Origin of the sequence: Actinophytocola sp. (genome assembly GCF_036555685.1) — a bacterium.
GTDB lineage: Bacteria > Actinomycetota > Actinomycetes > Mycobacteriales > Pseudonocardiaceae > Actinophytocola.
In genome coordinates this window covers 1-54,560 of the sequence record NZ_DATBKY010000237.1, presented here as the reverse complement: position 1 = coordinate 54,560, position 54,560 = coordinate 1, and the positions used below count along the sequence as shown (strand labels likewise).

Annotated in this window: 60 protein-coding genes; 30 read left to right on the top strand and 30 right to left on the bottom strand. The window is 70.6% G+C overall.

Translation table 11 applies throughout. From position 1 onward, the window contains the following. Positions 1–115 precede the first annotated feature (115 nt). The 3 genes from VH969_RS23450 to VH969_RS23440 form a co-directional block, all read right to left on the bottom strand. Positions 116–724, bottom strand: a complete 609-nt coding sequence (locus VH969_RS23450) for an Rv1733c family protein (RefSeq protein WP_331977749.1) — start codon at positions 722–724, stop codon at positions 116–118. Further along, on the bottom strand, positions 721–984 hold the full coding sequence (locus VH969_RS23445; RefSeq protein WP_331977747.1) for a DUF1918 domain-containing protein: 264 nt from the start codon (positions 982–984) through the stop codon (positions 721–723). Before VH969_RS23445 ends, VH969_RS23450 begins: the two co-directional genes overlap by 4 nt. Before the next feature lie 103 nt (positions 985–1,087). Then, positions 1,088–2,476 carry a DUF4389 domain-containing protein gene (locus VH969_RS23440; protein WP_331977745.1) on the bottom strand — a complete coding sequence of 463 codons (1,389 nt, stop codon included), beginning with the start codon at positions 2,474–2,476 and terminating at the stop codon, positions 1,088–1,090. Positions 2,477–2,648: 172 nt separating this feature from the next. Between VH969_RS23440 and VH969_RS23435 the strand changes: the two genes are divergently transcribed. Genes VH969_RS23435 through VH969_RS23420 form a run of 4 tightly spaced genes read left to right on the top strand, consistent with a single transcriptional unit; the run spans position 2,649 to position 6,392 of the window. Beyond that, positions 2,649–3,179 carry a flavodoxin domain-containing protein gene (locus VH969_RS23435; protein WP_331977743.1) on the top strand — a complete coding sequence of 177 codons (531 nt, stop codon included), beginning with the start codon at positions 2,649–2,651 and terminating at the stop codon, positions 3,177–3,179. Continuing rightward, positions 3,176–4,189 carry an Acg family FMN-binding oxidoreductase gene (locus tag VH969_RS23430; RefSeq protein WP_331977741.1) on the top strand — a complete coding sequence of 338 codons (1,014 nt, stop codon included), beginning with the start codon at positions 3,176–3,178 and terminating at the stop codon, positions 4,187–4,189. The genes VH969_RS23435 and VH969_RS23430 overlap by 4 nt, the downstream gene beginning before the upstream one ends. A 26-nt stretch (positions 4,190–4,215) precedes the next feature. After that, positions 4,216–5,235: a type I glyceraldehyde-3-phosphate dehydrogenase gene (gap, locus tag VH969_RS23425; protein WP_331977739.1), complete on the top strand. Its 1,020-nt coding sequence runs from the start codon at positions 4,216–4,218 to the stop codon at positions 5,233–5,235. Between the two features lie 59 nt (positions 5,236–5,294). After that, a complete protein-coding gene (locus tag VH969_RS23420; RefSeq protein WP_331977737.1) occupies positions 5,295–6,392 on the top strand; it encodes a M50 family metallopeptidase in 1,098 nt (365 codons plus the stop codon). A gap of 159 nt (positions 6,393–6,551) precedes the next feature. On the opposite strand, the gene VH969_RS23415 is transcribed toward VH969_RS23420, so the two are convergent. The 4 genes from VH969_RS23415 to phoU all read right to left on the bottom strand — a co-directional run bounded on the left by VH969_RS23415 (position 6,552) and on the right by phoU (position 8,685). Next, positions 6,552–6,758 (bottom strand): hypothetical protein, encoded by a 207-nt coding sequence (locus VH969_RS23415; RefSeq protein ID WP_331977735.1) that lies wholly within the window; start codon positions 6,756–6,758, stop codon positions 6,552–6,554. 5 nt (positions 6,759–6,763) lie between these two features. Then, positions 6,764–7,591 (bottom strand): 2-oxo acid dehydrogenase subunit E2, encoded by an 828-nt coding sequence (locus VH969_RS23410; RefSeq protein ID WP_331977733.1) that lies wholly within the window; start codon positions 7,589–7,591, stop codon positions 6,764–6,766. Next, positions 7,588–7,929 (bottom strand): HPF/RaiA family ribosome-associated protein, encoded by a 342-nt coding sequence (locus VH969_RS23405; protein WP_331977731.1) that lies wholly within the window; start codon positions 7,927–7,929, stop codon positions 7,588–7,590. The genes VH969_RS23410 and VH969_RS23405 overlap by 4 nt, the downstream gene beginning before the upstream one ends. 93 nt (positions 7,930–8,022) lie before the next feature. Continuing rightward, positions 8,023–8,685, bottom strand: a complete 663-nt coding sequence (gene phoU / locus VH969_RS23400) for a phosphate signaling complex protein PhoU (protein ID WP_331977729.1) — start codon at positions 8,683–8,685, stop codon at positions 8,023–8,025. Between the two features lie 107 nt (positions 8,686–8,792). Between phoU and VH969_RS23395 the strand changes: the two genes are divergently transcribed. Beyond that, the gene (locus tag VH969_RS23395; RefSeq protein ID WP_331977727.1) at positions 8,793–10,610 is read left to right on the top strand and encodes an AMP-dependent synthetase/ligase; all 1,818 of its coding nucleotides are present in this window, start codon (positions 8,793–8,795) and stop codon (positions 10,608–10,610) included. 76 nt (positions 10,611–10,686) lie between these two features. After that, positions 10,687–10,959, top strand: a complete 273-nt coding sequence (locus VH969_RS23390; RefSeq protein ID WP_331977725.1) for a hypothetical protein — start codon at positions 10,687–10,689, stop codon at positions 10,957–10,959. Between the two features lie 73 nt (positions 10,960–11,032). Here the strand turns inward: VH969_RS23390 and VH969_RS23385 are convergent, their stop codons facing one another. Beyond that, positions 11,033–12,487, bottom strand: coding sequence for a bifunctional aminoglycoside phosphotransferase/ATP-binding protein (locus tag VH969_RS23385; protein ID WP_331977723.1), 1,455 nt, complete (start codon positions 12,485–12,487; stop codon positions 11,033–11,035). 169 nt (positions 12,488–12,656) lie between these two features. Here VH969_RS23385 and VH969_RS23380 point away from each other — a divergent pair, with 169 nt between their 5' ends. Together VH969_RS23380 and sulP are read left to right on the top strand one after the other, a co-directional pair. Beyond that, positions 12,657–13,247, top strand: a complete 591-nt coding sequence (locus tag VH969_RS23380; protein WP_331977721.1) for a hypothetical protein — start codon at positions 12,657–12,659, stop codon at positions 13,245–13,247. Positions 13,248–13,266: 19 nt separating this feature from the next. After that, a complete protein-coding gene (sulP, locus tag VH969_RS23375; protein WP_331977719.1) occupies positions 13,267–14,973 on the top strand; it encodes a sulfate permease in 1,707 nt (568 codons plus the stop codon). Between the two features lie 83 nt (positions 14,974–15,056). Here sulP and VH969_RS23370 read toward each other — a convergent pair whose 3' ends face one another. Further along, positions 15,057–15,569, bottom strand: a complete 513-nt coding sequence (locus VH969_RS23370) for a hypothetical protein (RefSeq protein WP_331977717.1) — start codon at positions 15,567–15,569, stop codon at positions 15,057–15,059. A gap of 101 nt (positions 15,570–15,670) precedes the next feature. After that, positions 15,671–16,081: an OsmC family protein gene (locus tag VH969_RS23365; protein ID WP_331977715.1), complete on the bottom strand. Its 411-nt coding sequence runs from the start codon at positions 16,079–16,081 to the stop codon at positions 15,671–15,673. A gap of 185 nt (positions 16,082–16,266) precedes the next feature. Between VH969_RS23365 and VH969_RS23360 the strand changes: the two genes are divergently transcribed. After that, positions 16,267–16,914: a response regulator gene (locus tag VH969_RS23360; protein ID WP_331977713.1), complete on the top strand. Its 648-nt coding sequence runs from the start codon at positions 16,267–16,269 to the stop codon at positions 16,912–16,914. Here the strand turns inward: VH969_RS23360 and VH969_RS23355 are convergent, their stop codons facing one another. From VH969_RS23355 to adhP, 7 genes are all read right to left on the bottom strand, one after another. After that, a complete protein-coding gene (locus tag VH969_RS23355) occupies positions 16,915–18,771 on the bottom strand; it encodes a GAF domain-containing sensor histidine kinase (protein WP_331977711.1) in 1,857 nt (618 codons plus the stop codon). Further along, positions 18,732–19,625 carry a universal stress protein gene (locus tag VH969_RS23350; protein ID WP_331977709.1) on the bottom strand — a complete coding sequence of 298 codons (894 nt, stop codon included), beginning with the start codon at positions 19,623–19,625 and terminating at the stop codon, positions 18,732–18,734. Before VH969_RS23350 ends, VH969_RS23355 begins: the two co-directional genes overlap by 40 nt. Positions 19,626–19,684: 59 nt before the next feature. Next, positions 19,685–20,095 (bottom strand): Hsp20/alpha crystallin family protein, encoded by a 411-nt coding sequence (locus VH969_RS23345; protein ID WP_331977707.1) that lies wholly within the window; start codon positions 20,093–20,095, stop codon positions 19,685–19,687. 125 nt (positions 20,096–20,220) lie between these two features. Continuing rightward, the gene (locus VH969_RS23340) at positions 20,221–20,841 is read right to left on the bottom strand and encodes a CBS domain-containing protein (protein ID WP_331977705.1); all 621 of its coding nucleotides are present in this window, start codon (positions 20,839–20,841) and stop codon (positions 20,221–20,223) included. 27 nt (positions 20,842–20,868) lie between these two features. Continuing rightward, positions 20,869–23,532: a bifunctional acetate--CoA ligase family protein/GNAT family N-acetyltransferase gene (locus tag VH969_RS23335; protein ID WP_331977703.1), complete on the bottom strand. Its 2,664-nt coding sequence runs from the start codon at positions 23,530–23,532 to the stop codon at positions 20,869–20,871. Continuing rightward, positions 23,529–24,146, bottom strand: a complete 618-nt coding sequence (locus tag VH969_RS23330) for a CBS domain-containing protein (protein WP_331977886.1) — start codon at positions 24,144–24,146, stop codon at positions 23,529–23,531. Before VH969_RS23330 ends, VH969_RS23335 begins: the two co-directional genes overlap by 4 nt. 5 nt (positions 24,147–24,151) lie before the next feature. After that, positions 24,152–25,162, bottom strand: coding sequence for an alcohol dehydrogenase AdhP (gene adhP / locus VH969_RS23325; protein WP_331977701.1), 1,011 nt, complete (start codon positions 25,160–25,162; stop codon positions 24,152–24,154). A gap of 157 nt (positions 25,163–25,319) precedes the next feature. On the opposite strand from adhP, the gene VH969_RS23320 reads away from it, so the two are divergent. From VH969_RS23320 to VH969_RS23295, 6 genes are all read left to right on the top strand, one after another. Further along, complete coding sequence (locus VH969_RS23320; RefSeq protein WP_331977699.1) at positions 25,320–25,724, top strand: hypothetical protein; 405 nt, start codon at positions 25,320–25,322, stop codon at positions 25,722–25,724. Next, positions 25,721–26,437, top strand: coding sequence for a CBS domain-containing protein (locus VH969_RS23315; protein ID WP_331977697.1), 717 nt, complete (start codon positions 25,721–25,723; stop codon positions 26,435–26,437). The genes VH969_RS23320 and VH969_RS23315 overlap by 4 nt, the downstream gene beginning before the upstream one ends. Positions 26,438–26,554: 117 nt before the next feature. Beyond that, positions 26,555–26,851: a hypothetical protein gene (locus VH969_RS23310; RefSeq protein WP_331977695.1), complete on the top strand. Its 297-nt coding sequence runs from the start codon at positions 26,555–26,557 to the stop codon at positions 26,849–26,851. 423 nt (positions 26,852–27,274) lie between these two features. After that, positions 27,275–27,958 (top strand): response regulator transcription factor, encoded by a 684-nt coding sequence (locus VH969_RS23305; protein WP_331977693.1) that lies wholly within the window; start codon positions 27,275–27,277, stop codon positions 27,956–27,958. Then, positions 27,955–29,253 (top strand): sensor histidine kinase, encoded by a 1,299-nt coding sequence (locus VH969_RS23300; protein WP_331977691.1) that lies wholly within the window; start codon positions 27,955–27,957, stop codon positions 29,251–29,253. Before VH969_RS23305 ends, VH969_RS23300 begins: the two co-directional genes overlap by 4 nt. Before the next feature lie 46 nt (positions 29,254–29,299). Continuing rightward, positions 29,300–29,827 (top strand): DUF2231 domain-containing protein, encoded by a 528-nt coding sequence (locus VH969_RS23295; RefSeq protein WP_331977689.1) that lies wholly within the window; start codon positions 29,300–29,302, stop codon positions 29,825–29,827. A 78-nt stretch (positions 29,828–29,905) separates the two neighbouring features. On the opposite strand, the gene VH969_RS23290 is transcribed toward VH969_RS23295, so the two are convergent. The 5 genes from VH969_RS23290 to VH969_RS23270 all read right to left on the bottom strand — a co-directional run bounded on the left by VH969_RS23290 (position 29,906) and on the right by VH969_RS23270 (position 36,888). Beyond that, positions 29,906–30,103, bottom strand: a complete 198-nt coding sequence (locus tag VH969_RS23290; protein ID WP_331977687.1) for a hypothetical protein — start codon at positions 30,101–30,103, stop codon at positions 29,906–29,908. A gap of 386 nt (positions 30,104–30,489) precedes the next feature. Further along, positions 30,490–31,581: a hypothetical protein gene (locus VH969_RS23285; protein WP_331977685.1), complete on the bottom strand. Its 1,092-nt coding sequence runs from the start codon at positions 31,579–31,581 to the stop codon at positions 30,490–30,492. A 220-nt stretch (positions 31,582–31,801) separates the two neighbouring features. Continuing rightward, positions 31,802–32,518 (bottom strand): hypothetical protein, encoded by a 717-nt coding sequence (locus tag VH969_RS23280; protein ID WP_331977683.1) that lies wholly within the window; start codon positions 32,516–32,518, stop codon positions 31,802–31,804. Between the two features lie 99 nt (positions 32,519–32,617). Continuing rightward, entirely contained in the window at positions 32,618–36,505 is a 3,888-nt protein-coding gene (locus VH969_RS23275) for a tetratricopeptide repeat protein (RefSeq protein WP_331977681.1), read from the bottom strand. A gap of 41 nt (positions 36,506–36,546) precedes the next feature. Further along, positions 36,547–36,888 carry a CU044_2847 family protein gene (locus tag VH969_RS23270; RefSeq protein ID WP_331977679.1) on the bottom strand — a complete coding sequence of 114 codons (342 nt, stop codon included), beginning with the start codon at positions 36,886–36,888 and terminating at the stop codon, positions 36,547–36,549. A gap of 299 nt (positions 36,889–37,187) precedes the next feature. On the opposite strand from VH969_RS23270, the gene VH969_RS23265 reads away from it, so the two are divergent. The 4 genes from VH969_RS23265 to VH969_RS23250 all read left to right on the top strand — a co-directional run bounded on the left by VH969_RS23265 (position 37,188) and on the right by VH969_RS23250 (position 41,546). Then, positions 37,188–39,479 carry an immune inhibitor A domain-containing protein gene (locus VH969_RS23265; protein WP_331977676.1) on the top strand — a complete coding sequence of 764 codons (2,292 nt, stop codon included), beginning with the start codon at positions 37,188–37,190 and terminating at the stop codon, positions 39,477–39,479. A gap of 135 nt (positions 39,480–39,614) precedes the next feature. Then, complete coding sequence (locus VH969_RS23260; protein WP_331977674.1) at positions 39,615–40,229, top strand: RNA polymerase sigma factor; 615 nt, start codon at positions 39,615–39,617, stop codon at positions 40,227–40,229. A gap of 34 nt (positions 40,230–40,263) precedes the next feature. Then, positions 40,264–41,052: a hypothetical protein gene (locus VH969_RS23255; RefSeq protein ID WP_331977672.1), complete on the top strand. Its 789-nt coding sequence runs from the start codon at positions 40,264–40,266 to the stop codon at positions 41,050–41,052. Positions 41,053–41,174: 122 nt separating this feature from the next. Next, a complete protein-coding gene (locus VH969_RS23250; protein ID WP_331977670.1) occupies positions 41,175–41,546 on the top strand; it encodes an STAS domain-containing protein in 372 nt (123 codons plus the stop codon). A 55-nt stretch (positions 41,547–41,601) separates the two neighbouring features. Here VH969_RS23250 and VH969_RS23245 read toward each other — a convergent pair whose 3' ends face one another. Together VH969_RS23245 and VH969_RS23240 are read right to left on the bottom strand one after the other, a co-directional pair. After that, the gene (locus VH969_RS23245; RefSeq protein WP_331977668.1) at positions 41,602–42,465 is read right to left on the bottom strand and encodes a peptidoglycan-binding protein; all 864 of its coding nucleotides are present in this window, start codon (positions 42,463–42,465) and stop codon (positions 41,602–41,604) included. Positions 42,466–42,660: 195 nt separating this feature from the next. Next, a complete protein-coding gene (locus VH969_RS23240; protein WP_331977666.1) occupies positions 42,661–42,840 on the bottom strand; it encodes a hypothetical protein in 180 nt (59 codons plus the stop codon). On the opposite strand from VH969_RS23240, the gene VH969_RS23235 reads away from it, so the two are divergent. Continuing rightward, on the top strand, positions 42,839–43,000 hold the full coding sequence (locus tag VH969_RS23235) for a hypothetical protein (RefSeq protein WP_331977664.1): 162 nt from the start codon (positions 42,839–42,841) through the stop codon (positions 42,998–43,000). The genes VH969_RS23240 and VH969_RS23235 overlap by 2 nt on opposite strands. Before the next feature lie 4 nt (positions 43,001–43,004). Here VH969_RS23235 and VH969_RS23230 read toward each other — a convergent pair whose 3' ends face one another. Both VH969_RS23230 and VH969_RS23225 read right to left on the bottom strand, forming a co-directional pair. After that, the gene (locus VH969_RS23230; RefSeq protein WP_331977662.1) at positions 43,005–43,415 is read right to left on the bottom strand and encodes a hypothetical protein; all 411 of its coding nucleotides are present in this window, start codon (positions 43,413–43,415) and stop codon (positions 43,005–43,007) included. 101 nt (positions 43,416–43,516) lie between these two features. Next, positions 43,517–44,353 carry an MBL fold metallo-hydrolase gene (locus VH969_RS23225; RefSeq protein ID WP_331977660.1) on the bottom strand — a complete coding sequence of 279 codons (837 nt, stop codon included), beginning with the start codon at positions 44,351–44,353 and terminating at the stop codon, positions 43,517–43,519. Positions 44,354–44,456: 103 nt separating this feature from the next. Here VH969_RS23225 and VH969_RS23220 point away from each other — a divergent pair, with 103 nt between their 5' ends. From VH969_RS23220 to VH969_RS23205, 4 genes are all read left to right on the top strand, one after another. Further along, positions 44,457–44,699 (top strand): acyl carrier protein, encoded by a 243-nt coding sequence (locus VH969_RS23220; RefSeq protein ID WP_331977658.1) that lies wholly within the window; start codon positions 44,457–44,459, stop codon positions 44,697–44,699. Between the two features lie 220 nt (positions 44,700–44,919). Continuing rightward, positions 44,920–45,627 (top strand): hypothetical protein, encoded by a 708-nt coding sequence (locus VH969_RS23215; RefSeq protein WP_331977656.1) that lies wholly within the window; start codon positions 44,920–44,922, stop codon positions 45,625–45,627. Further along, on the top strand, positions 45,624–46,052 hold the full coding sequence (locus VH969_RS23210) for a phage holin family protein (RefSeq protein ID WP_331977654.1): 429 nt from the start codon (positions 45,624–45,626) through the stop codon (positions 46,050–46,052). Before VH969_RS23215 ends, VH969_RS23210 begins: the two co-directional genes overlap by 4 nt. Beyond that, positions 46,049–46,732, top strand: a complete 684-nt coding sequence (locus VH969_RS23205) for a DUF3618 domain-containing protein (protein WP_331977652.1) — start codon at positions 46,049–46,051, stop codon at positions 46,730–46,732. The genes VH969_RS23210 and VH969_RS23205 overlap by 4 nt, the downstream gene beginning before the upstream one ends. Positions 46,733–46,795: 63 nt before the next feature. Here the strand turns inward: VH969_RS23205 and VH969_RS23200 are convergent, their stop codons facing one another. After that, positions 46,796–48,457, bottom strand: a complete 1,662-nt coding sequence (locus tag VH969_RS23200; RefSeq protein WP_331977650.1) for a RecQ family ATP-dependent DNA helicase — start codon at positions 48,455–48,457, stop codon at positions 46,796–46,798. 108 nt (positions 48,458–48,565) lie between these two features. On the opposite strand from VH969_RS23200, the gene VH969_RS23195 reads away from it, so the two are divergent. Beyond that, complete coding sequence (locus tag VH969_RS23195; RefSeq protein ID WP_331977648.1) at positions 48,566–49,108, top strand: DUF2243 domain-containing protein; 543 nt, start codon at positions 48,566–48,568, stop codon at positions 49,106–49,108. Further along, the gene (locus tag VH969_RS23190; RefSeq protein WP_331977646.1) at positions 49,105–49,929 is read left to right on the top strand and encodes a cytochrome c oxidase assembly protein; all 825 of its coding nucleotides are present in this window, start codon (positions 49,105–49,107) and stop codon (positions 49,927–49,929) included. Before VH969_RS23195 ends, VH969_RS23190 begins: the two co-directional genes overlap by 4 nt. A gap of 33 nt (positions 49,930–49,962) precedes the next feature. Here the strand turns inward: VH969_RS23190 and VH969_RS23185 are convergent, their stop codons facing one another. Together VH969_RS23185 and ligD are read right to left on the bottom strand one after the other, a co-directional pair. After that, positions 49,963–50,448, bottom strand: a complete 486-nt coding sequence (locus tag VH969_RS23185; protein WP_331977644.1) for a hypothetical protein — start codon at positions 50,446–50,448, stop codon at positions 49,963–49,965. Between the two features lie 42 nt (positions 50,449–50,490). Then, entirely contained in the window at positions 50,491–50,733 is a 243-nt protein-coding gene (gene ligD / locus VH969_RS23180; protein WP_331977642.1) for a non-homologous end-joining DNA ligase LigD, read from the bottom strand. A gap of 393 nt (positions 50,734–51,126) precedes the next feature. On the opposite strand from ligD, the gene VH969_RS23175 reads away from it, so the two are divergent. After that, positions 51,127–52,311, top strand: a complete 1,185-nt coding sequence (locus tag VH969_RS23175; protein WP_331977640.1) for a PP2C family protein-serine/threonine phosphatase — start codon at positions 51,127–51,129, stop codon at positions 52,309–52,311. Positions 52,312–52,357: 46 nt separating this feature from the next. On the opposite strand, the gene VH969_RS23170 is transcribed toward VH969_RS23175, so the two are convergent. Continuing rightward, a complete protein-coding gene (locus VH969_RS23170) occupies positions 52,358–52,525 on the bottom strand; it encodes a hypothetical protein (protein ID WP_331977638.1) in 168 nt (55 codons plus the stop codon). Positions 52,526–52,652: 127 nt separating this feature from the next. Here VH969_RS23170 and VH969_RS23165 point away from each other — a divergent pair, with 127 nt between their 5' ends. The 3 genes from VH969_RS23165 to VH969_RS23155 all read left to right on the top strand — a co-directional run bounded on the left by VH969_RS23165 (position 52,653) and on the right by VH969_RS23155 (position 54,260). Beyond that, the gene (locus tag VH969_RS23165; protein WP_331977636.1) at positions 52,653–53,039 is read left to right on the top strand and encodes a hypothetical protein; all 387 of its coding nucleotides are present in this window, start codon (positions 52,653–52,655) and stop codon (positions 53,037–53,039) included. Positions 53,040–53,052: 13 nt separating this feature from the next. Beyond that, a complete protein-coding gene (locus VH969_RS23160; protein WP_331977634.1) occupies positions 53,053–53,673 on the top strand; it encodes a hypothetical protein in 621 nt (206 codons plus the stop codon). 89 nt (positions 53,674–53,762) lie between these two features. Then, positions 53,763–54,260: a hypothetical protein gene (locus VH969_RS23155; protein WP_331977632.1), complete on the top strand. Its 498-nt coding sequence runs from the start codon at positions 53,763–53,765 to the stop codon at positions 54,258–54,260. Positions 54,261–54,560: the final 300 nt, after the last annotated feature.

Sequence of the window (54,560 nt, the reverse complement as noted above, 5' to 3'; positions counted from 1 at the left end):
CTCGGCGTCGCCGGTGCGGCAGCGTCGACCTTCCTTGCCTGGCAGGGCCTTTCGTCCCTTTGTCGTCAGCCGTGGTCGGCTGTGGTCGGCCGTGGTCAGCCGTGGTCAGCCGTGGTCAGCGGCGGTAGTTGTGCCAGCCTGGTTCCACCCGTGCCCACTGCTGGTCCCATGCGCGGTAACGGCGCCGGTTGAGGAGGAAGTGCAACCCCGTCTGAGCGACCACCAGCAGCACCACCGCGGTGAGCCAGCCGGAGAGGGTGACCATGGCGCCACCGACCGCCGAATCGGCCTCGGTCAGCGGGCGATCGACGACGCGACCGTCCCCGTCGAGCCAGATGTCGACCTTCGTGCCGGCGTTCATGCCATCGCGCGCCGGTACCTTGCCGGAGCCGGCGGTGCCGTCCGGCAGCGTCCAGGTGGCCGGCACGTGCGACAGCCCGGCGACCACGTTCCCGTGCCCGCCGGCGCCCACGTCAGGTGCGTCCCGCGTCAGGATCGCGACGACCGGTTGCCGAGTGCGCGCTTGCTCTTCGCCCGTCGCGACCATGTCGGCGTGGACGATCGACCCGAGCGCCAGCATGACCGGCCCGAACAACAAGGCGACCAGCAGGACGAGGACCAGTGACGCGCTCTCCACCCGGTCGCTCCCACGTGCCAGGCCGTTGCGGTGCGGCCAGGCCAGCCGTACCGCCCGCATCGCGAGCGAGCTCGATGAGCTGTTCATGACTGCCCCCGGCGCGATCGGATCAGCCGCTGAACCTCCGCGGCACGCTCCTCGGCGCGGGCATCGGCGTCCTCGCGCTCGTCACGTGATTGCACCCGGGCATCTCCCCACGGGTACACGTACGCTTCTTCGCCGGTGTCGAGCCACCGCACCCGGAACGGGGGATCCCCGTCCCCGGTAACCTCTTCGATGAGCGCGCGGCGCGTTCCGGAACCGAAACTCTTCTCGACGATCAGCCAGTCTCCTGGTCGCGCATGCATGGCAGACCTCCGACCACATGGGACTCTTCAGTTGTCACCATGGTCGGCGCCGCGGCGGGGCCCGGGCAGGGACGGAGGTCCCCGATACCCGGGCCCAACGGACTCAGCGTCGGCGTGGGCGTTGCCGGGCGGCGAACACGATCACCAGCGAACCGGTGACCAGCAACCCGATGCCACCGGCGAGAATTCCGACCGCGATCGGCTGCAGGCTCGGGGCAGTGGCGGCGAACGTGACGTCCGCTGCCACGCCCCGTCGCGCCGAGGCGTTCATGACGACCAGCGACCACTCACCTCGCCGCGGAACCCAGTTCACCGTCAGCTCACCGGTTCCCGTGTCCGAGGCGACCCACATGGTGTCGCCCATCGGCACCGCCGGCGGCCGCATGCGCATCATCGGTGCGGCGTGCGGCATGGTCCTGGGCCCGGTGAACCGGCCGTGCGGCACGTCGCTCAGGTAGGCGGCGACGTCGGACGTCCGTGCGATGCCGGCGAACATCGCGCCGGAGTCCACACCGGACACATGAATCCGGACCCGGCCGAGAACGTCGTCCACGCCGGGCAGGCCGTGATCCACCGATGAGATCTCGCTCGCGTCGAACCTCAGCGCGTAGCCGGTGTCCGAGAAGCGCTCGACCGGGGTCGACAGGTAGCCATCGGCGCCGCGATGCCCGTCCAGCCACAGCAACGCGCCGCCACCGGCGGTCAGGCCGAAGCCGAGCAGCAATGCGAGCACCCCGGCCACGACACCGACCACGCGGCCGGCGGAGCCACCGGAATGCGTGGCGACACGCTCCGCCGGCTCGGGGCGGACCCGCGGACCGGCGGGATCCGCGCCGCCGAGATCCAGGCGGAATGGCGGGTACTCGTCGGTCATCAGCGCGGCGTAGGCACCCACCCGCAGCACCCAGCGGTTCATGCCGGTGACCAGATCGAAGATGCCCCGCGGATACCGGCCGGTGAACAGCAGCGCCACGCCGGCGAACAGGGCCAGCACCGCGACGAGCCCGCCGCCCACGCCCAGCCGGCTCTCGCCCCACTGCCACAGCAGGATTCCTCCCCCGCCGGTGAAGAACGCGATGACCACGTAGTGCGGGATCGCGAGCAGCCACCACTTGACGAGTACGAGCCCTCGGGAGAGCCGCTCGGGGTAGGCGATGTCGAGCGTGGCCGGGTAGTCCGGCTCCTCGTCGAGGCTGAACGGCGGGTAGCGGTCGGTGCCGAGGCCGCCGTAGCCGTAGAACCAGACGCGCCAGGTCCAGCGCAGGACGCCGAGATTGAAGTCGAAGAGCGGACGCGGGTACCGCCCGCTCACGAGGATCGCCACCAACGCGACGAACGTCAGCACCGGGAAGGCCACCCACAGAAAGAACAGCACGACCAGGTGCGGTACCAGCAGCAACCACTTGACGAGCCACAGCCCGCGGCTGGGACCGCCGTCCGGCCGGGTGTCGAGCCGGGCGTTCAGCCGCACCGGCGAGTTCGAGGTGGACACCGTCGTCTCCTTCGCAGTAGGCCGCCGCACGGTCGACGGCTCTGCTGCCCACGCTCGGCAGGTCTCCCGCGGCCGGACAGGGTCCCTCGGACGTGACGGGTGGGCCTTTGGTCGCCCGACCTCGGGCACTACAGCCCTGCCCGGCAACCCGCCGGGAGGCGACGGTTGTGGCATGACACGCGTACTCGTGACCTACGCCAGCAAGATGGGCTCGACAAAGGAGATCGCCGAGGCCATCGGCGGTCGGCTGCTCGAGCGTGGATTCGCGACGGACGTCAGTTCCGCCGAGGCAGTGGGCTCGATCGACGGCTACGACGCGGTCGTGGTCGGCAGCGCCGTCTACGCCACCCGCTGGCGCCGGGAGGCGACGCGGTTCGTCCGCCGGTTCCGCCAGCAGCTCGCCGCGCGCAAGGTCTGGCTGTTCGAGAGCGGCTGGGTGGGCACCCGGCCGAGCACTCTGGTCGCCTCGCCCGGTGCGCGGCGACGGGCCAGCCGGCTCGGCGCGCCCGCGCCCGCAGTGTTCGGTGGCCGTCTCGATCCGGACCTCGCCACCGGGCCGCTCGACCGGGCCCTGGCCAACGGGTTGTCGGGTGACGCCCGCGACTGGGACGAGATCCGCTCGTGGTCGGACAGCGTGGCCGACGCACTGGCCGACGCGCTGGCCGACACCGCGGAGCGAGTCAGGAAGGAAGGCCGTCGATGATTACCACCAGGCCCGATCCGCACACCGTGCTCGGGGCCATCGATCTCGCGAACCGCGCGCCATCGGTGCACAACACCCAGCCCTGGCGCTGGCTGCTCGGGGCCGAGTCGATCCATCTGATGGCCGACCACGACCGCAAGCTGCGGGTCATCGACCCGGACGGGCGGGACCTGCTCCTCAGCTGCGGCGCGGCACTGAACCACCTGCGCGTCGCCTTGGCGGCGCTCGGGTGGCGGACCGTGGTGCACCGCATCCCGAACCCCAGTGACCCCACCCATCTCGCCGCGGTCGAGATGCACGCGCAGGAGCCATCCGAAGACGCCATCGCGCTCGCGGGTGCGATCCCGCACCGGCACACCGACCGCCGGCGCTTCTCCTCGTGGCCCGTTCCGGACGGCCACCTGGATCTCATGGTGCGCCGTGCCGGCAAGGCCGGAGCGCTGCTCGTGCCCGTCACCGAGCCGGCGACCCGCCGGCTGCTCACCCGCGCCATCGACGACGCCGCCCGCAGGCAGCAGGACCAGCCCGGCTACACCACGGAACTCGCGCTGTGGAGCGGCCGCAGCCGGGCCGCAGACGACGGCGTCCTCGCCGCGAGCGCACTCCCCGGCCGGAACCGGCACGGCGACACCACGATGCGCGCCTTCCACGACGGAGCACTCGCAGAGGCCGAGACCGGTCGCGGCGAGGACGACGGTGGTGAGCTGCTCGTGCTCGCGACCCTGCTCGACGATCCCGCCTCGGTGCTGCGCGCGGGCGAGGCGGCGAGCCTCGCCATGCTCACCGCAACCGACCTCGGCCTCGCGAACTGCCCGCTGTCCCAGCCGCTGGAGGTCGCCGGTACCCGGGCCGCGATCCGCGACCAGGTCCTCGACGGTGCCGCCTACCCGCAGCTGGTGCTGCGGGCCGGCTGGCTACCCACCGCGGCGCCCCCGCCGCCGCGCAGCCCGCGGCGAGCGACCGGCCGAACCATCGACTACCTGCCCGGTACGCGGCCCCCGCGCCGGTGAGCAAAACACGAGAGGTGTTGACAGAGATGGCAATCCGTATCGGAATCAACGGGTTCGGCCGCATCGGCCGGGACCTCATGCGATCCACGACCGACCGCGCGGCCGGCGGTGAGAACGGCATCGAGATCGTCGCGATCAACGACGTCACCGACCCCGTGACGCTGGCGAACCTGCTGCGGTACGACTCGACGTACGGGCCGTGGGCGCACCGCGTCTCCGCTGGTGAGAACTCGATCGCGATCGACGGACACAGCCTGCGCGTGTGCAGCGAACGGGAGCCCGCCGCGCTGCCGTGGCACGACCTCGGTGTCGACATCGTGGTCGAGGCGACCGGCAAGTTCCGCACCCGCGACAGGGCGGCCGCTCACCTCGCTGCCGGAGCCCGCAAGGTGCTGATCACCGCACCGGGCAAGGACGTCGACGCCACCCTGGTGCTCGGCGTCAACGAGGACACCTACCGGCCCGACGAGCACCACCTCGTGTCCAACGCCTCCTGCACCACCAACTGCCTGGCACCCATGCTCTCGGTGCTGCACCACGCGTTCGGCGTCCGCGGTGGTCTCATGACCACGATCCACAGCTACACCAACGACCAGAACCTGCTGGACGGCCCGCACAAGGATCCGCGCCGGGCCCGGTCGGCCGCGGTGAACATGATCCCGACGAGCACGGGCGCCGCCGCCGCGATCGGCGAGGTGCTGCCCGAGCTCGCGGGCCGGCTCGCGGGTGTCGCCGTGCGGGTGCCGGTGGAGAACGGCTCGCTGACGGACCTGACCGTCGAGGTGGCCGCGGACAACGTCACCAGGGACCAGATCAACCGCGCGTTCGCCGACGCGGCGGGCGGCAGGCTCAAGTCGATCATGCGCTACACCGAGGACCCGATCGTCTCCCGCGACATCATCGGCGACCCCGCGTCCTGCATCGTCGACGGGCCCCTGACCACGGTCGAGAACCACCTGGTGAAGGTGTTCGGCTGGTACGACAACGAATGGGGCTACGCCAACCGGACTCTCGACCTGCTGCACCTGATGGCACGCACGCTGTGAACGGGGTGCCGCTGGGGCGCTGCCGCGGGATCCCGGTCAAGGCACACTGGTCGGTCCTCGTGATCCTGGCGCTGCTGGCCGCGCTACTGGCGGGGAACGTCCTGCCGGGTGCGGCCGGCGACGCCACCGCGCCGGTGTACTGGATCGTGGCGATCACCGTGGCCGCCGTACTGATGGTCTCGCTGCTCGCGCACGAGCTGGCGCACGCCCTGCTGGCGCGGCGGTTCGGCGTGCGGGTCAAGAGCGTGACGCTGTGGGCGCTCGGCGGCGTGACGACCTTCGACGAGGAGCCCGTCACACCGCGCGCCAACGCGCTCGTCGCAGCGGCCGGCCCGGTCGTGAGCCTCGTGCTCGGCGGCCTCTTCGTCGTGGCGGCACGCTGCGTGGACCCGACTTGGCTCTACGGTCTGGCGATCGTCGCCCTGAACTGGCTGGCGGCGATGAACGTGCTGCTCGGCCTGTTCAACCTGCTACCGGCCGCGCCGTTGGACGGTGGGCGTGTGCTGCGCGCGTTGCTGTGGGCCCGGACCGGCGACCGCGACAAGGCGACCGCGATGGCGGCAGCAGTCGGTCAGGCTCTCGGGTTCGGCCTGATCGGGTGGGGCTTCGTGACGATGATGTCGGGCTACTTCAGTGGTGTGTGGCTGGCTCTCGTCGGCTGGTTCATCCTCGGTTCCGCGTCCGCGGAACGTCAGCAGGCACAGGTCTTCGGAAAGCTGCGAGGGGTCACCGTGCGGGACGTGATGACACCGCATCCGGTGATTGCGCCGGGCTGGTGGACCGTCGACGCCTTCGCCGCCCACCTGGCAGACGATGGTGTCCGGCACCGGGTGTTCCCCGTGGTCGACTTCGAAGGCCGGCCGGTCGGGGTCGTCGGTCTGCCGGAGTTGGCGGGGGCCCGCTCGGCCGCGCGGATCCAGGACGCGGTTCGCCCGCTCGATCGCCGCACACGCGCCGACGCCGCCGAACCACTCACCGACGTCCTGCGCCGGACGACCCTTCGCCCGGGCGGCGCAGTGGCTGTGGTCGAAGACGGCAAGCTTGCCGGAGTCCTCACCCTGGCAGACATTTCCCGCGCGGTGGACCTCAGCCGACTCGGCGTCAAGCCGACCGCGGGATCGGCGGGATCGGCGGAATCGGGGCCTTCGCCGCCGTAGACATCGCGACCCGGCCAGTCCGCTTCACCGGCCGAGAAACAAAGGCTGCGGTGACCATGGGCAGGATGGGCGGCACCGACAGCACGTTCGGCGCGCACGTTCCGGGCCGGCGCGTTGCCGGCAGGACGCGCTCCGTGCTGGGACCTCAGCGTTGAAGGACTACCCAGTGTCCCTTGTGGACTCGGCAGTTCCGGGATCCTCGGTCTCGTCCACCTCATCCCGCTTCTCGAGCTCGTAACGGTAGACCGCCGCGTTCACGAGGCGGGTCACGGAGTCGGCGCTCGAGCGCGACGCCCGGGTCGCGCGCTGGACGAATTCGGTCCGTGCCTCCTTGCCTGCCCGGTAGGCCTCTTCCCTTTCCGACATCGCGGTCACCTCCGACTGTCTCGTAGGTACTCGGTTGACGGGTCGTACACGCCCGGGTCGGCGCAGTATCGGCGCACCGCATCGGCGAAGCGGACGGCTTGGCCGGCGTCGGCGTACCGGTGATCGAAGGTCGCCGTGAGCGTCAGCATCAGCCGGGCAGTCACCTCTCCTCCGATCACCACCGGCCGGGCTTCGATCGCCCCCACGAGCACCAGAACCGGCACCCTGTAGTAGGCAGCGAGCGGGGAGAAGGCCCGGCTGACGCCCCACCTCCCGACGGACGTGATCATCGCGCTGCCGAAGGCCTGCCGCGGCAGGCCGATCCTGCTCAGATCGAGGTTCAGATCGGACGTGAGCCACGCGGCGAACCTTAGGGCGGGCCGGACGAGCACCCGGGGCAGCCTGGCGAGCATCGCCTTGCCCCGGCCCAACTGGGGATCATCCCCACGGTCCAGCTCGTCGAGACGCCGGTTCACCTCGCAGGCGAGCTGCCGCAGCGACTTGCGGTTGGCATCCACGACTTTCACCCCGGTGAGCTCGCCGCGGACGGAGGCGATGAAGAACACGTCGACGCCCTCGCGCGGATGCATGCGTCCGCGCGCGAGCCGGACGTTCAGCTCCGGCACCTCCGACAACGCGCGTGCCACCGCCGCGCCGATCGCGTGCGTGACGGTCGCCCGCACGCCGTGTACCGCGCGCACTTCGTTCAGGTAGCCCAAGATGGCGGTGGCGTCCACCTCCAGCTCGCCGTAGAACTGAGGGTCGGCCGGACTACGCCACGAGGCGCCGGCGAGCCGACGCCAGCCCGTCGTTCGTGCCGTCCCGCCCCTCATCGCCGAGCCGCCCTCCGCCCACGGTGTGGGACCGGCTGGTCGTCGAGCTGGCGGACCAGTCGGTCGACGACACGGTCCAGCGCGTCCCGCGCACTGCGCGCCCCGGTCTCCGCGCGGACCTGGCGGCCGTTGAGGTCCAGGTTCACCTCGACTGTGACCGGGGGGTTTCCTGCCGCGTGCTCGTCGCGGGTGAGCCGGACGTGGACGTCGAGGATCGGCCGGTGCGCGTGGCGCGCGACGCGCTCGAGCTTCATCGTGACGAGATCGGCGACGTCGACGCCGAACTCACCACGGATCGCGATTCTCGGCGTGGGCAACGTGCTCGGCTTGGTCCTCATACCTCGACGCTCACACGGCGACCGCGTCGCGGCGCGCGTCCAGGGTCATGAGTCCGCAGGGTCTTCCGTCCCGGTCCGGACACCCGCCGGGCGTCAAGTGCCGGCGGGTGCGGCGTCGAGGGGGCGCGTCCCGGCCAGATAGGCCACCTCGCGGGCAAGGGCGACGGCGTGGTCGGCGAACCGCTCGTAGTACCGGCCGATCAGCGCGAGGTCGACGATGTCCTCGGCGGCGCGCGAGCGTGGCTCGGCGAACACCGCGTGGTAGAGCTGCTCCTGCAGGCGGTCGATGTCGTCGTCGGCGCGCTCCAGCACGGCCGCGGCGGTGTCGTCACGAGTCGCGATGGCGCGAGCGGCGCCCGCGAGGACCTGCTGGGCGCGGTCGGCCATCGCACGCACCACCGGGAGCAGGTCCTCGGGCACCGCTGGACCGGGCAGGTGCGCTCGGGCGATCTCGGCGATGTGCATGGCCAGCTTGCCCATCCGGCGCAGCTCCACGCTCATCCGCAGGCAGGCCACCACCGTGCGCAGATCGGTCGCGACCGGCTGTTGACGCGCCAGGATGTCCAGGGCGACGGCGTCGACATCGGACTGTCCCCGTGCGATCGTCTCGTCGCCGCGGATGACGGCGGCGGCGAGATCACCGTCGGCATCGAGCAACGCGGCGTTGCCGTGTCGTGTCGCCCGTCCGACGAGCGACACCAGGTTGTTCAGTCTGTCCAGGAGCATCTGCAGCTCGTCGTGAAACCTCTCCCTCATACGTCAAGGGTGCCGGTCGGCACGGACGCGCGAACCTGGCGAAAGGCCGTGGCTGTTCAGGACCTTCGGCCCCGGACCTCGCGTACCGTGGTTTCGAGGCTGGGGGTATGAGTACCGAACGTGAGGCGTGCACACCGGCGCGTCGCCTGCCCGGACCTACCGACATCACCACCGACGCGATGCTGCACAACGCCAGGGAAATGCCCGACCACGCCGCGTTCGCGCGGCGAACCAGCGCGGGATGGAGCCCGGTCTCCTGGAAGGAGTTCGCGGCACAGGCCACCGCTCTCGCGGCCGGTCTCGTCACGGCCGGCATCCGCCCCGGGGACCGGGTCGCGATCATGTCCGGAACGAGCTACGAGTGGGTGCGGGCGGACTATGCCATCTGGCTCGCCGGCGCGGTCACCGTGCCTGTCTACGAGACGTCCGCCGCGGCCCAGGTGAGCTGGATCCTGCGGGACTCGGGCGCGGTGGCGGCGTTCACCGCCGACGGACGGCTCCAGCGGCTCGTCATGGACGCCGCACCGGTGTCCGTCCGGCAGGTCTGGCGACTGACCGACGTGCTGCCCGCGACGGACGCGGCGGCGGCCGAGGTCGAGCGGCGCCGGCTCGCGCTGACCGCCGACTCCCTGGCCACCATCGTGTACACATCCGGCACCACCGGCCGCGCCAAGGGCTGCCGGCTCAGTCACGGCAACCTCGTCTCCGCCGTACGTTCGGTCGTGCACGCCGACGGCATCCGCGAACAGGTCATCGGCCCGCACACCTCCGTGCTGCTCTTCCTGCCCCTGGCCCACATCCTCGCGCGGGTGGTGCAGCTGATCGCCGTGCACACTGCCGTGCTCACCGCACACACCAGCGACCTGCCGCACCTTTCGGAACACCTGGGGGCGTTCCGGCCCACGCTCGTGCTCGCCGTCCCGCGGGTGTTCGAGAAGTTCCACGACCGAGCCGAACGCGCCGCGGTGTCCTCCGGGCGAGGGCGGCTGTTCCATGCCGCCGAGCGCGTCGCGATCGCCTACAGCCGATCGCTGGACGGTGCGGGTCCGCGCCGAGGGTTGCGGCTGCGTCATCGGTTCTTCGAGCTCACCGTTTACCGCCGGCTCCGCGCCGCGCTGGGCGGACGCGTCAGGCACGCGGTGAGCGGCGGCGCACCGCTGCCGACTCGCCTCGCCCACTTCCTGCGCGGAATCGGACTCACGGTCCTCGAGGGGTACGGCCTCACCGAGACCGCGGCGGGCGTCACGTTCAACCTGCCGGACGCGCAGCGGATCGGCACGGTAGGCCGGCCGCTCCCCGGCTGCCGGGTCCGGATCGCCGACGACGGGGAGGTGCTCGTCAAGGGCGCCAACGTGTTCTCCGGTTACTGGCGCAACGATCGCGCGACCGCTGAGGTCATCGACGAGTCCGGCTGGTTCCACACGGGGGACCTCGGTGAGCTGGCCGACGGGTACCTGTCGATCACCGGCCGCCGGAAGGACCTCATCGTCACCTCCTCGGGCAAGAACGTCGCACCGGCCCCGATCGAGGATCGCGTCCGCGCCCACCAGCTGATCGACCAGTGCGTGGTCGTCGGCGACAACCGCCCCTTCGTCACCGCGTTGCTGACCATCGACCGCGACGCGTTGTCCGAATGGCGCCGCAGCACGGGCAAGCGCGAGGACGCGAATCCGGCCGACCTCGTGACGGACGCCGACCTGCTGCGCACCGTGCAGGCGCTGGTCGACGAGGCGAACCGGGAGGTGTCCCAGGCGGAGTCGATCCGTGGCTTCCACGTGTTGTCGGCAGAGTTCACGGTGAACGAGGAGCTCACCCCGACGGAAAAGGTCCGTCGGGAGCGTGTGCTCACCAAGTACGCGGACGTCGTGGAGTCGATGTACGCGCAACGGTCACCGGACCTCGGCCCGAGGGTCCAAGGTCCCTGATTCGCAGTGACCCTCAGGGCGATCGCGAGGCCGTTCGTCGCTGTCGGGCGTCGGCGGGCAAGGTGAGCCTGAAGGTATGACGGACGACGACCGGATCACACGGAACTCGCCCGCCTGGCAGCGATACCGGGCGGCCCGCACGGCCGCGCACCACGCCACGGACGCCAGCGACCTCGCCGAGCTGCTCGACATGCTGGGCCTGACGGCGATCGAGGGCCGCGTACCGCCGGTGGAGGCGCCCGAACCGCGACCACCACACCGGCCCACGCCGCTCGAGGACGACAGCGCGGAGCGCCTGAACACCCTCCTGCGCGAGGCGCTGCCGTCGGCCCATCGGCGAGCCGTCTGACCTCAAGCGGCGCGCCGCATGTCTTCCGTGGCTCTTCTGCGGCGGACCGTCCGTGCGCGGTGACGCCCGGTGTTCACGCGGCACCGAGAGCGCGGAGCGCCTCGGCCACCGCATCGGCGGGCTGCCCCGACGTGTCGATGCCGATCGCGTCCGGCCATGGTGCGGTGTCCGCCGCCAGCGCGGCGGCGATGGCCGGATCGGCGTCGGACAGCGACCCGGTCCGCGAGCGGATGCGTTGGGCCGCGACTCGTTCGGCGACCGCACAGCGCAGCGGGAAGAACCCGCTGTGCGTCTGCTTTGCGAGCAGCCGCGCACGATCCCGAAGGCGGTCGTGCGACCACGAGGCGTCCAGCACGACCGACTCGCCGCGGGCGAGCAGCTCCCCCGCACGCCGGAGCAGCTCGTGGTAGGTGTGCTCGGTGTGTTCGGGGTCGTAGATCCCCTGGCGGTACTCCGCGGGGACGTGCGCGAGCGGGTCGACCCCGGCGAGTTCCTTGCGCACCCGGTCGCTCGACAGCAGCACCGCGCCGAGCGAGTCGGCGAGCATCCCGGCGACGGTTGTCTTGCCGCTTCCCGGCAGGCCGCCGACGAGCACGAGGCGTACCTGCCCAAGGCGCAGGTGACGCCGCGCGATGTCGGCGTACGCCACGACGTCACCGGCCGCGGCCAGGTCGCCCTGCGCATGGCGCAGGCACGCCACTTTCACCCGCACGAACGCGCGGTAGGCGATGTAGTGGTGCCGCAGCGACGCCGGTGCGGGGTCGGCGGTGTGCTCGCGGTAGCGATCCAGGAGCAGCTCCCCCAGCTTCGGCACGCCGAGGCGTTCGAGGTCCATCGCCAGGAACGCGATGTCGTCGAGGCCGTCGAGGCGGCGCAGGCGGTCGTCGAACTCCAGGCAGTCCAGCACCCGCGGCCCGGCGTCGGTGAGGAAGATGTCGTCGGCGAGCAGGTCGCCGTGCCCGTCCACGATACGACCTTCGTCCACTCTGGACCGAAACAGCGCGTCCCGGCCGGCCAGGAACGCGCGCGCGAGCCGTGCGATCTCGCCCAGCGCCACGGGATCGAGCGGGCTGCCGGACAAGGACTCGACCTGCGCGAAACTGTCCTCCCACCGGCCGGCAAGCGCGTCACGGGTGCCTTCCGCGTCGATGTGCGGGCCACGCTCCGCCGTGCTGTGAAAGGCGGCGATCAACCGGGCCAACGCGGCCACGCCGTCGGCAGGCGGCGTCGCTGACCGCACCAGCGTGCTCAGCCTTCGATCGTCGGGCATCCGGCGCATCTCCACGAGCGGCTCACTGGATGACCCGTCCACATCGATGAGCTCGGCGACACCGAGGTAGACATCCGGTGCCAGTCGCCGGTTCAGCTCCACCTCACGCCGGCACGCGGCGCGCCTGCGTTCACGGGTGCTGAAGTCCAGGAATCCCAGGTCGACGGGCTTCTTCAGCTTGTAGGCACGGTCGCCGACCAGCAATACGACGCCGATGTGTGTCTCGCGGACGGCCGCGAACGGTGCTTTTCGCTCCACGCCATCCACGTTCACCGACGCCGCCCGGCCCGCACAGGGACCAAAGGCCCGGTTCGAGCAGGCATTCGTCGGTGACCATCGTCGGAAGATCAGGGACATTCGCCTCGCGATCCGGCACCGACGCCGCCCGACACTCTAGGTGACACAAAGCTTCCCGAAGGAGGTAATGATGGCCATCAAGGAGAACCCGCTGGAGCACACGAACGTTCCGGCGCCGGTGGCGAAGGAGGCAGTCACGACGGGCCCGCTCGCGGGTCGGATGCTCGCGGTCCTGCGGATCGCGATGGGGCTGATCTTCGCGTGGGCGTTCGTCGACAAGACGTTCGGCCTCGGCTACGCGACGCCCTCGGCGAACGCGTGGATCAACGGTGGCTCCCCCACCCAGGGTTTCCTGGGCCACCTCGACCACGGTCCGCTGGCCTCGATGTTCCAGAGCTGGGCCGGCGACGCCTGGGCCGACTGGCTGTTCATGCTCGGCCTGGCCGGCATCGGCATCGCGCTGCTGCTCGGCATCGGACTGCGGATCACCGCGGTCGCGGGCACGATCATGCTGCTGCTCATGTGGGCGGCCGAGTGGCCGCTGGACCGGTTCACCAACGCCGGCGAGCCGACCATGTCCACGAACCCCATCATCGACGACCACATCATCTACGCTCTGGTGCTGATCGTCCTTGCGGTCGTCGCCGCGGGCAACGTCTGGGGCTTCGGCCGCATGTGGGCTCGGCTCCGCTTCGTCAAGGACAACCACTGGCTGCGTTGACCGACCGGTGAGGCGCCGAATGCGAATTGGTCGTCCACATCGGAGCCTCACACCGCACGGGCTGCGGCTGCTCCGCCACTACCGGCGGGCGTGGCTGCAGCCCGATGCGCTTGCCGGTATCACGGTCGCCGCCTACCTGATCCCCCAAGTCATGGCCTACTCCGGCGTCGCCGGACTGGATCCGGTGGTCGGGCTGTGGGCCATCATCGGCTCGCTGCTCGTCTACGCCGTCTTCGGGTCTTCGCCGCAGCTGTCCGTGGGCCCCGAGTCGACGACCGCGCTGATGACCGCCGTGACCATCGCTCCGCTGGCGGCCGGTGACGCCGCCCGGTACGCCGTCCTCGCCGCGGCACTCGCGCTTCTCGTCGGAGGTCTCTGCCTGCTCGGCGCCGCCGCCCGGCTGGGGTTCCTCGCCGACCTGCTGTCCCGCCCCGTGCTCGTCGGCTACATGGCCGGCGTCGCCGTCCTGATGATCGTCGGTCAGCTCGGCAAGGTCACCGGCGTACCCGTGGACGGTGACTCGACCGTCGCCGAGGTCCGATCTTTCCTCGCCGGTCTCGACCAAACACACCTGCCCACGCTCCTGCTGTCGGCCGGCGTGCTGGCCTTCCTGCTCGTGGCGGGCAGGCTGGCGCCCAAGCTGCCGGTCCCGTTGCTAGCCGTCCTGCTGGCGACCGCCGCGGTCAGCCTGCTCTCCCTGCGCGAGAGCGGCGTCCAGGTCATCGGCACCATTCCCGCCGGCATCCCGGCCCCCGGCCTGCCGGCCGTGTCGGGCTCGGATCTCGCGGCACTCGTCCTACCGGCTCTCGGCGTGGCGGTGGTCGGGTACTCGGACAACGTGCTCACCGCGCGATCGTTCGGCACCCGCAACGCCTACCGCGTCGACGCCAACACCGAACTGCTCGCGCTCGGCGCCGCGAACGTCGCGGCCGGGCTGTCGCACGGCTTCCCCGTCAGCAGCAGCGCCAGCCGCACCGCGATAGGCGACAGCCTGCACAGCAAGTCACAGGTCCACTCGCTGTTCGCGGTGGCCGCGGTCGTCGTCGTGCTGCTCGTCGGCGGACCGCTGCTGGCCATGTTCCCGATGGCCGCGCTCGGCGCGCTGGTCATCTACGCCGCGTTGCGACTGATCGAGCTGAGCGAGTTCCGGCGGATCGGCGCCTTTCGCCTCAGCGAGCTGACACTGGCGCTGGCGACCACCGCCGGCGTGCTGCTGCTCGACGTGCTCTACGGCGTCCTCGTCGCGATCGGACTGTCTATTCTGGACCTTCTGCGCCGCCTCGCGCGCCCCCATGACGGCATCCTGGGCGAGGTTCCGGGCGTGGCCGGCATGCACGACATCGACGACTATCCGGGCGCCACGCGAATCCCCGGTCTGGTGGTGTACCGCTACGATGCACCACTCTGCTTCGCCAACGCGGAGAACTTCCGGCACCGCGCGCTGGCCGCGGTCGACGAGTCCCCCACCCCTGTCCGGTGGTTCCTTCTCAACGCCGAGGCCAACGTCGAAGTCGACGTCACGGCTGTCGACGCGCTCGAGGACCTGCGCAGCGAGCTCACGCGGCGCGGCATCGTCTTCGCGATGGCACGGGTAAAGCAGGACCTGCGCGAGTTCCTCGACAAGGCGGGCTTCCCGCGGCGGGTCGGCCAGGAGAGGATCTTCCCCACCCTGCCGACCGCGGTGGCCGGCTTCCGTCAGTGGCAGGCGGAGAACCAGCGGCCCTGAGGCCGTGCCTGACGAGCCGCCCACGCTTCCCCGGCCGGAACGGCAGGGCAAACCAGCCCCTGAGCCAATCGCCCGCGCGTTGGTCAGACCGCAAGACGCCCGCGACCTCGGCGCTCGTCGAGAACTTGTGCGGGCTCCCCGGCGCGCCACTCCGCGTACAGCAACACCACCATCGGCGCCATCATGGCCAGCACCCACACGGTCTCGATCCAGCCGAACGGCCACAGGGCGCAGTAGAACGCGATCACGCCCACGTAGCCGAGCCGGGTCGCGCGCCCGCCACCCAGGGCCAACACACCGACCGTGGCCTCGAACACCGCGAGCAGTCCGATCAACGGCAGTTGGCTGGGCGGGACGACGGCCTCCCAGGCGCGGGTCACCCACGTGAAGTGCGCGGGGTCGGCGAAGCCGCCGTAGTCGGCACCGGTGGCGAGGTTGACGACATGCAGCAGCGCACCGCCGACAACGAACAGCAAAGCCACCGCGGCGCGTCCGACGTACCGCGCTCGCCTGCTCCGGTTCGCGAACACCGCCGCGGCGATGGTCGCGAGCCCGGACACCAACCACACCACGGTGAAGAAGACGTTGTTCTGCATAGCTGCCTCCTCATACCACCGCGGCTATGCCGCGGCGATCGCCACAAGCCCGCATGGGTCGTCCCCGCCGGCCAGCTTGGCCGGCGCTGTGCTGAGGACGCTCAGTCGCGCGCCGGCTGCCTGGCGGGCACAGCGATGTCGATGACCGGCGGCTCGCGCAACGTGTTCATCACCGTGCCGGCCTCGACGGATTGAAGCATGGCGAGATACTCCTCGCGTGTCAGCCAGATCGACGGGGTGAAGGTCAGCTCGATCCGGCGCACGCGTGGTGGGTCTCCCTCGGTGGACCAGACGGCGTCGGCCCGGAGCTCCTCGTGGGCCAGGCCGTGCTCGCGCACGTAGCGCACGGCCTGACACGCGGCGCTGCTGACGATCGCCATGACAAGTAGCTCCACTGGTGTCGGGCCGATCTCGATCGTGTCCGCGCGCTCGGCGTCGGTCAGCACTACGTGACCGCGCGTCTCCAACTTGTAGCGATTGGCGCAGAGGTGCGCCACCCTGATCGAGCCCATGGCGTCTTCCTTCGTTGGCTCTCCTGTACTCACACTCGCCGAGCGGTGGGACACTGGCGAGAGCCGGAGGGTTCCGCAGGCACAGGACTTTGTGCTCTGCTCATTGATGTCGATCGCCTGAGGTGCGAGATCTATTCGTCCTCGTACCGTGGTGTTCGACGGATCGAGCTAAGGAGGAGGGCGTCGTGGCGATTCGGATCCTGCTGGTCGACGACCACGAGATCGTGCGCAGAGGGATCGCCGATCTGATCGGAACACAGGAGGACATGGAGGTCGTCGGTGAAGCCGGGTCGGTCACCGAAGCGTTGGCCCGCGCTCCCCAGGTGAACGCGGACGTCGCCATCCTGGATGTCCGCATGCCCGATGGAAACGGCATCGAGCTGTGCCGGGAGCTGCGCTCGCAGCTGCCGGACCTGAACTGCCTGATGCTCACGTCCTACGCCGACGACGAGGCACTCGTCGACGCGATTCTGGCCGGCGCGGCGGGGTTCGTCCTCAAGCAGGTCCTCGGCAGCGACCTGATCAACGCGGTCCGGACCGTCGGCACCGGTGGCTCGCTGCTGGACCCGAAGACCACGGCAGCGCTCATGAACCGCATCCGCCGGGAGCGGGAGGAGCAAGATCCGTTGCACACGCTCACCGAGCAGGAACGCGCGGTCTTCGATCTCATCGGCGAGGGCCTCACCAACCGCCAGATCGGCGAGCGCCTCTACCTCGCCGAGAAGACGGTGAAGAACTACGTCTCGCACGTGCTGAACAAGCTGGGCATGCAGCGCCGCACCCAGGCCGCGGTGCTGGCCACCGAGATGCGGAGAACGAAGCCCGAAGGCTGATCAGCTCCTGGTGAGCGGCACCCGCCAGACCAGACGCGTACCACCGTTCGGTCCCGGCCCCACCGTGACCACCCCTCCGCACTCGGCCGCGCGCCGCTCGATGTTGAGCAGGCCGCTGCGACCGACGTCGGCGGGCATGCCGACCCCGTCGTCGGTCACGTCGATGACCAGGTCGGCGCCGGCCTCGACGGTCACCGTGATGTCCGAGGCGCGCGCGTGCCGCACGGCGTTGCTCACACCTTCCTGCACCACGGCGAGCGCGTGCTCGGCGAGCTTGCCGGTCACCAGCGCGTCCACGGCACCGGAGATCCGCACCGCGGGCGACCTCTCCGTGTCGGCGCTGAGCTCAGCCACCGCGTCCAGCATCTTGCGGCGCAGGCTGCTCGGATTCTCCTCGGTGGGAGTGTGCAGGTCGAAGATCGACGTGCGGATCTCGCGGACCGTCTGGTCGAGCTGGTTGACCACGTGGGTCACCCGGGCGCGCGCGTTCTCGTTGTTGATCTGAACGACGGTGGCCTGCAGGCTCATCCCCGCCGCGAACAACCGCTGGATCACGTGGTCGTGCAGGTCGCCGGCAATCCGGTCGCGGTCGGCGAGCACGTCGAGAATCCGCTGTTGCTGCTGGCGGTCCGCCCACTCGAGCGCGAGGATGGCCTGGTCGGCAAAAGACGCAAGCATCGGCAGGTGCTCGCGCGGGAACTGCTGATCTCCCTTGCCACGCAGCGCCAGCAGCACGCCGCTCGCGGGCGTCGCCGACGCGAGCGGTACGACGTTGGCCGGCCCGAACTGACTGAACGTCTCGGTTTCCTCCCCCAGTAGCTCAGCGATGTCGGGAATGACCTTCGGCTGGCCCTGGCTCAGCACATCCACGACCGCCGGGTTTGTCGCCGAGATGTTCAGCCCCAGAATCCGTTCGTCGACGTTGCCGGTACCCGCACGCACCGCGAGCGTCTTGTTCTGGTCGTCCGCCAGCATGATGAGCGCGCATTTCGCCTGCGAGAGCTCCAACGTGCGGGTGACGATCAGGTTGAGCGCGGTGTTGCTGGAGCCGCCGCTGATCAGCAGCGAGTTCACCTCGCCCGAGGCCTGCTGCCAGCGCTCGCGCAACCGGGCCTGCTCGAACAGCCGCGCGTTCTCGACCGCGACGCCGGCGGCCGCGGCGAGCGCTTCGAGAACGACCGCGTCATCGGCGGTGAACTCGGCTTCGCCTTTCTTCTCCGTGAGGTAGATGTTGCCGAACACCTCGTCGCGCAGGCGCACGGGCGTGCCGAGGAAGCTGCGCATCGGCGGGTGGTTGGCCGGAAAGCCGACCGAGGACGGATGCTCGCTCAAGTCCGGCACCCGGACGGTGAGCGGGTAGTCGATGAGGTGGCCGAGCAGCCCTTTCCCCTCCGGCAGGTGACCCATCTTGGCGCGGGTCTCCTTGTCGATGCCCACGTAGACGAATTCCGACAGTCCCTCGTCACCGAGCACGCCCAGCGCTCCGTAGCGGGCGTCGACGAGGTCGACCGCGGTATCCACGATCCGCTGCAGGGTTCCTTCCAGCTCCAGCCCCGCACCGACCGCGACCACGGCGTCCAGCAGGCCCTGCAACCGATCCCGCGTCTTCGCGATCTCGGTCATCCGGTCCATGAGCTCTTTGAGCAGTTCGTCCAGCCGCAGACCCGCCAACGGCGCCCCGACCGACCGTTGAAGGTTTGGCAGACCGACGCCTTCCGTCATCGAACGCTCCCACCCCTGCTGCCCGTGGCCGTAGCCGTGGGTAACCGACCGCAGCACACCCAGCGTATCCGTGAACGCAAGCGGAGCGCAGGGGCTTAGTGCTCTGGGAGGGTGCGCACGACGGCGACCGGGCACGCTGCGTGATGGAGAAGGTGCTGGCTGGTGGAGCCCAGAAGCAGCCCGCGAAAGCCGCCCCGGCCGCGGGTGCCGACGACCAGCAGCTGCGCGTCCTCACCGGCCCGGAGCAGCACGCGTGTGGGGCGGTCGCGCACCACCTCGCGGGTGACGTGGACGTCGGGGTACTTCTCCGGCCAGCCGGCGAGCCGCTCGGCGAGGGTCTCCTCGGCCCGCTCGCGCAGTGGCGCGAAATCGACTCCCGCCGCGCCAGGGATGTAGGCGGCTTCCATGACCAGGTCGCTCCACGCGTGCACGGCGACCAGCTCGGCACCGCGGGCCGAGGCCTGGGCGAAGGCGAACGCGATCGCGTCCTCGCCGACCGGCGTACCGTCGACGCCGACGACCACCGGTCCGTACGCCGGCTCATCCGCGTGCTCTCCGCGAATGACGACCATCGGGCAGTAGGAACGCGCGGCGACCTCCACCGCCGTCGAGCCGAGCACCAGGCCGCTGAACCCGCCCAGGCCGCGGCTCCCGAGCACCACGAGCCGCGCGTCACGGGACGCCCTGACGAGAGTGACCACCGGCGGCGCCGCTTCGAGCGTGGTGTCGACGTGCAAGTCGGGAGCCACCCGAGCGGCCTCCTCGCGGGCCTTGTCCAGCCACGCGCGGCCCCGGTCCTTCATGGCGGTGTGCAGGGCGTGCCAGTCGACGACTCGGGGTGCGTAGCCCGCGAGCGGTTCGACGGCGTGCACGAGGCGCAGTCCCGTCTTGCGGCGGCGGGCTTCGTGGGTGGCCCAGCGAACGGCGCGCAACGCGCTGTCGGAACCGTCGATGCCGACGACGACGGCCCGACCTGGCATGGTGTTCATCGCGAACCTCCGAACGGGCAGGGGTGGCCCGAGCGCGCCGGGCCACCGCCTGTCCCCTCTCACTTCTTCACAATGACCGGGATTTCCCGGGTGTCGGCCTCTTCCTTGACCGGCACCGTGATCTCGAGGATCCCGGCGTCGTAGCGAGCCTCGACGGCGTTGACATCGGCACCGGCAGGCAGCCGGACCGTGCGGGCGAAGGAGCCGTAGAAGAACTCGCTGTGTGCCTTGTCGTGCTTGTCCACCGTCCGCTCCGCGGTGATGGACAGCTGGTCACCGGCGACCGAGATCTTGACGTCCTTGTCCGGGTCGAAGCCCGGCATCTCGGCGCGCAGCACATACGTGCCGTCCTCCAGGTACTCCTCGATCCGCACGGGGTGGTGCTCGGTGAGCCCGGCGAACGGCCATCCCTGCTCGAGGTACCGGAATAGGTCCGGCAACAACGTGGCTCGTGGCATCAAACTCGGCATCGGCACTCCTCTCGTCCAACTTCCCTTGCACCTCAAGCGAATCCGTTGGACAAGAGGGAGCACAGGGCGACTGGTCCCGGGACGCGGGGACTTTCGTCACTGTCCACACTAGATAGCGCGGGCACTCACCGGTCGTCCTCCTCGCGAACCGCGACCGCGTTGGCACGGACGACGCCGGGGACGGCCTCGGCCAGCACGCTGACCACGTGCCGGTCGGTCTCGTCGTCGAAGCGGTCGCCGATGGTGACCACGCCGTCGTGGCACTCGACGTGCCAGCGGCCCGGGCCGCCGTAGATCTCCAGGCGGTGGCGGACCTCGTCCGCCACCGTGGCATCGTCGCGTGCCACGGTCGCCACGATGTCCCGGCGCGTCACGACGCCGACGACCTTCGAGCCCTCCACGATCGGCATGCTGCGCTGGTGCGCGTCGAGCAGGGCCGCCGCCAGCAGCGCCACGTCGGTGCCGGGCCCCATCGCGGTGACCGGTGTGCTCATCACCTCGCCCACGGTGGTCGTCACCGCGCCGGTGGCCGGCTCGTACCCGGGCAGGATGTGCGCCCGGGGGTCCAGCGGGATGCGGTCCCGGAGCAGGTCCGCCTCGGTCACGATGCCGATGAGCCGGTCGTCGTCGTCCACCACGGGCAGGGCGGTGAACCCGTGGGCGGCGAGCAGCCCCGCGGCCTTCTTGATGGTGCAGTCCGGTCGCACGGTGATCACCGGGCTGGTCATGATGTCGCGTGCGCGCATGTCGGTCGTCTCCTTCGATCTGGGGCTTCAGGTGCGAAGCCGGCGCAGGTAGGGGTCGGTGGGTTCGCGGGGCACCAGGCGCACCCGCGCGTCGAGGACCTGGCAGCTGCCGGGCCGCACGACGATGGGGTTCAGGTCGAGCTCGGCCAGCTCGGGGAACGCGTCGGCGAGCGCACTGACCCGCTCGAGGACGTCGACGAGCCCGCCCGTCGGGAGCCCCGCCGGTCCGAACAACGCGGCCGAGGACCGCAGCCCGTGCACCATCCGCTCGGCGTCGACGTCGGACAGCGGCGTGAGCCGGGCGGCTCGGTCGGCGATGAGGTCGGTGTCGGTGCCCCCCAGTCCGAAGAGGACCAGCGGACCGAAGACATCGTCGGCATCCACGCCGACGATGAGCTCGCGGCCTGGTTCGGCCATCGGCTGGAGCAGCACACCCTGCAGCGCGGTGCCGAACCGCTGGGCGAACTCCGCGTAAGCGTTGCGCACTCCAGCCTCGTCGGGGATGCCGAGAACCACGCCGCCGGCCCGTGCCTTGTGCAACACGCCGGCCGCGATCGCCTTGACCGCGACCGGCCCACCGAGCTCACGCAGCGCGGCGGCGGCCCGGTCCGGTGAACGTGCCTCGATTGTGCGAACGGCGGGGATGCCGAAGAGGGCGAGCAGCCGCATGGCGGCGGCCGGGTCGAGCCAGCCGCCCGCGCGGGCCGCGGCGAGGAACTCCCGGACGAGCCGGCGGGCCTCCGTCAGCCGGATGTCTGCGGGCTTGGCAAGCTCGCCCGCCGGCTCGCGTCGCCAGGCCGCATACCGGGCGATCCGGCCGAGTGCCGCCGCGGCGGGGGCCGGGTCCGCGTAGCTGGCGGTCGCCGGCGTGCCGCCGTCGTCCAGACCCGTCACAGAGGCGAGCTGGCCCGGCCGCACGGCCAGGACCGGTTTCGCCGACGTGCGGGCGATGCGCGCGACCGCGGTGATCGGATCGGCGATCGCCGTCGGCACGCCGGCGACGAGCACGGCGTCGATGTCCTCGGCGGCGAGCAGGATCTCGAGGCAGGAGCCGAAGGTCGCCGCGTCGACACCCGCGGTGGTATCGATCGGGTTGGCGAGGCTCGCCTGTGCCGGCAGGATCCGGGCGAGCGACTCACGGGTCGTCTCGGTGAGCGCTGGAAGAACGAGTCCGCTGTGGACGCACGCGTCCGCGGCCAGCACGCCGGAGCCGCCCGCGTTGCTGAGGACGGCGACGCGGTTGCCGGCCGGCAACGGTTGCCAGGACAGTGCGGCCAGCAGATCGGTGACCTCGCTGACGGAGTCCACGGCGATGACGCCGGCCTGCTCGAAGAGCGCATCGCGGGTGACCGCCGGGGTGGCCGCGGCCGCCGTGTGCGACGCGGCCGCGGCCTGCGCGATGTCGCTCTCCGCTGAGCGCACGGCAATGACCGGCCTGGTGCGGGCGAGCCCGCGGGCCAGGCGGCTGAACTTGCGCGGGTTGCCGAACGACTCCAGGTAGAGCACGGCGGCGGCCGTGTTCGGGTCGTGCCGCCACCACAGCAGCATGTCGTTGCCGCTCACGTCGTACTTGTCTCCTGTGGACACTAGCGTGGACAGGCCGAGACCGAGCCCGCCGAGAAGCTCTACCAGCGCGATGCCCACTCCCCCGGACTGGCTGACGACGCCCACGTTCCCGGCTGGGATCGCGCCGCGGATGAACGTGGCGTCCATGCGCACGGCCGGGTCCGTGTTGACCACGCCGACGCAGTTCGGTCCGACCAGCCGCATGCCGTACCGGCGCACGGAGTCCAGCACGCGGGCGCTGAGCTCGGTGCCGCTCAGACCGGCGGAGATCACGACCACCGCGCGGATACCGCGGCGCCCGCACTCCTCGACCGCGTCCGGCACCCCGGCCGCGGGCACGCAGATCACCGCGAGCTCCGGCGGGCCGGGCAGCTCGGCCACCGAGTGCCGGCACGAGATGCCGGCGATCTCGTCGGCGTGGGGGTTGACCGCGGTGAGCGTGCCGGCGAAGCCACCGTCGAGGAGGTTTCGCAGCACGGCGTGCCCGATGCCGCCGGGGCGCCGGCCGGCACCGACGACCACCACGGACGCCGGGCGTAGCAGGGCGGCGAGGCTGGCGACGTCGGCCACCCGATCCCGCTCGTCGACCGCGGCGGCGAACTTCTCGTCCTCGTCCAGAGAGATCTCGACGTGCCGTTCGGGCCCGTCCACGGTCATCCGGTAGGCCATGCCCGCGTCGAGGAAGACCTGGATCATGCGGCGGTTCTCGGCCAGGACGTCGGCCACGAACCGGGTCACCCCGTGGCGGCGGCCGAACGAGGCGAGGTGCTCCAGCAGCAGCGTGCCCAGTCCGCGGGCCTGCACGGAGCCGTCGACCACCAGCGCCACCTCGGCCATGGTCGGGTCGTCGAGCACTTCGTAGTGCGCGACCCCGATGAGCGTGCCGTCGAGGTAGGCACCCAGCGCGGCGTGTTTGCTGTCCGGCGCCCGCGTGATCCGCCCGGAGATGTGGGCGAACACAGCGGTCGAGGTCCCGAAGAATCGGAGGTACCGGTCCTGTTCGGACAGCCGGTGGTGCAGCGCGAGCACGTCCGCCAGGTCGGCCGGCTGCATCGCGCGTACCTGGACGACGCGACCGTTGGTCAGCAGCGCGCGCACCCCGCCGGGAGACATGACCGCGGTCATCGCCGGTTTCTCCTGTCTCGGTCGTCCCACACGAAGCCCAGCCGGTTGCGCACCGCGGTCACGCCCGGAACCGTCCGGACGAGTGGCTCGACGCCGGCGAGGTCGCTGCGCCACTGCACGCGGCCGACCAGAAGCACCACGCCGTCCTCGACCCCGGCCCGGACGACCACGGCGTCCGGGAGGGCGGCCCGCACCACACGCTCGACCTCGTCGCGGATCTCCGCGTCATGGCGCGCGTAGCACCGCAGGAGGTCGCCGCGGGACACCACACCGACGAGCCGTCCGTCCGCGACGACGAAGAGCCGGCGGATCCCGGCCGCACCGAGCAAGCGGGTGGCGGTCTGCAGTGGCATGTCGGGCCGCACGGTGACCGGGCTCGTCATCACCTCGCACGCGGTCAACGCCGCCAGGTCGCCTGGTGCCCGCAGGCCGGCCTGGACGAGGTCGAGCTCGGACACGGCTCCGACCAGGCGGCCCTGCTCGTCGAGGACGGGCACGGCGCCGATCCGGTTTCCGGCGAGGATCGCGGCGATGTCGTGGCACGACGCGCCGGCGGAAACCGAGATCGGCCGGTGGGTCATCCGCGTCTCGACGGTCGGCCCCGCGGTGAGCATCTGTGTCACGGCTGGAACACCACCCGTGCGGTTACCCTGCCGGCGAGCACGTCCTCGATCGCGTCGTTGATCTCGTCGAGCTTCCGGACCTGGACGTCGACCCTCGTCCGGCCGGCGGAGTGGAGGCGGAAGACCTCGGCGAGGTCCTCGCGGGTGCCGACGATCGAGCCGATGACGGAGATGCCGCCGAGCACGGTCTCGAAGATGGGCAGCCGCATCGTGTTCTCCTTGGGCAGCGACACCAGCACCAGCCGGCCACCGCGGCGTAGCGCGGCGTGCGCCTGCTCCAGCACGGTCGGCGAGGCAGCCAGCACGACCGCGACGTCCGCGCCGCCCAGCTGCTTGATCGCGGCGACCGGGTCGGTCTTGGCGGCATCGACCAGGTGGTCCGCGCCGAGGTCGTCGGCGAGGCGCAGTTTGTCCTCGGTGACGTCGACCGCGATGGTCTCGGCGCCGAAGATCCGCGCGTACTGGAGGGCGAGGTGGCCGAGGCCGCCGATGCCGAAGATGGCGGCGCGCTCGGCTGGACGCAGGCCGGACACCTTGACCGCCTTGTACGTGGTGACGCCGGCGCACGTGAGCGGCGCGGCGTCGAGGGAGCTCACGCCGTCCGGCACGGGCACGACGTGGCTGGCGCGGGCGATCGCGTATTCGGCGTGACCACCGTCGGTGCCGTAGCCGGTATTGACCTGCGACTCGCAGAGCGTCTCCCGGCCGCTCACGCAGTACCCGCAGCGACCGCAGGCGTAGCCGAGCCACGGAACGGCGACCCGGTCGCCGACCGCAAGATGCGTGACACCGCCACCGAGCCGCTCCACGACGCCGACGCCCTCGTGCCCGGGAACGAACGGCAGCGGCGGCTTCACCGGCCAGTCACCGCGCGCGGCGTGGATGTCGGTGTGGCACAGCCCGCTCGCCTGGATGCGGACGAGCACCTCGCCGTCGGCGGGCTCCGGCACCGGCCGGTCGACGACCTCCAGCGGCTGGTCGTACGCGGTCACCACTGCTGCTCTCATGACGCCTCCTCGGCACACGCCTGTTCCTGAGCACAAGCATCGGCCGGGGTCGGGCCGCGGATCAGAGGCGGACGCACCCGCTTTGCCTGCCGAAGGCCCGGTGTGGCAGGGACTTTCGACCGTAGTCACGGCCGCGACCAGGGCGGATCGTCAAGGTATGAAGACGGCACACCGCACGCAGCGACATGTCTGGCTGTCGGTGACCGCGGGAGTCGTCGCGACCAGTGCACTGGCGGGCGCGGCCGCCCTGGCGGCCGGTCTGATCGACATGGGCCCGGCCATCACCGTGCGATTCCCGTTCCACAGCGCGGTCTTCGGCGGGTTGGCGCTCGCGATCGTCGTCGCGTTGCCGATGGCGACGGCCGCGTATCTGGCCGGCGTCGGTCACCCGAGCGCGGCCGAGGCGGCGATGGTGGCCGGCGTGCTTCTCATGGGCTGGATCGCCGTCCAGCTCGTGATCATCAAGACGTTCAGCTGGCTGCAGCCGGCGATGGCCCTGGCCGGAGCCGCGGTGTTCCTGTGCGGCTGGCTGGTCCGGAAACCAGAACGGAGTCTGCGATGAGTCACCGCAAGATCAGCAACGTCATGAGTACGGATGTCGCGACGGTGCGCAAGGAGACGCCGTTCAAGGACATCGTCCGGGTTCTGGCGCAGCGTGACGTCAGTGCCGTGCCCGTGATCGACACGGAAGGTCATGTCCTGGGCGTCGTTTCCCAGGCCGACCTGCTCGTGAAGCAGGGCACCCAGGAACCGGACTGGGCCCGGTCACCCATGACCTGGTGGCGCCGCCGCCGCAACGCCCGGCGGGCCGGGGCCACGACCGCCGCCGACCTGATGACGACCCCGGCGATCACCGTCACTGCAAGCGCCACCGTCGTGCACGCCGCACGGGAGCTCACCCGGCACAACGTCAAGCGCCTCCCCGTCGTCGACGACGGCAAGCTGGTCGGAATCGTCAGCCGCAAGGACCTGCTGACCGTGTTCCTGCGCAAGGACGAGGACATCCGCGAGGACATCGTCCACAACGTCTTCGAGTTCGGTCTCGGCATGCCCGTCAGCCCGGCGGTCCTGACCGTGACCGTCCACGACGGAAAGGTGACCCTCGAGGGCCAGATCGAGCAGAAGAGCCAGCTCGACCTCGTGGAGCAGATGACCCGCCACATCGACGGCGTCGTCGACGTGACCATGAAGATGACCTACCGCCGCGATGACACCCATGACGCACGGGTGCCGCCGCCGATGGGCGTCGACATCACCCACGAACCCTGGCGTTGACGCCGCATCGTCGTGCGGCGACTCGCACGACACGGACTTGCCTACATTGGGTAATCACCGATGTCGCGCCGGTACTCCAGTCTTTTGGACCGGGCTCCCCAGGCGTCTACTGGTCTGATGAAGTACGTCCAGGTAATAGAGTTCACGACGGGCCGCATCGATGAGATCAACGAGCTCATGGACCAGTGGCTCGCGAGCACGGACGGTAAGCGCACGGCGGTGCACGCGTTGCAGACCAGCGACCGCGACCGGGACCGCACCTACCTGTCGATAGTCGAGTTCCCCTCCTACGAAAAGGCGATGGAGAACTCCAACCTCCCGGAAACCACCGCGTTCGCCGAGTCGATGGCCAAGCTGTGCGACGGCTCGCCGGTGTTCCGCAACCTCGACGTCCTCCGCGAGGAAACCTTGTAGAAGACGGGAATGTCCGACACAGACAACCACCGCACCGCGTGAAGCGTTCACCCGCAAGCAGCCGAGGCGCCCGGTGCCCACTTCGCCGACGACGCACCTGATCTCCATGCCGCTCGCGGCCTACATGTCGCGGCCCCAGACGAGGTGGTCAGCTTGCTGGCCGGCTGCAAGGCCGCCTTCTTCGACGCTACTACGACACCACCCGCACGATGGTCCAACTAGGACCTATGGAGCCGCCCCGACCGGTTGACGAGCGTCGGCCTGGCCCGCAGGTAGGTGCTCGACTCCCGAGATGAGTTCGAGTCCTGGCTGACCCGCCTTTGCAGGCCACCTCCCGCGACCACACCGGCGCCCAGAGCCGTCGCGGCAGTGTGGCGCCGCCTCGCCGGAGCCGTCACCCTCGAACGCGGGCAAGATGGGGACATGGTCGAGTCGAGCCGGGCTCGCGTGCTCCTGGTGGAGGACGACGGCGAGCTGGTCGAGATGCTCTCCACGTTGCTCGACGAGGAGGGCTACGAGGTGGACGCGGCGCGCGACGGGCAGCGGGCATTGCACCTGGCCTTGACCCGCCGGTATGACGTGCTGGTGGTGGACCGTGGACTGCCGGCCATCGAAGGACTGGACCTGGTGGAGCGCCTGCGGTCCCGGGCAGTCACCACCCCCGTCCTGGTCCTCTCCGCGCTCGCCAAACCTGCCGACCGGGTCGCCGGCCTGGATGCCGGCGCGGAGGACTATCTCGGCAAGCCGTTCGATGTCGACGAGCTCCTCGCCCGGCTGCGGGCGCTGCGCCGCAGGCACTTGGAAGCGGCCGACGTGCTCCCGGTCAACGGCGGTCAGCTGGAGGTGCTGACCCGCCAGGTGCTTCGCGAGGGCGAGGCGCCGGTACGGCTCTCCGAGCGCGAGTGCGCCATGCTGACCGTGCTCGCGAGGAACCCGAAGCGGATGTTCAGCCGCCGCGACCTGCTGGCGCTGGCGTTCACCGAAGACGGCAGCGAGGCCGGCAGTGAGGCCGTGGTCGACACGTACGTCCACTACCTGCGACGCAAGCTCGGCCGCCGGATCGTCGCAACGGTGCACGGTCGCGGATACCAGCTCGGCCGGCCGTGAGCGGCTTCGCCACGGGACCGGCACCCACCGATCGCGACGCCGCACTGCTGGGCCGGGCGACCCGCCGGCTCGGGCTGCAGATCGCCCTGGCTGTCGCATTGATCGTCGTGGTGCTGTCCGGGCTCGCGGTGATCGTCGTGGTCCAGGGACAGCATCGAGCGGCGGTGACCCTGCTCGAGCAGGCGGTCGCGCGGGCGGACGACGTGACCGACCCGCCGGCGGGTGTGTGGTTGGTCGCGCAGGGACCGAAGGGCCGGATCGCCACGCCGGGCCTACCGACCGGGCTTCCCGATGAGGCTTCTCTCACCGCGGTACATCGAACTGGCGCGGCGACCACCGGTGAGTACCTGGCTCACGGCACCGAGTACGCCGTGTACACAGCGCGCCGCGGGTCGATCACCGTGCAGGCCGCGCTCGACCTGACCGCCAACCACGACCAGCGTGATCGCCTCGCGTTCGCCCTGCTCGGCTGCGGTGCGGTGGGTCTGGTGCTCGCCGCTGCGGCCGGGGTGTGGCTCAGCCGCCGTGCCGTCCGTCCGCTGGCGACCGCGCTCGCCATGCAGCGGCGGTTCGTCTCGGACGCGAGCCACGAGCTGCGGACGCCGCTGACCCTGTTGTCCACCCGGGTGCAGATGCTGCGCCGCCACCTCGGCCGTGGTGCGGCGCCCGATGAGGTGGCGCGGGAGGCCGACGGCGTGGTCGACGACGCTCGCCACCTGACCGCGATCCTCGAAGACCTTCTGCGATCGGCCGACCCCGACGACAACAACGACACGACGTTCGACTTCGCCGAGCTCGCGGGGCAGGTGACCGCGGCGTACCGCACGGCCTCGGCGGAAGCGGGCGTCACGCTCACCGTTCACCGCCCCGGCACTGCCGTCGTCGTGCGCGGCTCGCCGACCGCGGCGCACCGCGCCGTGACCGCCTTACTGGACAACGCGATCCGCCACGCCACCTCGGCCGTGACGGTGGCGGTTGCGGCGGACCCGGCCACACGGCACGCAGTTCTCGATGTGACGGACGACGGTGCCGGTATAGACCCGGCCGTCCTGCCACGCATCTTCGATCGCTTCGCCACCACACGCGAGCAGCAGAACACGGCGTCGCGCCGCCGCTACGGCCTCGGGCTGGCCCTGGTCAGCGACATCGCCGCGCGCTTGGGCGGAGACGTCTCCGGCGCGGACGCACCCGGCGGCGGCGCCCGGCTGCGGATGACACTCCCGCTCGAAGACGAGGCACCCGGAGAGCCGCTCCAAGATTTCTCCCAGACTCGGCCACCACCATCGCCGGGGTGACCAGGTGGGGCCGGCGAGGTCCCGCCCGACAGGGAGAGGCCATCACATGCCCGCATTCGTCTTCGGCCTGCCGCTGCACCCGCTCGTCGTGCACGCCGTCGTAGTACTCGTCCCGCTCGCCCTGCTCACCGGCATCGCCATCGCCGTGTGGCCGGCGGCCCGGCGACGGTACGGCTGGCCGGTGGTCTTTCTCGCGGTGCTCGCGACGCTCTCCATCCCGGTCGCCACGAGCTCCGGTGAGGAGCTGCGCGACCGCCTGCCGGAGAACGCACTGATCCACACGCACGCCGAGCTCGGCGACCAGCTCCTCGCGTTCGTCGCCCCGATGACGATCGCGCTCGCCGCCCTCGTGCTGCTCGATCGCTTCCGCACCGCGCGCGCCGACGGCCCGGGTACGACGATCGCGCCCGCGGCGCGCTGGACGCGGCCGGCCGCAGTGGCGCTGGCCGCGGTGGCGGTCGCACTGGCCGCCGTCTCTGCCGTGCAGGTCGTGCGCATCGGCGACTCCGGTGCCCGCGCGGTATGGCACAACACAAAATACGTCGCACCCACCCACCACGGCGACGACGACTGAGTGTGGCGACCAAGCCGGTGCTTGGCGATGGCTTGGCGATGGCTTTGCGATGGCGTTGCGCCGGCTCGACGGCGTCGGTCAGCCACCGAGATCGGTCGTCGTGCCGTACACGCTTGCCACGACGGCGTATCCGGCTCCGATGGAGTACTTGATGTGGTTCCTCAGGATCGAGATGTCCTGGCTGGTCGCCGTGGACCCCTTGATCAGTTTGTAGTGGTAGTGGCCGCCGAGGCGGGTTCGCAGGACACCGTCGACATTCTGGAGTCGGGTCCCCACGTGGGGAATTTTGTGGGAAGTTCGCGTGCGAGCGTCGACTGCGAGGGATGCTGGCCGTGCAAGGTCAATGCCAGGCGGGTGGCGGCCGGCCCGCAGTACCAACCGTTCTCCTGGGTCTGGAAGTCGTACCCGTGCAGGTACAGCGTTACCGGATCCCCACCACCTGGCGGCGGTGGCACGGTGGCGGCCCGTGCCGGGGCGAGCAGGAGCGTGAGTCCGAAAGCGACGGTGGGGATTCCTGTTAGGAGCTTGTGGCTGGTTCGCAGGTGCCTTCCTCGTGTCCGGGAGCGACAACCTTCCCGGACCGACCCAGCGGTGAAATGTGTTTGCCTTGTGCGGTAGACACGCAGGTCAAGCGCGTGTGCGCGGCCTGGCGACGGCCTGGGTCACCACCGCACCGCGTGCGTGCGGCCGTCCGCGGTTCGTGCGTTGCCGACGATCACGCCCTTGTCGTTGATGTCGTTGACGTTGCTCCCGGTGCCGCCGGGCAGGTTGCCCAGCGCGCTCACCTTGCCCGCGGCGTTCCAGCGCACCGCCTGCTGGCCGGTGATGAAGTCGCCGGCCGTGCCGGCGACGATGCCCTGACCGTTGATCTCGTTCGCGGCGCCGGTGAAGTAGCCGGGCAGCGTGGGAAGCTCGGTCAGCTCGCCGGCCGCGTTCCACCGGACCGGGCGATCCTGCGAGTCCCCGACCACGACGCCGAGGTCGTTGATGGCGAGCGCGTTGCTGTCCCCGAACCCGTCGATCGTGCCGAGGTCAGTGGGGACGCCCGAGCTGCTCCACCGCACGGCGTGGTACGTGCCGTCCATGAACTGCGCCTGGCCGATGACCTCGCCTTGCTCGTTGATGTCCATGGGGTAGGTGTCGCCGCCGCCACCCGGGGCAACGAGTTCGGTGATATTCCCGTCCGCGTCCCACAGCGCGCTGTGCTGCTCGAAGCTCGCCGTCAATGCGAGTCCGACGACCATGCCCTGCTCGTTGACCGCGAGAGCTTCCGAGACCGTGCCGCCGGGCAGTGTGCCGAGGTCCGTGGGGACACCGCCCGGGTTCCACCGGACGGCGTGGGTGTCCCCGCTCGCCGCGTGGGAAGACCCGACCACCGTGCCGGCGTCGTTGAGGTCGGCCGGTTCGCTGCCCCAGCCGCCCGGCAGCGCCAGCAGGTCGGTGCGAACACCGCTCCGGTCCCACAGCGCCCCATGCACACCCACACTCGCGTCCTGCGTGTAGCCCGCGACGGTGTCCGACTCGTTGACATCGACGGTGGTGCCGAACTGAGTGCCGGCGGGCGTCGCCAGTGCGTCGATCACCCCGCCGCTGGTCCACCGGACCGGCCGAGCAGTGCCGTCGGCCGCCACAGCCATACCGGCGATCGTCCCCGCCTCGTTGATCGCGACGGTCGCGGCACCGGTGCCACCGGGCAAGGTCCCGAGGTCGACGGCCACCCGCCCGCCCTGAGCCGACGCCGCAGTGGCGCCCACAGCGACGCCCCCGGCGGCGAACAGGGTGACAAACACGGTGACGAACACGGATCGAACAGCGGCTGCACACACCGGTGCACGGCGCGAACGCCTCATGACTTCCCCCAGTTGCGCCGAGATCACCCGCGGACGCGGGTCGGTGGCGAGCATAACGGGTTCGTTCGTGCCAGGAATCGGCCAACCGCCGGAAGCCGAATGGTCGCTCGGGCGGTCCGACCGGTCATTTGGAAACGACGAGGAACATCATGGCGCGGGCTGCGTTAAGTGCCAGGAAGTTTGCCCCCGCCATGATCACAGCGGGCAGAACGCCTCGGATGAGGACGACTGTCCGCGACCGGGAGTCAGCGGCTCCCACATTGCTTCTGATCGAGTAGATGAGCACGCCCAGCGAACGCACCCAACACAGGCCGATCATCATCAGGGTCACCATGGTGGCGGCGCTGCCGACGATGCTGATGCATTCCATGAACGGCTGATCGTGGTCAGCGCGGTGCTGTACCAGGTCGATGCCGAACGGGACGACCAACCGCAGGCCGAGCAGGGTACCCACGATGGCGCCGATCGCGGCGAAGTTCCCCACTGAGGCGGCGAATGCCCGTACCAGGGTGGTGTCGCGGGGGAACATGAAGCAATAAGCCATCGACATCAGCGTCGACATGGCCAGGAAGGTGAACGTGGCGGCCAGCGCACCCGCGATGTACGACCACGTGCCCGTAAGCAGGTTCGGGTTGATCACGTACCGGCCGCCGCCGCCTATGCTCACCGCGAACACGAACAAGACGGCACCGCCGATGAGTATCGGCTTGGGCTCCGCGCCGGCCATGCGCAGTACCCGGTCGTGGAGATCCTCGGATTCCTGCGCGACTGGCGCCTCCGACGTACGGCTCGCGACGGTTTCGCGTCGTGGGGCACGCCCCTTCTTGCCAGCACCTGCCATGTGCGCGACTCCCGCTTGGGTGATTCCGGTCGCCGCAGGATTCGCATCCCATCGACGACGCGCCGGTTTGCCGACGAAGCGCCCGGCAGGCTACCGCAGTCACCTCGGCAATTGGTCGTTGAGCCTGGTGATCTGCTCCGTGTCCAGTACTCTTCCGGCCGCGTCGTTGAATGCCGCACTGCCCACATGCCTGCGAAGCGAGACAAGTAGCGCCCTGTTGTAGTGCACATGTGGCAAGTCGTGTGTGAGCCGAAGCAGGAGAGCGCGGGCGTTGAAGCCGACGGCGTCGCCGAGTCGCTTGCGTGCCATGGCGAGCAAGCCTAGCCCGGTCAGTGTCGTCGCGACGCCGGCTTGATCGCGCAGCCGTTCTTTGATCGCCAGCGACTGCTGGTACAGACGTTCGGCCTCCGGGTAGTCCTCGCGTGTCATGGCCAGCAGGCCCAGTTGGCCGTAGTTGGCGGCGATGCCGGCTTGATCTCCCATCCTCAGGTCGATTTCGAGGGAACTCCGGTAGAGGTCTTCCGCTTCCGCGTACTTCCCGAGATCGTGCGCGAGCACGCCCTCCTGGTGGTAGAAGGTTGCCAGCTGGGCCGGATTGTTTACGTTCTCTGCGATCTTCCGGGCTTGACGGTAGCGGCGCTCGGCCTCCTGATGGTCGCCTCGATCGTGGGCGAGCATGCCGAGTTGCCCGATGGTGGCCGACATCTCATATCGGTTGCCCAGCTGTTCACTTATCTCGAGCGCCTGGTGATAGCGGCGTTCTGCCTCGTCGTAGTCGCCTCGAGACTCAGCCAGGTTTCCGAACTCGTGATAGACCGCCGCGGTCATTCCGGACATCGCGTTCGACTGCTCGCTGATCTCCAGGGCGCGCCGGTAGTGGTGTTCGGCGTCGGCGTAGTTTCCCCGGTCCTTGGCCAGCTTGCCGAGCTGGTAGGAGCAGGTTGCCATGCCGGCGGCGACATTCAGTCGTTTGCTGATCTCCAGCGCTTGCTGGTAGCAGCGCTCGGCTTCCGAGTAGTCTCCCCAACCCTGGGCGAGAACACCGAGACGTTGGGTCATGGCGAGCTGCTGAGGTGAGTCTAGTTCCACCCAGCGCAGGGTGTCGCGGGTGAGCTCGAACGCATGGTCGGGCGCGCCCATACCGTCGAGCACCAAGAGCGCGGCTTCTGTTATCACAAACCCTTCAGCGCGATCGCCCGCGGCGAGCAGATGGTGTCGGGCTTCGAGGAGATCGTGGACGACGGCAGCATTTTCCAGCTTCAGGGTTTTGACGCGCCGCCGCCAGTACTGCGCCGCTTGGCGGTGGGCCGCGGCGAGGTCGTCGGCATGGTGGTCGGCCGTCCACCGGCGGGCGAGCTCTGTTGCGGTCCAGCGGTGGACGAACGCTCTGCCGCCGTCGAGCGTGACGAGGCTGCTGGCCTCGAGGAGGGTCAGGTCCGTCGAGAGGTCTGTCGATATCTCTATGGGTTCGCGGTAGACCGACAGCTCCACGAGGTGGCGCTCGACGTCGGCCGGCAGAGTCGCGAGAAGTTGATCGAGAAGGACTTCGTTGGCTGCCAGGGTGATCGACTGGGCGAGCGCGGCGTCGAGCGTGGGGGTGGCGGCGAGGGCGGTGGTATCGACGGCACGCGCGAGGCGTTCGGTGACGTCGTGGAAACGGGCCCGGCCGCCGGTGAGGAGAGCGTCGAGGTATTCCAGGGTGCGAGGGTGGCCGCCGACGAGGCGCCAGACCCGCTCGATGTCGGTCGGTTCGAGAGCGTCGAGGGCGGGAAGCGACCAGATGAGTTTGAGAGTCTCGGCCAGCGACAGGGGGCCGACCGGGCGGAGGGTCAGTCCGGGAACGCCGACCGGGTGGCGGGACGTGATCAGCAGGCGACTGCGGCCCGGATCACGGGACCAGGCCGCCAGAAGGCCGGCCAGGGCGGCATCGCGGATCTGGTTGCCGGTGTGGTTGTCGGTGAGGTTGTCAGTGAGGTTGTCAGTGAGGTTGTCGGTGAGGTTGTCGGTGAGGTTGTCGGTGAGGTTGTCGTCGAAGTTGTCGAGGACGAGGAGCAGGGGCAGATTGTCGAGGACGTCCTCGCGGAGAGCGTCGAACCGATCTTGCCAGCGTTCGTCCAGCCGGCTGACGAACTCCGCGGCCGCGGGCAGGCCGGCCCGGCGGAGCGTGACGGCGACCTTGGTGAACACGGCGTCGACCGAAAGTTCGCCGTTGAGGACGATGGCGCGGCGGGCTGGTTCGCGGGACTGGATCCGGCGGACGAGCTGGGCGGCGAGCGTGGTCTTGCCGACGCCGCCGATGCCGTACAGGAGGACACCGCTGGTGGCGGTGCCGAGGAGCAGGGTGGGCAGCTCGCGTTGTTCGCGGCGGCGGCCGACGAACTCGCCCACACCACGGTCCAGCAGGCCGCGCAGCGACTGACGCGCAGGCGGCGGCAGCGTCTCGGACGCGGCGGGATCGAACAGGATGGCGGCGCCGCCGGTGTGGACGGTGATGACACTCCACTCGTCGCGGTCGGCCAGCGGATCCTTGGCCGACTCCAGCTCTCGCTGCACGATCCGGCGGGCCTCAGCGACCGCGGCGAGCACGTCGGGCTGGGCCGAGGAGGCCAACTCGTTGTAGACGCGGGCGAACAAGCGGGTGCCGTAGCGGTCGGAAACCGATGCCTCGGCGCCGATGACCACGCTGGCGCCGCATCGAAGGAGGGCCGCCGAGAAGGACGGGGACTCGTGCGCGTGGCACGCCGAGAGAGCGACGACCGGTGGCATGGCGCCGGGTGGGATGGCCTCCTCGACGAACACTTCGGCGGTGACCGGTCTGCCGGCGCCGTCGTCATCCTCAAGCAGGAGTTCCCCCGGCCGGCCGTGCCCGGACATGTGCAGGACGTGGGCCGGGCCGGCGGCGAGCTCGGCGCGAATGGCAGAGGTGGTCGCGAACGGCACGAGGCGGACCTGGGCCTCGCCTTGACGGGCGCCGCGCACGGCCGCCAGCACGTTGCGTAGCTCGCGCTCGAAGTCCAGCACCGGGGAAGCGTCGTCGGGCGAGGCGATGGCCACGACGAGGCGTAACGGGCCGCGAATCGGGCGCGGCTGCGGCGCGGGTGCCCTGCGATACACGACAACCAGCCGCGACAGTGCCAGCGGCCGACCGTCCACCGGGTTCGGCAACGCCTCCCAGGGCAGCATCGCGAAGTCCGCGGCGTCCAATCCGAGCCGCACCACCGTGTCCGCCGCGTCGGCCCGGCGCAACACGTCGGCCAGCGCACCGGACAGCGGCTCGGGCAGGAAGGACTCGGCCAGCAGCCGGCCGGCGCGGCGTGGCTGTCGCTCCCGCACGGCGGAGCGCAAGCCGAACCCAACGCCGCCATGTTCGGCGATGAGGTCGATACCGGGGCCGCGGAGACGAACCGTCGACGTCGACACCTCCAGCACCAGGTCGACGATCGGTCCGAGCGGGCGGCCACCGACCGCCACGTCGACCAACCCGGCCAGGAGCGGCTGCAGGTCCTCGACCCTGGCCACCCACACGGAGTCGCGCAACCAACCGTCGGCGCTGTTGTACCGGCCGGAGACCACGCCGACCACCACGTCATCGCCCAGCCGGCGGACCGGGGCACCGCTCATCCCGAGCAGGACGTCCGTGCTGGAAAGGCGACCCAGCGGCACGCCGTCCCGGGTGGTGCCGCCCGACCACGAACCCGGGGCATCCAGATGACTGTAGCCTCGACCGGAATCGTCGACCTCGCATGCGCCCGTGACGACGACGGAAGACGTCAGCCTCTCGGCGTCGGTGACGGACAAGCCCGTGACGCTGGCCGCGAACGGCCGCTCCACGCGCAGGACGGCGAGGTCGTGCACGGGGTCGGCCCGAAGCACCCGAGCGGACGCGATCTCGTCCCCGAAGTTGTCCACCAGGACGTCCCCGGACAGGACATGCTGCGCCGTGACCAGGATGCTGGGTGCGACTTGAAAGCAGGTGCCGGCGACCACGCCGTCCGCGGTACGGACCCGACCCAGGTAGGCAGGCGGCGTCACGGTTGGCCCGGCGGGGAGGCCTCGTAGATCAGTTTGACCTTCAACGAGGCGTTGGCCTCGCCGCTGGCGACGACGACGTTGCCTTTGGCGGCGAACCCGATACCGAACTCGACCTCCAGCCGGGACGGATGTGCCGCGTCGGACGCGGCGAGCTTGCGCACGGCCTCGACGGTCCGGGCAGCCATGCTGACGATCACGTCCGGGACGCTGTCGAAGGCCGCCCGCACCCGCTCACCGGCGTCACCGCGCCGCGAGGTCGGTTCGCTGCCGGCAACCGGGACAGTCTCGACCAGGACCTCGACACCGTCGATCTCCACCGGTACCAGATGACCCGCCACCCGTGCGACTGTAGTCGCTCGGCGTCAGCGGCCGACATGGTCGTCGCCAACGGGCACGACAGTCCACACAGGATTGTCTGGGTACCGGTCTCGAGCCGTCCTCCGCCGACGGCCGGCAGCAGGAGGGCGATCTCGAGCGGAGTCCGGTGCACCGGCACCGCGATCGCGAAGGTCACCAGCGCGCCCGGACTTTCGTTCCCATTCCCCGTGCCGCTTCTGGGAATTTCGTGTCCGTTGCACCGCTGGGGCGTGATCCGATTTGCATCCGTAACCCCCTGCCCATCACGAAGGACCCATCTGTGAACAGACGTCTGTCAGGCGTGCTCGCGGGCGCCGCACTCGCCGCTGTGTTCGTCACCGTGCCACCGTCCTCGGCCGTCGCGGACCAGGCACGACAGGACGCGCCGCCACCGGCCGCGCACCGCGTGGACAGCCTGCCCGGCCCGCTGACCAAGCAGCGCAACGACATGCGCAAGCAGGCGATCGAGAAGGTCGCCAAGGGCCGGACCAAGGCCAACTCCCGCGGCGTGGTCGAGCTCGCCCCGGGCAAGTTCGTCGAGACGACCACCGCGCGCCAGGACAAGATCTTCACCATCCTGGCCGAGTTCGGCGACCAGAGCTCCGGCCGCTACGGCACCGTGCCCGGCCCGCTGCACAACGAGATCCCGCAGCCGGACCGCTCGGCCGACAACTCCACCGCGTGGGCGCCGAACTTCGACACCGCGCACTACGAGGAGCACTTCAACGGCTCCGGCGAGTCGATGCGCACCTTCTACGAGGCCCTGTCCAACGGCCGCTACTCGGTGACCAACACCGTCTCCGACTGGGTCAAGGTGCCCTACAACGCCTCCTGGTACGGCGACAACGCCCGCGAGAACGACGGCGGCGCCTGGGACTTCATCGCCGACTCCGGCAACGCCTGGTGGAACGCGCAGCTCGCCGCCGGCAAGACCCCGGCCGAGATCGACGCCTACCTCGCGCAGTTCGACGTGTGGGACCGCAACGACTACGACCACGACGGCAACTTCGACGAGCCCGACGGCTACATCGACCACTTCCAGGCCGTGCACGCCGGTGCGGGCGAGGACGCGGGCGGCGGTGCGCAGGGCGAGGACGCGATCTGGTCGCACCGCTGGTACGTCAACGGCGACGACTACGGCCTGACCGGCCCGCAGGTGGGCGACGCGGACAACAAGGCCGGTGGCACACGGATCGGCGAGTCGAAGTACTGGCTCGGCGACTACACCACCGAGCCGGAGAACGGCGGGCTCGGCGTGTTCTGCCACGAGTTCGGCCACGACCTTGGCCTGCCGGACTACTACGACACCAACGCCGGCGAGAACTCCACCGCGTTCTGGACGCTGATGAGCTCCGGCTCCTGGCTGGGCCACGGCGCGGCCGCGAACGAGGGCATCGGCACCCGCCCCGGCCTGATGGGCGCGGAGGAGAAGCTGTTCCTCGGCTGGCTCGACCACAGCACCGTGCCGCTCGGCTCATCCGGCGACTTCACCCTCAACCCGGCGCAGCTGCAGGTGTCCGACAAGGACCAGGCGGTGCGGGTCAACCTGCCGGACGTCACGAAGAGCACGACCTACACGACGCCGACCTCCGGTAGCCACGCGTGGTGGACCGGTACCGCCGACGACCTCAACGAGTCGCTCACCCGGTCGATCCCGGCCGCCTCGCGCGTCACGGTCAGCGCGAACGCCTGGCACGTCATCGAGGCCGACTTCGACTTCCTGGTCGGCGAGTACTCCCTCGACGGCGGCCTGAACTGGCAGCGAGCCGGCGCACTGATCGACGGCGACTCCAGCGGCAAGTGGACGGCGCTGAAGTTCTCCTACCCCGCCGACGGCAAGGCCTCGCAGTTCCGGTTCCGCTACCAGACCGACGGCGGCGTGCACCTGGCCGGCGCGTTCCTCGACGACATCGCCGTGAAGACCGGCAACACCACCGCGTTCAGCGACGACGTCGAGAACGGCACCAACGGGTGGACCGCGACCGGCTCGTGGAAGATCTCCACCGGTACCGAGACCGGCACCTTCCAGCGCTACTACCTGGTGGAGAACCGGGAGTACGTCGGCTCCGACGCGCTGCTCGCCGAAGGCCCCTACCAGTTCAGCAAGGGCCTCACGGCGCCGAACTGGGTGGAGTACTTCAAGTTCCAGAACGGCATGCTCGTCTGGTACGTCGACCACTCCTACGGCGACAACAACACCAGCACCCACCCCGGCGGCGGCCTGTCGCTGGTCGTCGACGCCCGGCCGGCGCCGTTCACCTACCCCGACGGCACCTACCCGAGCAACCGCCGCCAGCCGTTCGACGCCACCTTCGGCCTCGAAGCCACCGACGACACCTGCCTGCACCGGGAGGTGCTGTCGGGCAAGGGCCAGCAGCAGACGGTCGTCACGCAGGCCGCGTGCGCGCCGTCCAGCCAGGGGATTCCGGTGTTCGACGACACCGATCCCGACGCCTACTACAGCACCGCGAACCCGCAGAACAGCGTCAAGGTCGCCGGCCACGGCGTGCGGGTCACGGTCACCGGTGACGCCGGGGACGACCTGACCATCTCGGTGGCCAACCCCGCGTGACACCTGCCCGACCGGGCCGGTGTGACGGAAACCGGCCTTCGTACGCCTGACACAGGGGGAGGGCTGCCGCCCCATGGTCGCCCTCCCCCACCCGAGCACGACACACGACCACGACACGAGCCCCCGAGGTGTTCCGTGACAGGTGTGCGGCCGGCTGCGGCTGACCTCTCGGCCGGCGCCTCGGCCGACCTTTCCGTCGCCGTGCGCGCGGCCCAAGCCGGTAGCCAGGAAGCCTTCCGGGTGCTCTACCGCGAGGTCCAACCCGGCCTGCTGCGCTACCTACGCGGACTGCTCGCCAACAACCCCGGCGACGCCGAGGACCTCGCCTCCGAAACCTGGCTCCACATCGCCCGCGACATCCACACCTTCCGCGACGAAGGCGCCGGCTTCCGCGGCTGGGCCGCCCGCATCGCCCGCCACCGCGCCCTCGACCACCTACGCCACACCCAACGCCGCCCCGCCACCACCCTGCCCACCGACACCCTGCACGACCTTCCCGACCCCCACGACACCGCCCAAACCGCCCTCGACCTCACCACGACCAACGCCACCATCGCCCTGATCGCCACCCTCCCCCGCGACCAGGCCGAAGCCGTACTCCTGCGCGTCGTCGTCGGCCTGGACACCAACGCCACCGCCCGCGTCATGGGCAAACGCCCCGGCGCCGTCCGCACCGCCGCATGGCGCGGCCTCCGCCGCCTCGCCACCCAGCTCGACCACCCACACCTGCAACCACCGAACCCGGTGTGACACATACCGCGCGGACGACGCCAAGGAGATCGAGATGAGCAGCCACCGATCACCCCGGATACGCCGCGACGCCGCCGAGCAGCTGCTCGACGGCGGCCCGGCCACCACCGAGGCCGACAGGCCACTCGCGACCGTGCTCCACGTCGCGGCCGCACCCGCGCACCCGGCGGAGTTGTCCGGGGAACGGGCGGCGCTGGCCGCCTTCGAGGCCGCTCAGCTCACTCCTGCCCCCAGCCCACGGAGACAGAACGTGCTGAAGTCCACCCTGGCGAAGATCCTCACCGTCAAGGCCGCCGTCGTCCTCGCCGCGGCCGCCGGCACCACCGGCGTCGTGCTCGCGTCCACCAGCGGCGCCCTGACCCCCTCCGACGGCCCGTCCGAGCACCGGCCCGCCGACCACCCGCCGGCCGTCCACTCCCCGGCCCACACACCCGCCGGCACCTCGCGCGACAACAACGGCGACAGCGCCGGCAAGTCCGGCGACGCACCGTCCCCGTCGATGGCCGGCCTGTGCAACGCTTACGAGGCCCACAAGGACGACAACCCCGGCAAGGCCCTCGACAGCCCCGCGTTCAAGGCGCTGATCAGCGCCGCGGGCGGCGAGGACAACGTCGACGAGTACTGCGACGCCATCGCCGCGAGCAAGGACACCGGCCGTCCCGACGACTCCCACGGCAAACCCACCGACCGCCCGGACAATCCCGGAAACGGCCACGGCAACGGGGGTGACCCGGGCAACGGAGACGATCCGGCCGACGGCGGCGACCCGGGCAACGGCAACGCGCCCGCCACGCATCCGGCGGCGCCACCGCGCGGACACTGAAGCTCCGGCAACCCGCCCACGGGCGAGGCCGAAGCGTCCAGCGGTGGCTCCACCCGGCCCGTCCCCGGCGGCTGACCGGTGGCGCAATGGTTGGTGTCGTGCCACCACAAAGGAGGTTCCGCATGACCGGCCGCGATCGGGATCAGCGACCGGATCAGTGCGTCCAGCTCAGCGTCCGGATGTCGACGAGCCCGCGTGGGACCGTGCTCGGGATCGTCGGCGACGTCGACCTGGTCACCGAGGCACGCTTCCGCGCCGCGTTCGACCAGGCGTTGGCGAACGAACCCGATGTGCTGGTCGCGGACCTGACCGGCGTGACGTTCCTCGGCTCGGTCGGTCTGCGACACCTCGTCACGGCCGACGAGGCCGCCGGAGCCGGCGTGCTGCGGGTGGTGCCCAGCCCCGTCGCCCGCCGGGCGATCGAGGTGTCCGGCCTGGCCAGGGTGCTTGCCCTTCGATCCACCGTGGACGAGGCATTCCACGCGGGCGGGTAGACCGCGGGCGGCGCCCACCGGCCGGGCCGCGGCCGGTGGGCGCACGTTCGCGATGTCAGCCGCGCCGGAACTCCTCCCAGGTCACCTTCCTCACCTTCGGGCCGTCGTCCGGTGCGCGGTTGGCCAGGCCGTTGCGGCCGAGGTAGTAGTCGCCGACCTGGTGCTGCGCGGCGGGCGACATGTCCGTGTCGGAGATCGCCACCGCGTGGATGTGGAACGGCCAGTCGCCCTGCGACGGCGTGCGCCGCCAGGCTGCGAAGCCGACCTGGCGCAGCGTGCGGACCACCTTCGTCTGCGTCGAGGTCGACATGTTCCGCACGGAGATGTCCAGCACGCCACCACCGTCGTGGGTGCCCGCCGAGCTGGGGTCACCGCCGGGGTTGTAGGAGCCCTGCGTGATCGTGAGCGTGCGGCCCAGCCGGTCCTCCGCCTTGGCGAGCATCGCCTTGGTGCGCGCGTTCATCGTCGCGCCGTGCGAGCTCAGGCGCTTGCCGGGCGTGAGCACGTGGTTGACGGAGAACCGGCCGGCACCCAGCTTCTGCAGCGAGGTCCGTCCCGGCAGTCCCGATGCGTCCAGTCCGGTGTAGCCGAGCTTGCGCTGGTACGCGGCGTACGCGTCGACGGTCCTGGTGCCGAAGTGGCCGTCGACGTACTTCGCGGCGAGCAGTTTCTTGGCGGCCAGCGCCTTCTCGACCAGGAGCACGCTGTCCTCGGCGCCCGGCGTGAGCGCGGTGCCGGGCCGGCGCGGGTCGATCTGCGCCGCCTTGACCACCGCCTCCATGTTGACCGTCGCGGCCGGCGCCGCCGATCCGGACGCGGCGATGGCCGGCGTTCCCACCACCGAGAGGCCCACCGTGACTCCGGCGCTGCCGAGGACGGCAGCCGACACGACGACCATGATCCGTCGAGCTGTTCGCATGTCTCCTCCGCTGTGCAGGGTGCGGATCGATGTGACATCAGACGGCAGGGTTGTCACATAGGTTCCACGAGGAGACCGGGTTCCCTTTCGCAAACCACTGGTCGTTGCGGCGAGAACTTGCCGACGAGGGCGGCCGCGGCCGAACCACCCGCTACGTGCGCGTGTACCTCGAGGACGTGTCGATCTGACCGGCCTTCAGACCCCGGACACGGCCAGATAGACGAACGTGAGCACGCTGCCCGGGCCGGACAGGAGACACAGGCCGATCGCGCCGTAGAACGGTTTGTTCTTGACGAACATCATCGTCACGAGGCCGACCGAGGTGGCGATCGCGACGACCAGAAACACCAGCACAGCAACAGAGACAGCAGACATGAACAAAGTCCTCTTGGGAGAGTCGGGGCTCGTGCCGGACCTGCCGTGGGGCGGCGTCGCTCCGGCCCGGTGGGCGGTGCACGCCACCGAGGCAGCCGACGAAGTCGGCTCGACGCGGGGGGAACGGCCGCGCACGACGGATCGTGCGGCGCGCCGCTGACAGGTCAGACTTCGGATCGTCCAGCGGATGCGGACGGAGGTGCCCGGCTCAGCCGCGCTGTCGACGCCACGCCGCCCGGTACGGCGCTCCCGACCTCGGGCCGGGTCGACCTGCCGCGCGGCGGGAAATCGCCGATCGAACGCGGGCACACGGCCCACCCGCTGTCCGGCAGCGCGGTGGCCGGAGCCGGCAACGCCATCGCCGACAACCGCAGCCCGTGATGCGGATCGTCGTGAATCGGCGGGGCGGTCGACGCCTGCTCGGCGATGACCGACGCCGAACGGTGCCCGACAAGTCCAGCGCCGGTGCCGGCCGGTGCCGCCACGCTGACGCCGAGCAGTACCAGCAACAGGACGAGCGGGAGCCGCGAAAGGCCTACCCGCGCCGCTGCCCGCACCCGCTCGGTCTCCCTCATGGACAAGGAATCACGCAAAGATCCAGCTCAGTGTACGGCTGGGCCGGCTCGAGACCGGGCGGCGGGCCTTCCCTTACCGGAGCGGCACCGGGCCGCGTGGGTCAACCGGCGGCCACCGATGCGCGCAGGGAGATGACGTCGCCGCGGCGCGGCAGCCGTACCCGTGTATCGGGAAGGCGGTCGCGGACTTCGACGAGGAAGTTGGACACGGGCGAGGTGAACCGGCCGTAGTCGTCGTAGTGGACCGGCACCGTGACGGCCGGGCGGAGCAGCTCGATCAGGTCGACGCCCTGCTTGTGGTCCATGCTCAGCAGCACGTTCAGGATCCTGGTCCCGCCCAGATGGATGACCGCAACGTCGAGCGACGGGAACCGCTCGCGGATCCGGGCGAGGTCGCCGTGCATGACGGTGTCGCCGCTGACGTAGACCCGCAGGGGCGACGCGCCGGCCGCCGCCCGGTACTCGAGCACGGTCCCGATCACCTGCGGTAGCAACAGGTTCAGCGGCCCCGCGGTGTGCCGCGCGGGCACGGCCGTGACAGTGAGCGTGGCAGCGCCGTCGGTAAACGTCTCGGTCGCCCAGGTCGACAGCGCCCCGGTGTTGCGGAAGCCGGACATTCGCAAGCTGCGGGACGCCTGCGCGGTGGTGACGATCGGCACGTCGCGGTCGAGCTCGCGGCGGGCGACGCGGTCGAAGTGGTCGCCGTGCAGGTGCGAGAGCACGACCGCGGTCAACGGCGGCAGGTCGGCCGGCTGCATGGCGGGCTCGGTGCGGCGTCTGGAGAAGAGGCCCTGGCCGAAGTAGGACCACTCCCCCAGGTGCAGGAAGTTGGGATCGGTCAGCACGGTGAACCCGCCGAGTCGCAGCAGCGTGGTCGCCGTACCGATGAACGACAGGGAGGCGTCGGGTACGCCGCCGGCGGTGGCATCGATGTCCATCGCGCGGACGTACCCGCCACCGAGCGCGCCATTCGAAGCGCGACCTGGGTTAGGTGTGCCGGCCACGGGTACCAGAACGCGACCGAGGAGAGAGGAGCTGACCATGGCAACAGGTGAGACGGGCTTCGACGACGTCACGTTCGACCTCATTTCCGTGCAATACCACGCACTCAAGGCGGGACACGACTACGGGCAGTACGTCCGCGACGCGAAGAACGCCGGGCGGGACGACATCGCCGAGTTCTTCAGCAGCGTCATGTCCGAGGACTCCGCCAGGGCGAAGCAGTGCCACGAGTTCCTCAGGGAGCTGTCCGGCTCGGCGCAGGCCGGACCCGCGGTCACCTGACACGTTGCGGCACACACGGGCGGCCGGCGACTCGCCGGCCGCCCGTGTGTTTCTGACGATTTACCCCTCCAGCGGTGAATACGTTTTCCGAAATTCTCCGGATTATCGATATTGAGCGTGGGTATGTACGCGCCACCCCGACACGACTTCCGGTGGAGGCGAAATGACTCAGCAACATGGTGACCCGATGTCACCGCAAACAGGGCGGTCCGCGCCCGACGTGGCGCGCGACGAGGCGGCGGATGTCGCCCGGACAGCGACGGACCGAGGCAGTGCGGTGGCCGGCACGGTGGGCGAGCAGGCGAGCAGGGTCACCTCCGAGACGACGCAGCAGGCGCGCAACCTGTTGCACGAGAGCAGGAACCAGCTCAGCGACCAGGCCCGCCAGGGCCAGCAGCGCGCGGCCGACGGCTTGCACAAGCTCGCCGACCAATTGCACCAGATGTCCGAGCGGGCCGGCGAAGAAGGAATGGCGTCCGAGATGGCGCGCCAGGCGGCCGACAAGACCCGTGGTGTGGCGTCCTGGCTCGAGCACCGGGACCCGGGCGCGGTGCTCGACGAGGTGCGGCGGTTCGCGAGACGCAAGCCGGCTGCGTTCCTCCTCGGCGCGGCCCTGGCCGGTGTGGCGGTCGGACGGCTGACGCGCGGTGCGGTTGCCGCACAAAGTGCGGGATCGCAGGACAGCACCGGGAACGGCGCCTCGAGTGACGACTCCGCGGCGCGCGAGGACGGCGCCGACTTCGGGCGGCGCACGGGGCCCGGCCCCGCACCACTGCCACCACCGCCCGCGACTCCGGCGACGCCGATGCCGTATCCCGAGCAGCAGACCTATCCGCCGACGGCACCCGTGCCGGCGCCGCCAGTGCCTCCGCCGCCAGTGCCTCCGGCGCCGCCGGTGCCACCGCAGTCGGGGTGGGTGAACCGATGACCGTGCCCACCAGCGACCCGGGTAGCGCGCGTAGACAAGCCGACGTGGCGGACGTGTCGCTGGGCGAGTTGCTCGGCAACGTCTCCCGCGACCTGTCGACGCTGATGCGCCAGGAGGTCTCCCTCGCCAAGGCGGAGATCAAGGACGAGGCCACCAAGGCGAGCAAGGGCGCCGGGATGCTGGCCGGGGCCAGCCTGGCCGGCTGGCTTGCCGTGCTCTTCGCCTCGATCGCCGTGTGGTGGGCGCTCGCGAACGTGATGGACGAAGGGCTCGCCGCGCTGATCGTGGCCGTCCTCTGGGCCGTCATCGGCACCGTCCTCTACACGACCGGGCGCCGCACACTGCGCACCATGAACCCCACCCCGGAACGCACCATGGACACGGTCAAGCAGGTTCCGGACGCCCTGAAAGGAAACATGTCATGACCACCCCCTACACCGAGCCTGCCGCTGATCCGGACCGGCTGCGCAGCCAGATCGAGCACACGCAGCGCAACCTGAGCGCGGACGTCGACGTGCTCGCGGAGAAGGTCACGCCGAGCCGCGTGGTGCATCGCAGAGTCAACCGGGCCCGCAGCGCGTTCACCTCCATGCGGGACCGCGTGATGGGTTCGAGCTCGGATACCGCGTCGTCGGTCGGGAACCAGATGCGGGACACCGCCTCCGCGGTCACCGACAAGGCCACGTCCGCGGCCGGCGATGCCGCACAGACCGTGCGGGAGACGGCACAGGAGACACCGGACGCGATCCGCCGCGGGACCGAGGGCAACCCGATCGCGGCGGGCCTGATCGCCTTCGGCGCCGGCTGGTTGCTGTCCACTCTCGCCCCGCCGACCAAACCGGAACAGCAGCTCGCCGAACAGGCGACCAGCTGGGCGCGCGAGCACAGCGAGCCGGTGAAGGAAGAGCTCGGGCAGGTGGCCGAGGAGGTCAAGGAGAACCTGCGCGAACCCGCGCAGCACGCGGCGGAGTCCGTGCAGTCGACGGCGGTCGACGCCGTGGACACCGTCAAGGACGACGTCCGATCCGCCGCGGATGACGTCGGTGACCGCGCGCAGCATGCGCGCGAGTCGGTTCAGGACAAGGTTTCTAGGTACGACAGGTAGGACAGGTACGAGCAGACGGGTGGGACCGGTCCGAGGGGCCGGTCCCACCCGCATGCTCGAGCATCACGCCTCGCGGGTGTCGGCGGACAGGAGGTCCTTGTCGCGCACGAGGGGCAGCGACAGCGACTTGTAGCCGTGCTCGTCGAACAGCACGGTGATGCGGTCGTCCTCGACGGACATCACGGTGCCCGCGCCCCATTCCCCGTGGCGCACCCGACTGTCCACAGGGAACTCCCCGGGGTCCTCGGCCGGCCGTGGCCGGGCGGTGCCGGCGTCGCACGTGTCGCAGAAGCCACACGGGTCCTCGAGCTGCTCGCCGAAGTAGCCCAGCAGGTTCTGCCGCCGGCAGCCCGTCGTCTCCGCGTAGCCGCGCATCATCTCGATCCGGGAGCGGATGAGCCGCTGCCACGCCTGCGCGGCGGCCACCGCCTCCGCGACCGCGCGGTCCGGGTCGAGGTCGGCGGCCGGGACCAGCGCGCCGGACTCGGTGGTGGTCACCACGCCGACCTCCTCGAGCAGGTTGACCGCTCTGGTCAGGCGCGCGGGCGGCGCGTCGACCGCCTCCTTCAGCTCGGTGGTCGAGATCGGTTCGCCGCGCCGTTCGAGCACGCGGGCGACGTCGCGGAGGGTGTCCTCGGGAGCCTTGGCGGCGGTGAGGAACGTCTGCAGGTTCAGGTCCTCGGGCCGGTAGAAGAGGGTCACGCCGGCCGGTTCGCCGTCCCGGCCGGCTCGCCCGACCTGCTGGTAGTAGGAGTCCAGCGAGTCCGGCACCGACGTGTGCACGACGAAGCGGACGTCCGGCTTGTCGATGCCCATGCCGAACGCGGAGGTGGCGACGACGACGTCGACGTCGTCGTCGAGGAACGCCTGGTGTACCCGGTCGCGGTCGGCGGCCGCCATCCCGGCGTGGTACGCGGCCGCGCGCGCCCCGGTGCGGACGAGCTCATCCGCGTAGTGCTCGGCGTCCTTGCGGCTCGCGGTGTACACGAGGCCGCGCCTGGTCGCCGGATCCGCCACCCGCTCGCCCAGGTACGCGACGACACCGGCCCGCTTGCCCGCGTCGGCGGTGAACCGCTCGACCGCCAGCCGCAGGTTGGGCCGGTCGAAGCTCGCGATCACCTCGCGGTGCTCGCGCAACCCCAGCCGCGCGACGATGTCGCGGCGCACGGGCGGCGCCGCGGTGGCCGTCAACGCGACTGTTCGCGGATGCCCGAGCCGGTCGAGCACCGCGCCCAGGCGCAGGTAGTCCGGCCGGAACTCGTGCCCCCACGAGGAGACGCAGTGCGCCTCGTCCACGACGAACAGCGATACCTTCGCCTTCTCCAGCACGGCGACGACCTCGTCGCCCGCCAGCTGCTCCGGCGCGACGAACACGTATCGCGCGCCGCCGTGCCGCAGTGCATCCCACGCTTGCCTGCGCTCCTCGGCGCGCTGCGCGGAGTTCAGGGCCACGGCGGCGGGCGCGCCGCTGTCCTCGAGCCCGTCGATCTGGTCGTTCTGCAACGAGATCAACGGCGACACGACGACCGTCGGGCCGTCCAGCAGCACGGCGGGCACCTGGTAGATGGCGGACTTGCCCGCGCCGGTCGGCAGCACCGCCAGCACGTCGTGCCCGGACAGCACGGCCTCCATCGCGGCCAGCTGCTCCTCCCGCAGCGAGGACCACCCGAACTTCTCCGCGGCGGTGCGCCGCAGCTGGGCGCGGTGTCCTGACGACGTCGGCATCGCCCAGAGGTACCTCCCCGCGGCGGACCGGAAACGAAGGGGCGCAGTGGTTTCGCGACCGGCGTGCCGGGTACGTGCCGGGTTTCGCCGCGCGGACTTGGAGGCAGGATGGCCACGGACACGACGGCGTCCTCGGTCACGCACGACGCGCCGCGGATCGCCCTGCCGGCAACGGTGCTCGGCGTCGGGCTCGGCGGGTTCGTCGACGGGATCCTGCTGCATCAGCTGCTGCAGTGGCACCACATGCTCAGCAACAGCGGCAGCGACAACATCGGCCTGCCGACCTACTCGCCCGACACCATGCCGGGGCTGCGGATGAACACGGCGTGGGACGGGGTGTTCCACGCGTTCACGTGGCTGGCCGTGCTCATCGGGCTGGGGCTGCTGTACTCGCGGGTGACCACGGCGCGGGGGCGGATGTGGCGTTCTCGGGTGCTGTGGGGCTGGGTGCTCGTCGGCTGGGGTCTGTTCAACCTGGTCGAAGGCGTCGTCGACCACCACCTGCTTGGCATCCATCATGTTCGCGCCGGTCCGGGCCAGCTCTGGTGGGATCTCGGCTTCCTCGTCCTGGGTGTGGTGCTGATCGCCGTGGGATGGTCGCTGCAGCGCGTGGGCACGCTGCTGCGAGACGGCGACGACACGCGCCCGTGAACGGGCTCGCGCACGAGGCACACGGCACCTCGACCGCCGCGGTCGTGCTGCCGTTGCTGGCGACGGCGATCGTCGCCGGCGGGTACGTCGCGCTCGCGGCACGGCAGCGGGAACAAGCGCCGCGGTGGCGCACGGCGCTGTTCCTCACGGGCTGCGCGGTCCTCGCCGTCGCGGCGGTCCCCGGTCTCTCGCCCTACCCGGAAGCTGACTTCCGCGGGCACATGCTGCAGCACCTGCTCATCGGCATGGTGGCGCCGACGTGTCTCGCGCTGGGCGCACCGATGACGCTGGTCCTGCGCAACATTCCGGTCCGGCGGCGCCGGCTCGCGGCCGTGATCCTGCGCGGCCGCGCCGTCCACGTCCTCACCCATCCGGTCACCGTGCTGGCGCTCACCGTCGGCGGCCTGGTCGCGCTCTACGCCACTCCCCTCGCCGGCCTCGTCGACGCTCGCCCCGCCGCGCACCACTTGGTACACCTGCATTTCCTCGTGTCCGGCTACCTGTTCGCGTGGCTCGTCGCCGGCCCGGATCCCGCGCCGCACCGCCCCGGCGTGCCGGCACGGCTGGTGCTGCTGGGCATCGCGGTCACGGCACACAGCACGTTGTCGCAACTGATGTACGCCGGTGTGCTCGGTGGCGCGGACGTGCCGGCCGTGCAGCTGCGCGGCGCCGCGGTGCTGATGTACTACGGCGGCGACATCGCGGAGCTGGCGCTCGCGGTCGCGCTGGTCGGGGCATGGCGTCCGGCCCGGCCCGGGCGCCGCGGACCGTTGGCGTCGGCGGTCAGCCCAGCGACGTCCGTGGGAGAAGGGACACGTTGAGCCCGGACACCGGCAGCGATCACGCGGTCCCGCTCAGGCGGTCGTCGCGAGTGCCTCGGTGCCGGCCCGCACGCGGAACGGCTCGAGCTCGGTGCGCTGGCGGTCGGCCCGTCCGATCAGCTCGTCGAAGTCGGTGTCCGGCAGGCGGCCGCCGAGGCCGGCGAGGTCGCGCAGGGTGGTCCAGAGCTGCTTTTTGCCCTCGATGCCCATCGCGAGGAACTCCAGCTCCTCGAAGCGACTCAACGGCGAGTAGCCACGCAGCCGGCCGTTGGGCTTGAACCGGCCGAGGCGTTCGGCGGCCCACGTCAGCGCGGGCTTGACCCGATCCGCCCGCACCTCCAGCTGCCGCATGATGCCCCGGAACGTGTCGACGTCTTCGGCGATGCCGGTGGCGACGCGCTGCAGAGCCGTGCCGATGTCGGTGCCGCGGTTGTTGTGCGCGGCACGCCGCGCGAGCTCGCGCCACGCGACGCCGAGGGCGAACTGGTCGTTGAGGTAGATGTCGAGGTACTTCTTCATCCCGCCGAGGTACCCGAATTCGCGTTCCGGAAGCTTCGTGAGCTACCCGGGTCGATCGCCGCGGCCAGACCGGAGCGTGCGGTTTCGGGCGGACGCTGAACGGGGCGGCGAGGGTCCGGTTGATGGCGTTCGGCGTGCGCCTCGGGTGTTGTGCCACCGGTGCAGCCACCGCGGCGCGTGGTCGGGGACCTCCTCGTGCCAGAAGCCGGGGCGATGGACGCCGTCCGGGTAGCGGTGCGCGTTGACCGGCCGGTCACCCGAAGTGGGCAACCGGCGACGGTCCACGAACCCTCCCGGTCGAGGGCGTCGAGCGCGGTGAGCTCCGCCGACGTCACCGGCCGCCACCGCCCGACGCGCCGTCGCTCAGCCGATCTCAGCCTCATGACCTCGGCTACCCGCCGAATCAGGGGTTGACTCGGAGGTGGCGCCGGAGGCGCGAGACCGCACTCACAGCCCGCGGATCGTTTACCTCGCACAAATCGGGGCTATATCAGATCTATCTCGAAGGTGGCGGCAGCGTCGATGCTCTGCCCATGGTGAATCGAGGCCGAGGAGCCGACGATGGTTATGCGGCGCATGTGGGGTGCCGGGGCGCGGGAGTCCTGGTCACCCATACCTGGCCGGATACGAGCTGTCCCGGCCGACAACGGTCCGGCCGGGACGGTCGGAGGTTCGAACTTGCGCCAGCGCGTGCTGGAGGCGGTGACCGATCCCGCCGTGGCCCAGCTGGATCTGGGCGAACAGCTGGACGTACTGCTCCATCGCGTACGTGAGCTGTTCGCAGTGGACACTGCCACCGTGCTGTTGCTCGACCCGGCCGGCGAGCAGCTGCAGGCCTCGGCCGCCGCCGGCATCGAGGAGGAGGTCTTCCAAGGCGTTCGGGTGCCGGTGGGCTCGGGCTTCGCCGGCCGGGTCGCCGCGTCGCGGCAGCCGGTCGTGATCGAGCATGTCGATGCCACGACCGTGTTGAACCCGTTGCTGTGGGAACGGGGGCTTCGGGTGCTGCTCGGTGTGCCGATGGAGGCGAGCGGGCATGTCGTCGGTGTGCTCCACATCGGAAGTACCGAGTCTCGCCGCTACACGGATGCCGAGATCGACGCCCTGCAGCTGGTGGCGGACCGGCTCGCGCTCGCCGCGAACGCGTACCGGTCCCGCTCGGAGCGCGCCGCCGCGACCCTGCTGCAGACCAGCCTGTTACCCGCGCGCCTGCCGTCCGTCCCGGGCTGGGAGCTCGCCGCGCGGTACGTCCCGGGTGCGGAGGTCGGGGTCGGCGGCGACTGGTACGACGTGTTCCAACTGCCGGGCAACCGGCTGGGACTGGTCATCGGAGACGTCGTCGGCCACGGCCTGACCGCCGCGGTCGTGATGGGCCGCCTGCGCAGTGCCCTGCGCGCGTACGCGCTGGAGTTCCCGGACCCGGCCGACGTCCTGTGCAAGCTGGACCGCAAGGCCAGCCACTTCGAGGACAACACGATGGCCACCGTCGCCTACGCGGTCATCGACACGGCCACCAGCCGCATGCAAGTCGCCCTCGCCGGCCATCCACCGCCGATCATCGCCGTACCCGGCCATCCCACGGTCTTCGCCGACGGCGCGGTGGGCCCGCCCGTCGGCCAGTGGCTCGCACTGGACGACCGGCACGCCGGCAGCTTCGAGCTGCCGCGCGGCGCGGTCGTCACGCTGTTCACCGACGGCCTGATCGAGCGCCGCGACGTCACCATCGACGAGCGCCTCGAGCAACTGCGGTCGAGTGTCCAATCGGCACCGCCCGAGGCCGTCTGCGCGCGCGTCATGGCGACCATGGTCGGTACGAGCGCCGCAACGGACGACATCGCCCTGCTCGCCGCTCGCCACGTCCCCTGAGAGCGGCGCCGCGCACGTCAGACGCCGCGTAGGTCAGCCGCGTGAGTCAGTCGATGCCGCGGAGGATGTTGTCCTCCGCAACGCCGTCGACCGGGTCGGAGTCGAGCATGGTCGTGTTCTGCCACACCACCAGGCTCGCGTGCTCCTCCACCGGATGCGGCGCGGTGTCAGCGGTTCCGCCACCTTGCTCGGTTCGGTCGGGTAACTGAGCCATCGGTTGTCACCCCTTCAACATCACCTGTCGAGGGCTACCCCGAGTAGCGGTGCCAAACCTTTCCCGGCACGTATCAGCCGGCTCCCCGGTGCATCCGGAATACCGACAGCAACAGAACGGAGCCGCGATGACGACGTATCAAGGCAGGGTTTCCGGGTTCGCACCGCGAACCGAGTCCTCCGTGTACCGCAGGCGAATCACTCTGGTCTGGGACTTCCGCCTGGAGCGCTACGGCGCCGATCGCCGGCCGCTGCCCAGAGTGGCCGCGCAGATGCGGGCCAAGTACTTCCGCGGTGGCTCGATCAACAACGGCGATGTGGTCGAGCTGGCGGGACGGCAGCGGCGCAACGGACTGGTCGTGGTGCGCGTGGTGAAGAACCTCTCCACGGGAACCGTGATCCGCGCGCGCAACTACAACGCCAGCGTCTTTCTCGTCTACCTCGTCGTACTCGCGCTGTTCGCCGCGGCCGCGTACGCGATCTTCGCGGGGTTACCAACCGATCTGCGGTTCTGAAGAGGAGGGTGTCGTGCCACAGAACGTAGGACCCAAGGCGGAATCGGCCCAGTACCACGGGCCGCCGGTGCGACCGACCGGCCCGGGGGACCCTGGCAACAGCCATGCCGCGCGGGAGTTCGGTGGGTACGCGGGATCGGCCGCGGGTCAGATCGTCGGGAAGATGATCGGACTCCAGGACGGTGCCCGTGGCGGCTTGGGGCGGGTCGGCAAGGAACTCGGCGAGATGGTGGGCGACGTGGTCGACACCGTGCTCGACCCACGCTACGAGGCCGCGCCTCCTCCCGGTGAACCAGGTGGCATGAGCATGAGCCCGGGGATGTCGGTCGATCCGAACACCCTCGGCTGGGGCGGCAGTTCGGTCGACCACGGCGACCCGCAGATGTCCGTGGACCCCGGCCACGCCGGTCCGCCCATGTCGGTCGACCCCGGATCCATCGGCTGGGGCGGCTCGTCCCACGCCCCGCCCGGGATGTCGGTCGACCCGTCGGCGGCCGGCTGGGGCGGCATGTCGCACGCCGCCGACGGGCCGATGTCCGTCGACCCCGGTGGGCACCACGACCCCGGAGTGTCCAATGCCACCGGTGCACCCGCCGATCATGGACAGGCAGACGCGGGCGGCTTCGCCCACTGACCGCGAACGCCGGGTTGGGCCGTGGGTACGGCGGTATGGTGGTGCTCCGAAATCGCGCTGGATCCGCCTGCCGACAGGAGCACGGTTCGATGGCCACCGAGCTGCCCGTACGCATCGAGTTCTCGCTGCCGAAAGGCTGGCAGGCGACACCACCCGACGAGGCCGGCGCGCCCGGCGTCGCGTTCGTGGCGCTGCATCCGGCCCCGGCGCGCGGGATGGCCAACGGGTTCACCGCCAACCTCACGATCGCGGGCGAGATCCGTGACCCGGATCTGCCGATGGCGGCGATCGCCGACGAATCGGTGCACCGCCTGGAGAACGTCGCCGGGTCGGTGCGCGTCCGCGAGCGCACGGCGGTCGGTCCGGACGACTCGCCGGGCCTGACGCAGGTGCTGGACATCGAGCTGAGCCCGGGCCGGCAGATCGTGCAGTGTCAGGTCTACGTGTCGATGCACGACGTCGACGACCCGCGCCGGCGCGCCGTGCTCGAGCTGGTACTGACGTGCACGCCCGAACAGCTCGAGGAGGTCTTCGCCGACTTCCAGGCGTTCGTGCAGTCGGTCCGGCCCGCGGCGGCCCGGTCATAGCGCGGACCGGGTCGCTACGCGCGTCCGGATAGGACTAGAGGTGGCGCCGGCCGGCGACGCACCGTAGAACTCCTTGGCGTACCGAACGATCGGCGAGGGGCCCGGCGGCATCTGCGTCCGCCAGGCCCCTCGTTGCCGTCTCAGTGATGGTCAGAAGTCGCCGCCGCCACCACCGAAGTCGCCGCCACCGCCACCGAAGTCGCCGCCACCGCCACCGAAGTCGCCGCCGCCACCACCGAAGTCGCCGCTCGCGCCACCACCCCCGAAGTCGCCACCGCCACCACTGAAGCCACCATCGCC

Excerpts from the sequence above, each read along its gene's own strand:
- gap (WP_331977739.1), top strand. The coding sequence starts at position 4,216 with ATGGCAATCCGTATCGGAATCAACGGGTTCGGCCGCATCGGCCGGGAC.
- VH969_RS23320 (WP_331977699.1), top strand. The coding sequence starts at position 25,320 with ATGAAGACGGCACACCGCACGCAGCGACATGTCTGGCTGTCGGTGACC.
- VH969_RS23390 (WP_331977725.1), top strand. The coding sequence starts at position 10,687 with ATGACGGACGACGACCGGATCACACGGAACTCGCCCGCCTGGCAGCGA.
- phoU (WP_331977729.1), bottom strand. The coding sequence starts at position 8,685 with ATGAGGGAGAGGTTTCACGACGAGCTGCAGATGCTCCTGGACAGACTG.
- VH969_RS23330 (WP_331977886.1), bottom strand. The coding sequence starts at position 24,146 with ATGCTCACCGCGGGGCCGACCGTCGAGACGCGGATGACCCACCGGCCG.
- VH969_RS23295 (WP_331977689.1), top strand. The coding sequence starts at position 29,300 with ATGCCCGCATTCGTCTTCGGCCTGCCGCTGCACCCGCTCGTCGTGCAC.
- VH969_RS23210 (WP_331977654.1), top strand. The coding sequence starts at position 45,624 with ATGACCGTGCCCACCAGCGACCCGGGTAGCGCGCGTAGACAAGCCGAC.
- VH969_RS23225 (WP_331977660.1), bottom strand. The coding sequence starts at position 44,353 with ATGGACATCGATGCCACCGCCGGCGGCGTACCCGACGCCTCCCTGTCG.
- VH969_RS23405 (WP_331977731.1), bottom strand. The coding sequence starts at position 7,929 with ATGAGGACCAAGCCGAGCACGTTGCCCACGCCGAGAATCGCGATCCGT.
- VH969_RS23195 (WP_331977648.1), top strand. The coding sequence starts at position 48,566 with ATGGCCACGGACACGACGGCGTCCTCGGTCACGCACGACGCGCCGCGG.
- VH969_RS23335 (WP_331977703.1), bottom strand. The coding sequence starts at position 23,532 with ATGACCGCGGTCATGTCTCCCGGCGGGGTGCGCGCGCTGCTGACCAAC.
- VH969_RS23240 (WP_331977666.1), bottom strand. The coding sequence starts at position 42,840 with ATGTCTGCTGTCTCTGTTGCTGTGCTGGTGTTTCTGGTCGTCGCGATC.
- sulP (WP_331977719.1), top strand. The coding sequence starts at position 13,267 with ATGCGAATTGGTCGTCCACATCGGAGCCTCACACCGCACGGGCTGCGG.
- VH969_RS23200 (WP_331977650.1), bottom strand. The coding sequence starts at position 48,457 with ATGCCGACGTCGTCAGGACACCGCGCCCAGCTGCGGCGCACCGCCGCG.
- VH969_RS23445 (WP_331977747.1), bottom strand. The coding sequence starts at position 984 with ATGCATGCGCGACCAGGAGACTGGCTGATCGTCGAGAAGAGTTTCGGT.
- VH969_RS23395 (WP_331977727.1), top strand. The coding sequence starts at position 8,793 with ATGAGTACCGAACGTGAGGCGTGCACACCGGCGCGTCGCCTGCCCGGA.
- VH969_RS23245 (WP_331977668.1), bottom strand. The coding sequence starts at position 42,465 with ATGCGAACAGCTCGACGGATCATGGTCGTCGTGTCGGCTGCCGTCCTC.
- VH969_RS23345 (WP_331977707.1), bottom strand. The coding sequence starts at position 20,095 with ATGCCGAGTTTGATGCCACGAGCCACGTTGTTGCCGGACCTATTCCGG.
- VH969_RS23155 (WP_331977632.1), top strand. The coding sequence starts at position 53,763 with ATGGCCACCGAGCTGCCCGTACGCATCGAGTTCTCGCTGCCGAAAGGC.
- VH969_RS23310 (WP_331977695.1), top strand. The coding sequence starts at position 26,555 with ATGAAGTACGTCCAGGTAATAGAGTTCACGACGGGCCGCATCGATGAG.
- VH969_RS23165 (WP_331977636.1), top strand. The coding sequence starts at position 52,653 with ATGACGACGTATCAAGGCAGGGTTTCCGGGTTCGCACCGCGAACCGAG.
- VH969_RS23230 (WP_331977662.1), bottom strand. The coding sequence starts at position 43,415 with ATGAGGGAGACCGAGCGGGTGCGGGCAGCGGCGCGGGTAGGCCTTTCG.
- VH969_RS23340 (WP_331977705.1), bottom strand. The coding sequence starts at position 20,841 with ATGCGCGCACGCGACATCATGACCAGCCCGGTGATCACCGTGCGACCG.
- VH969_RS23315 (WP_331977697.1), top strand. The coding sequence starts at position 25,721 with ATGAGTCACCGCAAGATCAGCAACGTCATGAGTACGGATGTCGCGACG.
- VH969_RS23220 (WP_331977658.1), top strand. The coding sequence starts at position 44,457 with ATGGCAACAGGTGAGACGGGCTTCGACGACGTCACGTTCGACCTCATT.
- VH969_RS23450 (WP_331977749.1), bottom strand. The coding sequence starts at position 724 with ATGAACAGCTCATCGAGCTCGCTCGCGATGCGGGCGGTACGGCTGGCC.
- VH969_RS23350 (WP_331977709.1), bottom strand. The coding sequence starts at position 19,625 with ATGAACACCATGCCAGGTCGGGCCGTCGTCGTCGGCATCGACGGTTCC.
- VH969_RS23305 (WP_331977693.1), top strand. The coding sequence starts at position 27,275 with ATGGTCGAGTCGAGCCGGGCTCGCGTGCTCCTGGTGGAGGACGACGGC.
- VH969_RS23170 (WP_331977638.1), bottom strand. The coding sequence starts at position 52,525 with ATGGCTCAGTTACCCGACCGAACCGAGCAAGGTGGCGGAACCGCTGAC.
- VH969_RS23430 (WP_331977741.1), top strand. The coding sequence starts at position 3,176 with ATGATTACCACCAGGCCCGATCCGCACACCGTGCTCGGGGCCATCGAT.
- VH969_RS23205 (WP_331977652.1), top strand. The coding sequence starts at position 46,049 with ATGACCACCCCCTACACCGAGCCTGCCGCTGATCCGGACCGGCTGCGC.
- VH969_RS23250 (WP_331977670.1), top strand. The coding sequence starts at position 41,175 with ATGACCGGCCGCGATCGGGATCAGCGACCGGATCAGTGCGTCCAGCTC.
- VH969_RS23435 (WP_331977743.1), top strand. The coding sequence starts at position 2,649 with ATGACACGCGTACTCGTGACCTACGCCAGCAAGATGGGCTCGACAAAG.
- VH969_RS23380 (WP_331977721.1), top strand. The coding sequence starts at position 12,657 with ATGGCCATCAAGGAGAACCCGCTGGAGCACACGAACGTTCCGGCGCCG.
- VH969_RS23365 (WP_331977715.1), bottom strand. The coding sequence starts at position 16,081 with ATGGGCTCGATCAGGGTGGCGCACCTCTGCGCCAATCGCTACAAGTTG.
- VH969_RS23255 (WP_331977672.1), top strand. The coding sequence starts at position 40,264 with ATGAGCAGCCACCGATCACCCCGGATACGCCGCGACGCCGCCGAGCAG.
- VH969_RS23235 (WP_331977664.1), top strand. The coding sequence starts at position 42,839 with ATGAACAAAGTCCTCTTGGGAGAGTCGGGGCTCGTGCCGGACCTGCCG.
- VH969_RS23185 (WP_331977644.1), bottom strand. The coding sequence starts at position 50,448 with ATGAAGAAGTACCTCGACATCTACCTCAACGACCAGTTCGCCCTCGGC.
- VH969_RS23415 (WP_331977735.1), bottom strand. The coding sequence starts at position 6,758 with ATGTCGGAAAGGGAAGAGGCCTACCGGGCAGGCAAGGAGGCACGGACC.
- VH969_RS23370 (WP_331977717.1), bottom strand. The coding sequence starts at position 15,569 with ATGCAGAACAACGTCTTCTTCACCGTGGTGTGGTTGGTGTCCGGGCTC.
- adhP (WP_331977701.1), bottom strand. The coding sequence starts at position 25,162 with ATGAGAGCAGCAGTGGTGACCGCGTACGACCAGCCGCTGGAGGTCGTC.
- VH969_RS23410 (WP_331977733.1), bottom strand. The coding sequence starts at position 7,591 with ATGAGGGGCGGGACGGCACGAACGACGGGCTGGCGTCGGCTCGCCGGC.
- VH969_RS23280 (WP_331977683.1), bottom strand. The coding sequence starts at position 32,518 with ATGGCAGGTGCTGGCAAGAAGGGGCGTGCCCCACGACGCGAAACCGTC.